General features: G+C 69.8%; 49 protein-coding genes (1 of these 49 running past the window's edge). 32 read left to right on the top strand and 17 right to left on the bottom strand.

The genetic code is table 11. From position 1 onward, the window contains the following. Positions 1-505, bottom strand: the 5' portion of a protein-coding gene (locus V2S05_RS10925) for a branched-chain amino acid ABC transporter permease (RefSeq protein WP_271638387.1). 473 nt of this gene lie to the left of the window's left edge; the window shows 505 of its 978 coding nt (coding positions 1-505); its start codon is at positions 503-505; its stop codon lies beyond the left edge, outside the window. Position 506: 1 nt separating this feature from the next. Continuing rightward, entirely contained in the window at positions 507-1,856 is a 1,350-nt protein-coding gene (locus tag V2S05_RS10920) for an ABC transporter permease subunit (protein WP_413635326.1), read from the bottom strand. Positions 1,857-2,128: 272 nt separating this feature from the next. Between V2S05_RS10920 and guaB the strand changes: the two genes are divergently transcribed. From guaB to V2S05_RS10905, 3 genes are all read left to right on the top strand, one after another. After that, positions 2,129-3,631 carry an IMP dehydrogenase gene (gene guaB / locus V2S05_RS10915; protein ID WP_413635325.1) on the top strand — a complete coding sequence of 501 codons (1,503 nt, stop codon included), beginning with the start codon at positions 2,129-2,131 and terminating at the stop codon, positions 3,629-3,631. 135 nt (positions 3,632-3,766) lie between these two features. After that, a complete protein-coding gene (locus V2S05_RS10910) occupies positions 3,767-5,119 on the top strand; it encodes an MFS transporter (RefSeq protein WP_413635323.1) in 1,353 nt (450 codons plus the stop codon). Beyond that, complete coding sequence (locus V2S05_RS10905) at positions 5,116-6,561, top strand: pyridoxal phosphate-dependent decarboxylase family protein (protein ID WP_413635321.1); 1,446 nt, start codon at positions 5,116-5,118, stop codon at positions 6,559-6,561. The genes V2S05_RS10910 and V2S05_RS10905 overlap by 4 nt, the downstream gene beginning before the upstream one ends. A 125-nt stretch (positions 6,562-6,686) precedes the next feature. On the opposite strand, the gene V2S05_RS10900 is transcribed toward V2S05_RS10905, so the two are convergent. Beyond that, positions 6,687-7,532 carry a DUF559 domain-containing protein gene (locus tag V2S05_RS10900; protein WP_413635320.1) on the bottom strand — a complete coding sequence of 282 codons (846 nt, stop codon included), beginning with the start codon at positions 7,530-7,532 and terminating at the stop codon, positions 6,687-6,689. Positions 7,533-7,829: 297 nt separating this feature from the next. Between V2S05_RS10900 and V2S05_RS10895 the strand changes: the two genes are divergently transcribed. The 5 genes from V2S05_RS10895 to guaA all read left to right on the top strand — a co-directional run bounded on the left by V2S05_RS10895 (position 7,830) and on the right by guaA (position 16,667). Further along, positions 7,830-8,948: a GuaB3 family IMP dehydrogenase-related protein gene (locus V2S05_RS10895; protein WP_413635922.1), complete on the top strand. Its 1,119-nt coding sequence runs from the start codon at positions 7,830-7,832 to the stop codon at positions 8,946-8,948. Continuing rightward, positions 8,945-9,748 (top strand): SURF1 family cytochrome oxidase biogenesis protein, encoded by an 804-nt coding sequence (locus V2S05_RS10890; protein WP_271638382.1) that lies wholly within the window; start codon positions 8,945-8,947, stop codon positions 9,746-9,748. The genes V2S05_RS10895 and V2S05_RS10890 overlap by 4 nt, the downstream gene beginning before the upstream one ends. A 159-nt stretch (positions 9,749-9,907) precedes the next feature. Further along, positions 9,908-14,521, top strand: a complete 4,614-nt coding sequence (locus V2S05_RS10885; protein ID WP_413635319.1) for an ExeM/NucH family extracellular endonuclease — start codon at positions 9,908-9,910, stop codon at positions 14,519-14,521. A gap of 80 nt (positions 14,522-14,601) precedes the next feature. Beyond that, complete coding sequence (locus tag V2S05_RS10880; RefSeq protein WP_271638380.1) at positions 14,602-15,084, top strand: DUF3817 domain-containing protein; 483 nt, start codon at positions 14,602-14,604, stop codon at positions 15,082-15,084. Then, positions 15,081-16,667 (top strand): glutamine-hydrolyzing GMP synthase, encoded by a 1,587-nt coding sequence (gene guaA, locus V2S05_RS10875; protein WP_413635317.1) that lies wholly within the window; start codon positions 15,081-15,083, stop codon positions 16,665-16,667. The genes V2S05_RS10880 and guaA overlap by 4 nt, the downstream gene beginning before the upstream one ends. A 140-nt stretch (positions 16,668-16,807) precedes the next feature. Here the strand turns inward: guaA and V2S05_RS10870 are convergent, their stop codons facing one another. After that, entirely contained in the window at positions 16,808-17,080 is a 273-nt protein-coding gene (locus tag V2S05_RS10870) for a GlsB/YeaQ/YmgE family stress response membrane protein (RefSeq protein ID WP_101187418.1), read from the bottom strand. 175 nt (positions 17,081-17,255) lie between these two features. Next, the gene (locus V2S05_RS10865) at positions 17,256-18,188 is read right to left on the bottom strand and encodes a Bax inhibitor-1/YccA family membrane protein (protein WP_413635316.1); all 933 of its coding nucleotides are present in this window, start codon (positions 18,186-18,188) and stop codon (positions 17,256-17,258) included. A gap of 87 nt (positions 18,189-18,275) precedes the next feature. On the opposite strand from V2S05_RS10865, the gene V2S05_RS10860 reads away from it, so the two are divergent. Beyond that, positions 18,276-19,277 carry a glycerophosphodiester phosphodiesterase family protein gene (locus V2S05_RS10860; protein ID WP_413635314.1) on the top strand — a complete coding sequence of 334 codons (1,002 nt, stop codon included), beginning with the start codon at positions 18,276-18,278 and terminating at the stop codon, positions 19,275-19,277. Here the strand turns inward: V2S05_RS10860 and V2S05_RS10855 are convergent. Beyond that, a complete protein-coding gene (locus V2S05_RS10855; RefSeq protein ID WP_271638375.1) occupies positions 19,267-19,659 on the bottom strand; it encodes a YccF domain-containing protein in 393 nt (130 codons plus the stop codon). The two genes, V2S05_RS10860 and V2S05_RS10855, sit on opposite strands and share 11 nt — an antisense overlap. A gap of 118 nt (positions 19,660-19,777) precedes the next feature. Here V2S05_RS10855 and V2S05_RS10850 point away from each other — a divergent pair, with 118 nt between their 5' ends. After that, the gene (locus tag V2S05_RS10850) at positions 19,778-20,836 is read left to right on the top strand and encodes an ABC transporter ATP-binding protein (protein WP_413635313.1); all 1,059 of its coding nucleotides are present in this window, start codon (positions 19,778-19,780) and stop codon (positions 20,834-20,836) included. Beyond that, on the top strand, positions 20,833-21,852 hold the full coding sequence (locus tag V2S05_RS10845; protein ID WP_413635312.1) for an ABC transporter permease: 1,020 nt from the start codon (positions 20,833-20,835) through the stop codon (positions 21,850-21,852). Before V2S05_RS10850 ends, V2S05_RS10845 begins: the two co-directional genes overlap by 4 nt. A 42-nt stretch (positions 21,853-21,894) precedes the next feature. On the opposite strand, the gene V2S05_RS10840 is transcribed toward V2S05_RS10845, so the two are convergent. Beyond that, positions 21,895-22,293, bottom strand: a complete 399-nt coding sequence (locus V2S05_RS10840) for a pyridoxamine 5'-phosphate oxidase family protein (RefSeq protein ID WP_271638372.1) — start codon at positions 22,291-22,293, stop codon at positions 21,895-21,897. 71 nt (positions 22,294-22,364) lie between these two features. On the opposite strand from V2S05_RS10840, the gene V2S05_RS10835 reads away from it, so the two are divergent. The 3 genes from V2S05_RS10835 (at position 22,365) to ligD (ending at position 27,280) form a co-directional block, all read left to right on the top strand. Continuing rightward, a complete protein-coding gene (locus tag V2S05_RS10835; RefSeq protein WP_413635310.1) occupies positions 22,365-24,851 on the top strand; it encodes an ATP-dependent helicase in 2,487 nt (828 codons plus the stop codon). A 63-nt stretch (positions 24,852-24,914) separates the two neighbouring features. Continuing rightward, positions 24,915-26,063: an SseB family protein gene (locus V2S05_RS10830; RefSeq protein WP_413635309.1), complete on the top strand. Its 1,149-nt coding sequence runs from the start codon at positions 24,915-24,917 to the stop codon at positions 26,061-26,063. 155 nt (positions 26,064-26,218) lie between these two features. After that, positions 26,219-27,280, top strand: a complete 1,062-nt coding sequence (gene ligD / locus V2S05_RS10825) for a non-homologous end-joining DNA ligase (RefSeq protein WP_413635308.1) — start codon at positions 26,219-26,221, stop codon at positions 27,278-27,280. Between the two features lie 37 nt (positions 27,281-27,317). Here ligD and V2S05_RS10820 read toward each other — a convergent pair whose 3' ends face one another. Continuing rightward, entirely contained in the window at positions 27,318-28,352 is a 1,035-nt protein-coding gene (locus V2S05_RS10820; protein ID WP_413635307.1) for an ATP-dependent DNA ligase, read from the bottom strand. 86 nt (positions 28,353-28,438) lie between these two features. Here V2S05_RS10820 and V2S05_RS10815 point away from each other — a divergent pair, with 86 nt between their 5' ends. Continuing rightward, positions 28,439-28,942 carry a hypothetical protein gene (locus V2S05_RS10815; protein ID WP_413635305.1) on the top strand — a complete coding sequence of 168 codons (504 nt, stop codon included), beginning with the start codon at positions 28,439-28,441 and terminating at the stop codon, positions 28,940-28,942. A 13-nt stretch (positions 28,943-28,955) separates the two neighbouring features. On the opposite strand, the gene V2S05_RS10810 is transcribed toward V2S05_RS10815, so the two are convergent. After that, positions 28,956-29,615 (bottom strand): TetR family transcriptional regulator, encoded by a 660-nt coding sequence (locus V2S05_RS10810; RefSeq protein ID WP_271638366.1) that lies wholly within the window; start codon positions 29,613-29,615, stop codon positions 28,956-28,958. A gap of 154 nt (positions 29,616-29,769) precedes the next feature. On the opposite strand from V2S05_RS10810, the gene sucC reads away from it, so the two are divergent. From sucC to V2S05_RS10785, 5 genes are all read left to right on the top strand, one after another. After that, entirely contained in the window at positions 29,770-30,936 is a 1,167-nt protein-coding gene (gene sucC / locus V2S05_RS10805) for an ADP-forming succinate--CoA ligase subunit beta (protein ID WP_413635303.1), read from the top strand. A gap of 32 nt (positions 30,937-30,968) precedes the next feature. Next, entirely contained in the window at positions 30,969-31,871 is a 903-nt protein-coding gene (sucD, locus tag V2S05_RS10800) for a succinate--CoA ligase subunit alpha (RefSeq protein ID WP_271638364.1), read from the top strand. Between the two features lie 136 nt (positions 31,872-32,007). Then, on the top strand, positions 32,008-32,613 hold the full coding sequence (locus V2S05_RS10795) for a hypothetical protein (RefSeq protein WP_413635302.1): 606 nt from the start codon (positions 32,008-32,010) through the stop codon (positions 32,611-32,613). Positions 32,614-32,733: 120 nt separating this feature from the next. Continuing rightward, the gene (locus tag V2S05_RS10790; protein WP_413635301.1) at positions 32,734-33,315 is read left to right on the top strand and encodes a copper chaperone PCu(A)C; all 582 of its coding nucleotides are present in this window, start codon (positions 32,734-32,736) and stop codon (positions 33,313-33,315) included. Next, entirely contained in the window at positions 33,315-34,553 is a 1,239-nt protein-coding gene (locus V2S05_RS10785) for a Dyp-type peroxidase (protein WP_413635300.1), read from the top strand. Before V2S05_RS10790 ends, V2S05_RS10785 begins: the two co-directional genes overlap by 1 nt. A 111-nt stretch (positions 34,554-34,664) precedes the next feature. Here the strand turns inward: V2S05_RS10785 and V2S05_RS10780 are convergent, their stop codons facing one another. Continuing rightward, entirely contained in the window at positions 34,665-34,802 is a 138-nt protein-coding gene (locus V2S05_RS10780) for a hypothetical protein (protein ID WP_413635299.1), read from the bottom strand. Between the two features lie 46 nt (positions 34,803-34,848). Further along, positions 34,849-36,288, bottom strand: a complete 1,440-nt coding sequence (locus tag V2S05_RS10775) for an NCS2 family permease (protein ID WP_413635298.1) — start codon at positions 36,286-36,288, stop codon at positions 34,849-34,851. Positions 36,289-36,380: 92 nt separating this feature from the next. Here V2S05_RS10775 and V2S05_RS10770 point away from each other — a divergent pair, with 92 nt between their 5' ends. The 8 genes from V2S05_RS10770 to V2S05_RS10735 all read left to right on the top strand — a co-directional run bounded on the left by V2S05_RS10770 (position 36,381) and on the right by V2S05_RS10735 (position 46,886). Continuing rightward, a complete protein-coding gene (locus tag V2S05_RS10770; RefSeq protein ID WP_413635297.1) occupies positions 36,381-37,652 on the top strand; it encodes a DUF6350 family protein in 1,272 nt (423 codons plus the stop codon). Positions 37,653-37,656: 4 nt separating this feature from the next. After that, the gene (gene purN / locus V2S05_RS10765) at positions 37,657-38,238 is read left to right on the top strand and encodes a phosphoribosylglycinamide formyltransferase (protein ID WP_413635296.1); all 582 of its coding nucleotides are present in this window, start codon (positions 37,657-37,659) and stop codon (positions 38,236-38,238) included. A 62-nt stretch (positions 38,239-38,300) separates the two neighbouring features. Beyond that, the gene (gene purH / locus V2S05_RS10760; RefSeq protein WP_413635294.1) at positions 38,301-39,908 is read left to right on the top strand and encodes a bifunctional phosphoribosylaminoimidazolecarboxamide formyltransferase/IMP cyclohydrolase; all 1,608 of its coding nucleotides are present in this window, start codon (positions 38,301-38,303) and stop codon (positions 39,906-39,908) included. A gap of 155 nt (positions 39,909-40,063) precedes the next feature. Next, positions 40,064-41,593: a DNA-3-methyladenine glycosylase 2 family protein gene (locus V2S05_RS10755; protein WP_413635292.1), complete on the top strand. Its 1,530-nt coding sequence runs from the start codon at positions 40,064-40,066 to the stop codon at positions 41,591-41,593. Then, entirely contained in the window at positions 41,590-42,087 is a 498-nt protein-coding gene (locus tag V2S05_RS10750; RefSeq protein WP_271638354.1) for a methylated-DNA--[protein]-cysteine S-methyltransferase, read from the top strand. Before V2S05_RS10755 ends, V2S05_RS10750 begins: the two co-directional genes overlap by 4 nt. A 268-nt stretch (positions 42,088-42,355) precedes the next feature. Further along, positions 42,356-44,263, top strand: a complete 1,908-nt coding sequence (locus tag V2S05_RS10745) for an ABC transporter ATP-binding protein (protein ID WP_413635290.1) — start codon at positions 42,356-42,358, stop codon at positions 44,261-44,263. Next, a complete protein-coding gene (locus V2S05_RS10740; protein ID WP_413635288.1) occupies positions 44,260-46,068 on the top strand; it encodes an ABC transporter ATP-binding protein in 1,809 nt (602 codons plus the stop codon). The genes V2S05_RS10745 and V2S05_RS10740 overlap by 4 nt, the downstream gene beginning before the upstream one ends. Positions 46,069-46,121: 53 nt before the next feature. Further along, on the top strand, positions 46,122-46,886 hold the full coding sequence (locus V2S05_RS10735) for a hypothetical protein (protein WP_413635286.1): 765 nt from the start codon (positions 46,122-46,124) through the stop codon (positions 46,884-46,886). 16 nt (positions 46,887-46,902) lie between these two features. Here the strand turns inward: V2S05_RS10735 and V2S05_RS10730 are convergent, their stop codons facing one another. Continuing rightward, positions 46,903-47,361 (bottom strand): GNAT family N-acetyltransferase, encoded by a 459-nt coding sequence (locus V2S05_RS10730; protein WP_271638349.1) that lies wholly within the window; start codon positions 47,359-47,361, stop codon positions 46,903-46,905. 127 nt (positions 47,362-47,488) lie between these two features. Here V2S05_RS10730 and V2S05_RS10725 point away from each other — a divergent pair, with 127 nt between their 5' ends. After that, positions 47,489-49,705: an NADP-dependent isocitrate dehydrogenase gene (locus V2S05_RS10725; protein WP_413635285.1), complete on the top strand. Its 2,217-nt coding sequence runs from the start codon at positions 47,489-47,491 to the stop codon at positions 49,703-49,705. 75 nt (positions 49,706-49,780) lie between these two features. On the opposite strand, the gene V2S05_RS10720 is transcribed toward V2S05_RS10725, so the two are convergent. After that, positions 49,781-51,277, bottom strand: coding sequence for a L,D-transpeptidase (locus V2S05_RS10720; protein WP_413635284.1), 1,497 nt, complete (start codon positions 51,275-51,277; stop codon positions 49,781-49,783). Positions 51,278-51,421: 144 nt separating this feature from the next. Between V2S05_RS10720 and V2S05_RS10715 the strand changes: the two genes are divergently transcribed. The 3 genes from V2S05_RS10715 (at position 51,422) to V2S05_RS10705 (ending at position 53,765) form a co-directional block, all read left to right on the top strand. Beyond that, on the top strand, positions 51,422-52,603 hold the full coding sequence (locus V2S05_RS10715; RefSeq protein ID WP_413635283.1) for an ROK family transcriptional regulator: 1,182 nt from the start codon (positions 51,422-51,424) through the stop codon (positions 52,601-52,603). A gap of 129 nt (positions 52,604-52,732) precedes the next feature. After that, on the top strand, positions 52,733-52,993 hold the full coding sequence (locus tag V2S05_RS10710; RefSeq protein ID WP_413635282.1) for a hypothetical protein: 261 nt from the start codon (positions 52,733-52,735) through the stop codon (positions 52,991-52,993). Then, the gene (locus tag V2S05_RS10705) at positions 52,986-53,765 is read left to right on the top strand and encodes a glucosamine-6-phosphate deaminase (RefSeq protein ID WP_413635280.1); all 780 of its coding nucleotides are present in this window, start codon (positions 52,986-52,988) and stop codon (positions 53,763-53,765) included. The genes V2S05_RS10710 and V2S05_RS10705 overlap by 8 nt, the downstream gene beginning before the upstream one ends. Positions 53,766-53,805: 40 nt before the next feature. Here V2S05_RS10705 and V2S05_RS10700 read toward each other — a convergent pair whose 3' ends face one another. Genes V2S05_RS10700 through V2S05_RS10685 form a run of 4 tightly spaced genes read right to left on the bottom strand, consistent with a single transcriptional unit; the run spans position 53,806 to position 57,475 of the window. Beyond that, complete coding sequence (locus V2S05_RS10700) at positions 53,806-54,201, bottom strand: NUDIX hydrolase (protein WP_271638343.1); 396 nt, start codon at positions 54,199-54,201, stop codon at positions 53,806-53,808. Next, on the bottom strand, positions 54,194-55,573 hold the full coding sequence (locus V2S05_RS10695; protein ID WP_413635279.1) for an FAD-binding oxidoreductase: 1,380 nt from the start codon (positions 55,571-55,573) through the stop codon (positions 54,194-54,196). Before V2S05_RS10695 ends, V2S05_RS10700 begins: the two co-directional genes overlap by 8 nt. 6 nt (positions 55,574-55,579) lie before the next feature. Then, complete coding sequence (locus V2S05_RS10690) at positions 55,580-55,951, bottom strand: YrdB family protein (protein WP_413635278.1); 372 nt, start codon at positions 55,949-55,951, stop codon at positions 55,580-55,582. Between the two features lie 9 nt (positions 55,952-55,960). Continuing rightward, positions 55,961-57,475 carry a sigma-70 family RNA polymerase sigma factor gene (locus V2S05_RS10685; protein WP_413635276.1) on the bottom strand — a complete coding sequence of 505 codons (1,515 nt, stop codon included), beginning with the start codon at positions 57,473-57,475 and terminating at the stop codon, positions 55,961-55,963. Positions 57,476-57,671 lie beyond the last annotated feature (196 nt).

The following is a 57,671-nucleotide window of genomic DNA, read 5'->3' as shown; positions in this document are numbered from 1 at the left end:
CGGCGACGCCCAGCAGCACCACGCCGAACACGCGGTTCCACAGGTCGTTCGCCGTGTACGTCCACGGGCCGAACCCATACGTGCCGTCGGGGAAGGGGTTCGCGTCGCGGAACCCGCCGTTGTACTGCGCGAGCCCGTCGGCGGAGTTCGTCCACTCGTCGAACAGCTGCGTGGTGAACAGCAGCCGCACGATCTCGCCGGCGGCGATGGTGGCGATGGCGAGGTAGTCGGCGCGCAGGCGCAGAGTCGGGATGCCGAGCAGCACGGCGAACAGTGCGCCGCCCAGCAGCCCGATCAGCATGCCCACCCACCAGGGCAGGCCGAAGCTGAGCACCGAGATCGCGTACCCGTAGCCGCCGACCGCCATGAACGCCGCCATGCCGAAGTTCAGCAGACCCGCGTAGCCGAAGTGCACGGCCAGTCCGGTCGCGGCCAGCGCGTACGCGATGGTGACGGGGCTGAACAGGTAGACGGCCGTGTTGGAGAAGATGCTTCCGAAGTCCATGTCAGCCCAGCCTTTCCTTGCGTCCGAGCAGACCCTGCGGCCTGACCAGCAGGATCACGATCAGCACGACGAGAGCGCTCGCGTACTTCAGGTCCGACGGGATCCACAGCGTCGAGACCTCGACCGCGATGCCGACGATGAGTGAGCCGACCAGCGCCCCGAACGCGGTGCCGAGACCTCCGAGGGTGATCGCGGCGAAGATGAGCAGCAGCATCTGCATGCCCATGTCCCACTTCACACCCGGGCGGAAGTACGCCCACAGGATGCCCGAGATGGCCGCCAGCAGACCGGACAGGATCCACACGTAGCGGATCACCCGGTCGACGTCGATGCCCGAGGCGGCCGCGAGCTGCGGATTGTCGGAGATGGCCCTGGTCGCCTTGCCGATGCGAGTGCGGGTGAGGAACCACGCCACAGCCAGGATCACGACGATGCTCACGCTCATGGCGATGATGTCGATGTACGACAGCGAGATCGGGCCGAACTGGATCGGCGCGGGGCTCGCGCCGGGCAGCTGACGGGTGCCGCCGCCGATGAAGTACTGGAAGAGGTAGCGCAGCGCGAGCGAGAGGCCGATGCTCACGATCATGAGCTGCACCACGCCGAGGCCCCGGCGGCGCAGGGGACGCCACAGCGCGGCATCCATGCCCCAGCCCAGCAGACCGCCGGCGATCACTGCGGCGATGATGCCGATCCAGAAGGGCAGCTGCCACACGGTCGTCGTGACCAGCGCGACCAGGCCGCCCCAGGTGACCATCTCGGCGTGCGCGAAGTTCGACAGCCGCGTCGTGCCGTAGATGAGCGCCGCGCCCATCGAGGCGAGCGCGAGCAGCAGCCCGAAGTTCAGGCCGCCGACCAGTCGCGAGAGCAGCTGATCGAGAAGCGAGATCGTGATGCGCTCGCCCTCGCCGAGGAAGAGGTTGACGATCTTCGTGCCGGTCAGGCCGAACTCCGCCTCGAACTCGCCGCTCGTCCCGGCGACGGGCTCCACGCCGTCGGGCAGGTTCTCCGCGTCGACGATCACGCCCTCGGGAAGGGTGTCCTCGTCGACTGCGATCGTGTACTTGTCCTTCTCGGGCACGTACAGGCGCCACTTGCCCTCGGCGTCGGTCTTGGTCTTGCCCTCGAAGCCGCCGCCCTTCACCGACAGACCGACGCCCTCGATCGGCTCGTCGTCGTAGGTGATGTTCCCGGCGAAGTAGAAGTCGGTGACCTCCTGGCCGTCAGGCGTCGTCTCGGCGTGCGCGGCACCGGCCGGCGATCCGAAGACGAGGAAGGCGGCGAGCAGCGTCGCGAGCAGCGCGAGCACACCGTTCCGGGGGCGCTGAAGCGCCACAGTTCTGAGTCCCACGCATCCTCCACATCGAGTGCATCGAGCGACTTCGGGTCGTCGCTCCGCTTGGACGTCGCACTGAGCGTATCCCGTCGTCGGCGCGTATCGCACCAACCGTGTCCTGATCGGAATGTCGGGAGTGTCCGACGCGGCGTTCTCGGCGTTCTCGGAATAACGCGGCCCCCGACGCGCTTAGAATCTATACACCGCGGGTCACGCCTCCTCCGGTCGCCGACGCCCCCGCGCATCCGCCATTCGATCGCGCCTCCGGCGCAGAGGAGCACGCTTCCATGCAGCAGCACGACCCGTTCGGTTTCGTCGGACTCACCTACGATGACGTGCTCCTGCTTCCCGGGCACACCGACGTCATCCCCAGTGAGGCCGACACCTCCTCGCGGATCACACGGCGCATCTCGGTGGCCACCCCGCTGCTCTCCAGCGCGATGGACACCGTCACCGAGGCCCGCATGGCGATCGCGATGGCCCGCGAGGGCGGCATCGGCATCCTGCACCGCAACCTCTCGATCGCCGACCAGGCATCGCAGGTCGACCGGGTCAAGCGCAGCGAGTCGGGCATGATCACCGACCCGATCACGACGACCGCCGATGCGACCGTCGAAGAGGTCGACAACCTGTGCGCCCGCTACCGCATCTCCGGCCTGCCCGTCGTCGACGACGAGGGCCATCTCGTGGGCATCGTCACCAACCGCGACATGCGGTTCGTGTCGGGCTTCGAGCGTCAGACCACTCTGGTCAAGGACGTCATGACGAGCGAGAACCTCGTCACCGCTCCGGTCGGCGTCGCCGCGGGCGAGGTCATCGCCCTGTTCGCGAAGCACCGCGTCGAGAAGCTGCCGCTCATCGACAGCGACGGCAAGCTCGCCGGGCTGATCACGATCAAGGACTTCGACAAGAGCGAGAAGTACCCGCTCGCCACCAAGGACGACCAGGGCCGGCTGCGTGTCGGCGCCGCCATCGGCTTCTTCGGCGACGCGTGGGAGCGTGCCGAGGCGCTGCGGGATGCCGGTGTCGACATCCTCGTCGTCGACACCGCGAACGGCCAGTCGCAGGGCGTCATCGAGCTCGTCAAGCGGCTCAAGGCCGACCCGACCTTCGAGCACATCGACATCGTCGGCGGCAACGTCGCGACCCGCGAGGGCGCTCAGGCTCTGGTGGATGCCGGCGTCGACGCCGTCAAGGTCGGCGTGGGCCCGGGCTCGATCTGCACCACGCGCGTGGTCGCCGGCGTGGGCGTGCCACAGGTGACGGCGGTCTACGAGGCATCCCTCGCCGCCGGCCCCGCCGGTGTGCCGGTGATCGCCGACGGCGGTCTGCAGTACTCCGGCGACATCGCCAAGGCGCTGGTCGCCGGCGCTGACGCCGTCATGCTGGGCTCGCTGCTGGCCGGCACCGACGAGTCGCCGGGAGAGATCGTCTTCCAGTCGGGCAAGCAGTTCAAGCAGTACCGGGGCATGGGCTCGCTGGGCGCGATGCAGACGCGCGGCAAGCAGACCTCGTACTCCAAGGACCGGTACTTCCAGGCCGACGTCCCCAGCGACGACAAGCTCATCCCCGAGGGCATCGAGGGCCAGGTGCCTTACCGCGGCCCGCTCTCGGCCGTGGCGTACCAGCTGATGGGCGGTCTGCGTCAGTCGATGTTCTACGTCGGCGCACGCACCATCGACGAGCTCAAGGCGCGCGGACGCTTCGTGCGCATCACGGCCGCGGGGCTCAAGGAGTCGCACCCGCACGACGTGCAGATCGTCGTCGAGGCGCCCAACTACAAGAAGTGAGCCGACCTCGGGTCGGCTCGGGTCGCGCGGACCGGCATCCGCTTTCCGGTCCTGCGCTCGCGTGTTCCCTGCACCGGATGACGGCGCTTCGGCGCCCGACGCGAGACGCGCAGCCCCGCCACTAGAGTGAGCCGCATGCGCTCAGCGTCGACAACGCTCACTCGCGGCCGGATCACCCGCTACGCCATCGGCTCGCTCGGCACCGGCGGCTTCGCCACGCTGCCCGGCCTGGTGCTCGTCTACTACCTGACCGACTCCCTGGGCGTGACGGCGCTCGCCGCCGGTGCGATCGTCACGGGAGCCAAGGTGTGGGACGTGCTGATCGACCCGGTGATCGGCGGGCTGAGCGACACCGCGCTCGCGCGATCGGGATCGCGGCGCGGGCTCATGCTGATCGGCTCGATCGGTCTGCCGATCGCGTTCGTGCTGACCTTCGCCGTTCCCGCGGGACTCGGACCGGTGGCATCCGGCTTCTGGGTGCTCATCGCGTTCATGCTCGCAGCGACATGCTTCAGCCTCTTCCAGGTGCCGTACATCGCGCTGCCCGCCGAGCTGACCGACGACTACCGTGAGCGCACTCGCCTGCTCACCTGGCGCGTGGTCATGCTGACCGTGGCGATCCTGCTCTTCGGCGCGGGCGGACCCGAGATCCGCGGGATGTTCGGCGACCCGCTCCTCGGCTACCTCGTGATGGCGGCCGTGGCAGCCGTGCTGCTCGGCGCCGGGCTGTTCGTCGCCTCGACCGTCGCGCCGACCCGCCCGATGCTGCCCGTGCGACCCGGTGCGTCGATCGCGACGCACTACCGTGACGGACTCGACGCGCTGCGCGAGAGCCAGCCGTTCCGTGTGCTGCTGGGCGCGTTCATGCTGCAGGGGCTGGCGACCGGGCTCATGCTCGCCGCCGCGCAGTTCGTGGCGCGCTGGGTGCTGGGCGACGAGGGTGCGGTGACGCCGCTGTTCGTCGCGCTGATTGCTCCCGCCCTGCTGATGGCCCCGGTGTGGAAGCTCGTCGCCGACCGCATCGGCAAAGAGCGCGGCTTCCGCATCGCCAGCACGGCGTTCCTCGCCGCGACGGTGGTGCTCGGCCTGATGGTGTGGATGCCTGGATGGTGGATCCTCGCACCGGTCGCCCTCGCCGGCGCGGCGTACGCCGGCATGCAGACCCTGCCGATGGCGATGCTGCCCGACGTCATCGCGCACGACCGCACGGTGGCCGGCCATGACAATCGCTCCGGTGTGTTCAGCGGCGTGTGGACGGCCGGTGAGACGACGGGCATGGCGCTGGGTGCGACCGTGCTCTCGATCGTGCTCGCGGTGACCGGCTACATCGAGACGACGGCTGCGGTCGAGGTCGCCCAGCCGGATGCCGCGGTAACGGGGATCGCGGTGGCGTTCAGCCTGCTGCCGGCGGCGCTCATGCTGCTGAGCCTCGTCGCGCTGGCTCGGTACCGGCTGCGCGAGCGCGACATCATCGGGACGTCGGCGTGAGCGACATCCTCGATCGCCTGCGTCGGATGCGCGCCGCCGACGCGCCGACGCACGGCGGACACGTGCTGTCATATGTCTACGACTCGGGCCTCGGCGAACTGGACGAGCTGGCTGACGCCGCCGCCCGTCTCGCGCGGCCGCTGAACGGACTCGACCCGACGGTGTTCCCGTCGATCGCGGCGATGGAGCGGGATGTGATCGGCTTCACCCGCCGGATGCTGCACGGCAGGCGCTCCGTCGTCGGCACCGTCACCAGCGGAGGAACCGAGAGCTGCCTGCTGGCCGTGAAGACGGCGCGCGATCTGTGGCGGCTGTCGCACGGCGGGTCGGCCGGGCGTCCCCGGCTGCTGGCCCCGGCCACCGCGCACGCGGCGTTCATCAAGGCCGCGCAGCTGTTCGACCTCGAGTTCGACGCGGTGCCGTGCTCGCCGGACGGTGTGCTCGCGGCGTCCGATCTGATCGACCGGCTCGACGACGACGTCGCCCTCGTCGTCGTGTCGGCGCCGTCGTACCCCACCGGCACGCTCGATCCGATCGCGGAGGTCGCGGCCGCGGCATCGGCTCGCGGGATCTCCTGCCATGTCGACTCCTGCTTCGGCGGGTTTGTGCTGCCGTGGTGGCCCGGCCTGCCGGCCTGGGACTTCCGCGTGCACGGGGTGACGAGCATCTCGGCCGACCTGCACAAGTACGGCTACGCGCCGAAGGGAGTGTCTGTGCTGCTGCAGCGCGGACGGCGTCGCCATCGCGCGCAGTTCTTCGCTACGACCGGGTGGGCGGGCTATCCCGTGGTGAACCCGACCCTGCTCGGCTCACGCTCGGCATCGCCGCTCGCCGCGGCGTGGGCGATCACCCAGCATCTCGGCGACGACGGGTATCGGCGGCTCACGGACTCGATCGGACGGGTAGCGCTGGCCGTCAGTGCGGCGGTCGACGGCATCCCGGGGCTGCGCGTGATCGGTGACCCGGTCGGGCCGGCGATCGCGCTCGGCTCGGACGACAGCGTGCCCGTGGCTGAGCGCGTCGACCCTCACCGCCTCGCCGATGCGCTGGTGTTGCACGGCTGGAAAATCCAGCCGCAGCCCGGGCTCGTGCAGCAGGACGGGGTGCGCATCGCGCACAGCGCGCACCTCACCCTGACCCCCGTGCTCGAATCGCAGGTCGAGGAGTTCGCGCGCGCGCTGGCGGAGGCGGCCGACGAGGTGCGCGGCCGGCCCGCCGCCGACCCGAAGATGATGCTGGCGGCGCTGCGAATGCTGGGTTACGGCGAGGGCGGGCGTGTTCCCGGTCCCGCCGCGGCGTGGCGGCTGCTGCGGCTCGCCGGCGCGGGATCGGTGTCGGCGGATCAGCCGATGGCCATGCTCATGGCGTTGATCGAGCGGGCTCCGCGGCCGGTGGCCGAGGCGCTGCTGACCGAGCTGCTCGCGCGCATGTCCGAGCCGTGACGCCCGCGCCCTCCTGGGCCTGGGTCGAGCACGCTGAGAACAGGCCCGTTGCCGAGAGCATCCCGTATGCCCGAGCATCCGTCCTGATCTGAAGAACCAGCCTGTTCTCGAACCGAGCGCTCTGATCACCGTCGCCGCGCGAGGTGCAGCCCCTGAGCCACGGCGTTGACGATGGTCTGCTGCACATAGCCGGGGTCGAACATGACCTGCTGGTAGTCGAAGCGGAGCACCGTGTAGCCCAGCAGGGTGAGACGGGCATCCTGGCGGAGATCTCGCCGCCGATCCTTCGCACTGCTGTGGAATTCGAAGCCGTCGAGCTGCACCACCAGCCGGTCGCCGATGAGCGCATCGACCCGATGCCCGTCGATGATCACCTGCTGACGCACCTCGAGGCCGCAGGAGCGGCAGATGCGGATGAAGGCCGTCTCGACCCCGGAATCCGACAGCGCTCCGACCATCTCGAGCACGATGTCCACAGCCGTGCTGTGCCATGCGGTGCGGCGCAATTGCGGGAGGGTCACGAGCGTCCTGCGCAGAGCCGACTCCCAGACCGCCGACGCGTCCGGCGGTTCCAAGCAGCGCCCGACGTGGTAGAGCACGTTCAGGATGGGGTCTTCGACGGCGAAACGTGCGACCGGCGCGGGGCCTGCGGACCAGTGCAGCACTCGGCCGGGCGCGCTGATGCGGGAGGAGGACGACGGTACGGCGACGTGCATCCTTTCGTCGGCCACCGACCACAGCCCCAGGTGCTTGGCGGCGGTCACGCATGTCACTCGCCCGCTCACCTCGGCGGCAGCCCTTCGTTCGGCCGAGCACTGCGCCGACACCAGCCACGAGCGTCTGACCCGCTCGAGCAGTCCTGCATCCACGGCCTGTCGCATCTCGTGATTCGTGTACCCCGCTGCGCGCAGCTCACTGGTGTGCGCGATGCCGGCGCGCTGTCGCATCCACGTCATGATCGGAGCCCTCATCCTTCGACGATGGCCGGGGCAGGTGAAGATCAGACTCTCGTTCCGCGCGAACCGTGGACAGGTAGCCCAGGAGCGAGGATGTGCAGGAGAACTGGCGGCAATCGAGTACAGGTTGGCTGCCGATGACAGGACAGATGGACGGAATTCGACCTGTTCTCGGTGTTGGGCCTGTTCTCGGTGTCTGAGCGGGTAGCGCTGGCGGGCAGCGGCGAGCGCGGCAGGCGGGTTCCGGCCCGGCGGCGACGCCGACGCCGAGCGGGGCCATCGGGCCACCACGGGTAGGCTGGAGGGGTGAGCATGGACATCGAGATCGGCCGAGGCAAGCGCGCGCGCCGCGCGTACACGTTCGACGACATCGCGGTGGTCCCATCGCGACGCACCCGCAACCCCGCCGACGTCTCGACCGCATGGACGATCGATGCGTTCTCGTTCGACATCCCCGTGCTCGGCGCCCCGATGGACTCCGTCGTCAGCCCCGCCACCGCCATCGCGCTCGGCAGGCTCGGCGGGCTGGGCGTGCTGGACCTCGAGGGCCTGTGGACGCGCTACGACGACCCGCAGCCTCTGCTCGACGAGATCGCCGCGCTGCCCGCCGAGAACGCGACCGTGCGGATGCAGCAGCTGTACTCCGAGCCGATCAAGCCAGAGCTCGTGAAGCAGCGCCTCGCCGAGATCCGCGAGGCGGGCGTCACGGTCGCCGGCTCGCTGACGCCCCAGCGCACCCAGGAGCTGTACGAGACCGTCGTCGCCGCCGGCGTCGACCTGTTCGTCATCCGCGGCACGACGGTGTCGGCCGAGCACGTCTCCAGCGCCCTCGAGCCGCTGAACCTGAAGAAGTTCATCTACGACCTCGACGTGCCCGTCATCGTCGGCGGCGCCTCCACCTACACCGCCGCCCTGCACCTCATGCGCACGGGAGCGGCGGGCGTGCTCGTCGGCTTCGGCGGGGGAGCGGCGTCGACCACGCGCGTGACCCTTGGCATCCACGCCCCGATGGCGACCGCCGTGTCGGATGTCGCCGCGGCCCGCCGCGACTACCTCGACGAGTCGGGCGGCCGCTACGTGCACGTCATCGCCGACGGCGGCGTAGGCACGTCCGGCGACATGGTGAAGGCCCTCGCGATGGGTGCGGATGCCGTGATGCTGGGTGTCGCGCTGTCGCGCGCGACGGATGCCCCCGGCCAGGGCTTCCACTGGGGCGCCGAGGCGCACCACCCCGAGCTTCCCCGCGGCCGCCGCGTCGAGGTCGACCGCGTCGCCGACCTGGAGCGGATCCTGTTCGGGCCCGCCCCCGTCGCCGACGGGACTGCCAACCTCATCGGCGCCCTGCGCAAGTCGATGGCGACCACGGGATACTCCGACCTGAAGGAGTTCCAGCGGGTCGAGGTCGTCCTCGCGCCATACGAGCTGGGATGACCGAGCAGCAGCCCGCCGCCGCGCAGGAGTTCCCGCCGACGCTGCGCGAGGTGATGCTGCGGGGGCGCTGGATCGGCGTGCTCCTGCTCTGCCTCGTGATCGCCGGCATCTTCGCGTGGCTCGGTCAGTGGCAGCTGGCACGCGCCATCGACACCGACCCGCCGCCGCCCGGCGCCACCGAGCAGGTGCGCCCGCTCACCGACGTGATCGAGCCGGGTCAGTACCTGCCTGAGCCGCTCGGCGGGCAGAAGGTCACGACGAGCGGCGAGTGGGTGGCCGAGGACTTCATCGTGATCTCGTCCCGGTTCAACGGCGGCGCCGACGAGGGGTACTGGGTCACCGGCCAGCTGCGAGTGGCCGATCGCACGTCGCTCGCCGTCGCGCTCGGCTGGGCGCCGACGCGCGAGCAGGCGGATGCCGCGGCCGCGGCCCTCGCCGAACAGGATGTATCCCGGGCCCAGCTCACCGGGCGGCTGATCGACGATGAAGGTGTCGAGCTGCCACCTGCCGACGACATCTACGCTCTGACGCGGATGTCGCCCGCGGCGCTCCTCGGCCAATGGCACGACGTCGATCAGCTCGACGTGTACCGCCCGTATCTGGCATCCCTCACCGCCCCGGCCGGACTCGTCGACATCGACTCCCCGGCGCCCGAGGAGAAATCGCCCGTCAATTGGCTGAACATCTTCTACGCGGCCGAGTGGGCGATCTTCGCCGGCTTCGCGTTCTACCTCTGGTACCGCCTGGCGAAGGATGCCTGGGAGCGCGAGGTCGAGGAGTTCGAGGACGCGCGCGGCTGAGACGACGTGCCGGTGACCATCCGGTGACCGGCGCGCGAATCCTCTTGCCCGATGTCGGACGTGCGGCCTATGGTCGCTTTCATGCGCGAGCGCGTGCTCGAGCGTCTGACGGTGGATCCACGAGATCCCCGGCCAACCCAGAATGAGGAGACGGCATTCATGATGCACACCCCTGCCGACCGGAACGCGCCTGTTCCGGTCGCCCATCAGAGGAGGCGGGGGCGCATCGCGACGCTCGCGCTGACCACGGCGTTCACGATGAGCATGGGTTCGCTCATCGCCGCGCCGGCCTTCGCGAACGTCGACGGCATCGGCGTCGTGATCAACGAGGCCTACCTGTCGGGCGGCAGCGCCGGCGCCGCGTTCAAGAACAAGTTCATCGAGCTGTACAACCCGACCGACAAGGACGTCGTGCTCGACGGGATGTCGCTGCAGTACCGCGCGGCGGGAAGCTCCGGTGCATCGCACGGGGTCGTCGCGCTCACCGGCACCATCAAGGCCGGCGGCTACTTCCTCGTTCAGGCGAGCAGCAACGGCGCGGCGGGTGCCGCCCTGCCCGCACCTGACCAGACCAGCACCCTCGCCCCCAGCGGCACCACCGGCACGATCGCCCTCGTGCAGGGCGCCAAGGCGGTCACCCTGCCGGTCGGCAACGCCGCCGGAGCGGACGGCATCGTCGATCTGCTCGGCTACGGCGGCTCCAACACGTTCGAGGGCACGGTCGCCTCCGCCCCGGCCGGCAACACCGACGTGAAGTCGCTGAACCGCGCAGACGGCAAGGACACCGACGACAACGGGGCCGACTTCGCGCTCTCCGCGACGATCACCCCCACCGCCTCCGGCAGCACGGAGCCCGAGCCCGACCCGGACCCCGAGCCGGAGCCTGGTGAGAAGGTCAGCATCGCCGACGTGCAGGGCACCGGCGACGTCTCGCCGTACAAGGGCAAGACCGTCACCGTCGAGGGCGTCATCACCGCCGACCATCGCACGGGCGGTTACAAGGGAATCGTCATCCAGACCGCCGGATCCGGCGGAGCCGACGACATGACGCCGAACGCGTCCGACGGCATCTTCGTCTTCGTCGACGGGAAGACCGTTCCCGGCGCGATCGGAGACCTCGTCTCGGTCACGGGCGTCGTCGACGAGTACTTCGGCCAGACGCAGATCGCTCCGTCAGCGACATCCGGCGTCTCGGTCGTCACCGCGGGAGTCGGCGTGCCCGCCCTCACCCCGCTGCCGACGAGCGTCGTCGGCACGGCGCGCGAGGCGTACGAGAACATGCTCGTGCTGCCCACCGGCGACTACCTCGTCGCCTCCAGCCACCAGCTGTTCAACTACGGCACGCTGTGGCTGAACCCCGGCGAGCTCAACGTCAAGGGCACCGAGCTGAAGCGGCCCGGCGCCGAGGCGGATGCCATCGCCGCGGCGAACCGCGCAGACCGCATCCTGCTCGACGACGGCTACAACATCCAGGTGAGCAACAAGGACCACCTGAACGACCAGCCCTACTTCACCAAGGACGCGGTCGTGCGAAACGGCGACGCAGTCGACTTCGGCGGAAAGGGACTCGTGCTGCAGTACGGCTTCGACGACTGGCGCCTGCAGCCGGTGAAGCCGCTCGACAGCGCGTCGCCGGATGCCGAGAAGTTCGGCTTCACGTCGAAGAATCCGCGCCCCGAGGTGCCCTCGGTGGGCGGCGATGTGAAGATCGCCTCGTTCAACGTCTACAACTACTTCACGACGCTGACCAGCCAGAACCCCGATGCCCGCGGGGCGAAGACCGCGGCGGAGTTCGCCATCCAGAAGTCGAAGATCGTCTCGGCGATCAACACACTGGATGCCGACGTCGTCTCGCTCATGGAGATCGAGAACTCGGTGAAGCTGGGCGAGCCCGCCGACACCGCGCTCGCCGACCTCGTCGACGGGCTGAACGCCGAAGCCGGCAACGACGTGTGGGCGTACGTGCCCACGCCGAAGTCGCTGCAGAATGCGGCGACCACCGACTTCATCACGAACGCGATCATCTACAAGGCCAAGGAGGTGAAGCCCGTCGGCGACGCGCAGACCATCGACGACGAGACGGTGTGGGGCAACGCCCGCGAGCCGATCGCCCAGGCCTTCGACGCCGACGGCCGCACGGTCACGGTGATCGCCAACCACTTCAAGTCGAAGTCGGGCAGCGGCACGCAGCCGGCCGACGGGCAGGGCTTCTTCAACGCCGACCGGGTGAAGCAGGCGCAGTCGCTGCTGTCGTTCACCGACCGGCTGAAGAAGACCAACGGCGACGACATGCTGCTGATCGGCGACTTCAACGCCTACGGCCATGAGGACCCGATCGACGTGTTCACGTCGAAGGGCTGGGTCGACACGGTGCCCGCGCACTCGCCGGGCAGCTACACCTACACGTTCGACGGCGAGCTGGGCTCGCTCGACCACGTGATCGCCTCGCCGTCACTGGCCAGGTCGATCACCGGGGCCGACGCGTGGACCATCAACTCGCCCGAGTGGAGCGACCGCGGCTACGCCTACGGCGCCACCGAGACGGGCACCCCCTACCGCTCGAGCGACCACGACCCGATCCTCGTCGGCGTCTCGGCGACCGAGCCGCCGGTGAGCATCGACATCGCCACGATCAACGACTTCCACGGTCGCATCGAGGCCGATGGCAAGGCAGCCGGTGCAGCAGTGCTGGCCGGTGCGGTGAAGTCGGTGCGCGAAGCCAACCCGAACACGATCTTCGCCGCGGCCGGCGACCTGATCGGCGCGTCGACGTTCACCTCGTTCATCCAGGACGACAACCCGGCGATCGACGCCCTCAACGCCGCCGGCCTCGAGGTCAGCGCCGCCGGCAACCACGAGTTCGACCAGGGCTGGGCCGACCTGCGCGACCGCGTGCAGGAGCGGGCCGACTGGGAGTACATCTCGTCGAACGTGTTCCTCAAGGGCGCCGACCAGACCGCCCTCGCCCCGTCGTGGGTGAAGGAGGTCGACGGGGTGCGCGTCGGCTTCGTCGGCGCGGTGACCGAAGAGCTCGACTCGCTCGTGTCTCCGGCCGGCATCGCCGATCTCGAGGTGCGCGACATCGTCGACTCGGTGAACGAGGCGGCGGCGAACCTCCGCGACGGCGACGACGCCAACGGCGAAGCCGACGTGATCATCCTGCTGGTGCACGAGGGAGCGACCACGGTCTCGGTCGACAGCATCACCCCCGAGTCGGCGCTGGGTCAGATCGTCTACGGCGTCGACGACGACGTGAACGCGATCGTCTCGGCCCACACCCACCTCGCCTACAACCACGTCATCGACGGCCGCCCGGTCGTGTCGGCGGGTCAGTACGGCGAGAACATGGGCGTGATGAACCTGCAGGTCGACCCGAAGAAGAACGAGCTGATCTCGATCACCAACCAGATCCGTCCGCTGGCTGGCAACTACCAGCCGGTCGCCGAGGTGCAGGCCATCGTCGACGCCGCCAAGAAGGAGGCCGACGTGCTCGGCGCCGTCAAGGTCGGCGACATCACGGCCGACTTCAACCGCGCTCGACAGGCCGACGGCACCGAGAACCGCGGAGGCGAGTCGACCATCGGCAACTTCGTCGCCGACGTGCAGAAGTGGGCCACCGGCGCCGACGTGGCGCTGATGAACCCGGGCGGCATCCGCGCCAACCTCACCTACGCCTCGTCGAACGCGAACGATCCCGACGGCAACGTGACGTACCGCGAGGCGGCGACGGTGCAGCCGTTCGCCAACACGCTGGTCACCACGCAGCTCACCGGCGCGCAGCTGAAGGCAGTGCTTGAAGAGCAATGGCAGCCGGCGGGCGCGAGTCGTCCGTTCCTCAAGCTCGGGGTGTCGGAGGGGCTGTCGTACACCTACGATCCCACCGCAGCCCAGGGCGAGCGCATCACGTCCATCACGCTGAACGGAGCGGCGCTCGACCCGGCCGCCTCGTACACGATCGCCGCGAACTCGTTCCTGGCGGCGGGTGGAGACAACTTCTTCACCCTGGCGAAGGGCACGAGCGCGAAGGACACCGGCAAGATCGACCTGCAGTCGATGGTCGACTGGTTCGACGCCAACAAGACGGCGAGCCCCGACCTCGACCAGCGTGCCGTGGGCGCCTCGATCACGCCGGCGCCCGGCGCTGACGGCTACCAGGCGGGCGACGTGGTGACCGTGTCGCTGTCGTCTCTCGCGTTCAGCGCGGGCGAGCAGGTGCCGACCACGGTCGATCTGTCGCTCGGCGGCGTCTCGGTGGGCTCGGCCGCGGTCGATGCGTCCATCGTCAGCACCACCGACGAGATCGGTCGGGCGAGAATCCAGTTCACCGTGCCGGCCGGATCGGCAGGTGCCCCGCTCGTCGCGACGCCGAACGTGGGCGCCCCGGTGACGCTGCCGTTCACGGTGGCCGCCGACGAGCCAGAACCCGGACCGTTCGAGGGCACCATCCAGACGGGTTCGTCGAAGGTCAGCGCCGGCGGCACCCTCGCGGTGACGGGCGAGCGCTTCACCCCTGGTGAGACCGTGACCGTCGAGCTGCGACCCAAGAAGGGGCAGGCCGTGCAGGTCGGCACCGTGCAGGTCGCAGACGACGGGACGTTCTCGACGACCGTGCGGGTGCCGAAGAGCACCCAGCCGGGCAAGTACACGCTGGCCGTGATGCAGGCAGACGGCGACGCGGCCACCGCCACGGTGCACGTCAACCGCGCCGGCGGTCTGGGCGGCATCATCCAGCAGATCTTCGACTGGATCTGGGACCTGCTCACCCGCTGGTGATCACGACCCTGTCAGCGAGGGCCGCCGGGCATGCGTCCGGCGGCCTTCGCCGTATCACCGCGGCGGCTAGAATGGAGGGCATGCCCGAGCCCAGAGTCGCCAGCTTCCCGGCGATCCGCGGAGCGCTGAAGTTCTACCAGATCGCCTCGATCATCACCGGCGTCATGCTGCTGCTGCTCGTGACCGAGATGGTGCTGAAGTACACGCCGATCCACCTCGAACTCTTCCTCGGCGGCTCCGGCGGTCCGCTCTGGTTCGCCGAGGTCGTCGAGACCGCCGACGGCCTCGAATCGACCGGCGACGGATTCAACGTGTCGCAGGGCATCCTGGTCGCACACGGCTGGTTCTACGTCGTCTACCTCTTCGCCTGCTTCCGGATGTGGAGCATGATGCGCTGGCCGTTCGTCCGCTTCATCCTGCTCGCCCTCGGCGGCGTCGTCCCGCTGCTGTCCTTCTTCATGGAGACGCGCGTCGCGCGGGACGTGAAGGCCTATCTCGCCCAGCGCGAGGCCGCGGCGTCAGCCGCGTCGCCTGCGCCCACCACCACGGAAGGTGCCCGTTGACCGAGCAGACCGAGACCCAGCAGCGCCCCGCGCTGGTCGTCGACTTCGGAGCGCAGTACGCGCAGCTGATCGCCCGTCGCGTCCGCGAAGCCGGCGTGTACAGCGAGATCGTGCCGCACACGGCCACCGCCGAGGAGATCGCGGCGAAGAACCCCGTCGCCCTGATCCTGTCGGGCGGGCCGTCCTCGGTGTACGAAGACGGCGCTCCGCAGCTCGACCCGGCCGTGTTCGACCTCGGCGTGCCGACGCTGGGCATCTGCTACGGGTTCCAGTACATGGCGCAGACCCTCGGCGGTGAGGTCGCGCACACCGGTCTGCGTGAGTACGGCGCGACCGACGCGCACATCCCCGCCACCGAGAGCACCCTGCTCGCCGGTCAGCCGGCCGAGCAGAACGTGTGGATGAGCCACGGCGACCAGGTGTCGCGCGCGCCCGAGGGCTTCGACGTGCTCGCCACCACCGAGGCGACGAAGGTCGCCGCCTTCGCCAACGAAGAGCGCAAGCTCTACGGCGTGCAGTGGCACCCCGAGGTCAAGCACTCCGACCACGGCCAGGCGATCATCGAGAACTTCCTGCACCGCGGTGCCGGTCTTCCCGCCGAATGGAACAGCGACAACGTGATCGCCGAGCAGATCGAGCGCATCCGCGAGCAGGTCGGTGACGCGCGCGTCATCTCGGCTCTCTCCGGCGGCGTCGACTCCGCCGTGTCGACGGCTCTCGTGCACAAGGCCATCGGCGACCAGCTGACCGCCGTCTTCGTCGACCACGGACTGCTGCGCAAGGGTGAGCGCGAGCAGGTCGAGAAGGATTACGTCGAGTCGACGGGCGTGCGCCTGATCACCGTCGACGCCGTCGACACGTTCCTCGGTCACCTCGAGGGCGTCACCGACCCCGAGACCAAGCGCAAGATCATCGGCCGCGAGTTCATCCGGGCGTTCGAGCAGGTGCAGCGCGACCTCGTCGAAGAGGCCAAGGCGACCGGTGGCGCGCCCGTGAAGTTCCTCGTGCAGGGCACCCTGTACCCCGACGTCGTCGAGTCGGGTGGGGGAGCGGGCACCGCGAACATCAAGTCGCACCACAACGTCGGCGGCCTGCCCGAAGACCTCGATTTCGAGCTCGTCGAACCGCTGCGCGCACTGTTCAAGGACGAGGTCCGCGCAATCGGACGCGAACTCGGCATCCCCGAGGCCATCGTCGGCCGCCAGCCGTTCCCCGGCCCCGGTCTGGGCATCCGGATCATCGGCGAGGTGACCCGCGAGCGTCTCGAGATCCTGCGCGACGCCGACGCCATCGCCCGCGAGGAGCTCAGCAGGGCGGGTCTCGACCAGACGATCTGGCAGTGCCCCGTCGTGCTGCTCGCCGACGTGCGCTCGGTGGGCGTGCAGGGCGACGGCCGCACCTACGGACACCCCATCGTGCTGCGCCCGGTCTCCAGTGAAGACGCCATGACCGCCGACTGGACGCGCCTGCCCTACGACGTGCTCGCCAAGATCTCGAACCGCATCACCAACGAGGTGCGTGAGGTCAATCGGGTCGTGCTCGACGTCACCTCGAAGCCACCGGCGACGATCGAGTGGGAGTGAGAGAAGGGGCCGCGAGAGCGGCCCCTTCTTCGTTTCGCCTTCGGCAGGATCCGGTGTCCTCTCTGCGAGGCCGGCTCGCACCCGTACGCACGAATACGGCCACTGCCCGAGGGCAGCGGCCGTATTCGCTGATACCGGCGTCAGGCGCGGCGACGGTCGCCGCGGCCGACGATGAGGCCGTAGATCAGCAGCACGATGATCGAGCCGCCGATCGCCAGCAGCCAGGTCTGCAGGCTCCAGAACTCCTCGAGGGGAGCATTGAACAGGACGCTGCCGAGCCAGCCGCCGAGCAGTGCGCCGACGACACCGAGCAGAAGGGTGACGATCCAGCCGCCGCCCTGCTTGCCAGGGAGGATCAGCTTCGCGATCGCACCGGCGATGAGTCCGAGGAGGAGAAAGGCGAGGAAGCCCATGATTGTCTCCGATCTGTGAGTGATACCGGGGGTTTCCGGATGCATCAACCCTGCCCGATCGCTACGAATGTATGGCATACCCTTGTGCACGTCCCTCAGATGCGGTAACAGCGGTCGGACATGCGGAACGGGCCGCCCTCCGAAGAGGGCGGCCCGTTCGCGAAACAGCGGCTGATCAGTCGTTGCCGCGCAGGATGGCGAGGATGCGCAGGATCTCGACGTACAGCCAGACGACGGTCACCATGATGCCGAAGGCACCGAGCCAGCCGTACTTGCGGGGAGCGCCGTTGCGCACGCCCTGCTGGATCTGGTCGAAATCCATCACCAGCGAGTAGGCGGCCATGAACACGACGAGGACGCCGATGATGAGGCCGAGCGGGATGCCGAAGACCTCGGCGCTGTAGAGGCCGAAAGCCTGGCCTGCGGGCAGGACGCCCGTCCACATCAGGACGAGGTTGAGCACCGAGAACACCAGATAACCCAGCATCGCGATCATGACGATCTTGGTCATCTTCGCGCTGGCGCGCACCTTGCCGCTGGCGAAGAGCGCGAGAGTGACGCCGACGACGGCGATGGTCGCGAGGGTCGCCTGCATCACGACGCCCGGCCAGATGATCTCGAAGTAGGCCGAGATGGCGCCGACGAACAGACCCTCGAACGCCGCGTACGCCCAGATGAGCGCGGGGCGCACCTTCTTGCGCGAGGTGAACGTGACGACCATGGCGAGCACGAAGCCGCCCAGGGCGCCGACGAGCCACGGGGTCATGTCGGCGTTGCCGCCGGAGTTGACGAAGCTCGTCGCGGTCCACACCCAGCCGACGACGGCGGTGACGAGCAGGATGGCGAAGAGACCGGCGGTCTTCCAGACCGTGTCCTCGACCGTCATCCGGTCGGTCTCGAGTGCGCCTGCGGACGGCGAGGTGTACATGCCCTCCAGCTGCGCGTTGGCGGCGGCATCCATTCCCGCGTGCTGGAACGACGCGGTGCCGGCGGCTGCGCCCGGCGCGGGCGGCGGCGCGTAGGTGCCCTGAGACGAACCGGGATAGGACGCGACATTTCGCGGATCCTGCTGCTGGAACGCCGGGTTGTTGAATGCGAAATTGCTCATGGTGGCCTCTGCTCCCGAGGGATCGGTCATCTCTTTCCTCAAAGATACTCGCGGCAACCTATGGAATGGGTGCTTTACGCTGTGAGCGTGCCCAGGAGAAGACCGCTGATCATCGGGCATCGGGGTGCCCCCGGCTACCGCCCCGAGCACAGCCGATCATCGTACGAACTCGCTCTGGCGATGGGGGTGGATGCCGTCGAACCCGACGTCGTCGCGACCAAGGACGGCGTTCTCGTGCTGCGGCACGAGAACGAGATCTCCGGAACCACCGACGTGGCGGATCATCCGGAGTTCGCCGGGCGCCGCACGACCAAGCGCATCGACGGAGTCTCGCTCACCGGCTGGTTCACCGAGGACTTCACCTGGGCCGAGCTGTCGACCCTGCGCACCCGCGAGCGGCTGCCGAAGATCCGACGCTCCAGCGCCACATTCGATGACGGGCAGCCCATCCTGCGCCTCCCCGACCTGCTCGACCTCGTGCGCGCCGGGTCGGAGGAGCACGGACGTGAGATCGGCATCGTGCTCGAGATCAAGCACGCGACCTACTTCGACAGCATCGGACTCGACCTCGCGCCCCTCATCGAGCGCGACCTGCGTGCCGGTGGCTGGGCCGACGGCGATCTTCCGCTGATCGTCGAGTCGTTCGAGTCGACGATCCTGCACCGGCTTCAGAAGACCGGCATCGCGGCATCCTTCATCTATCTCATCGAATCGGCCGGCAGACCGTTCGACCTCGTCAGCTCCCAGGGCCGGAATGCGCCTGACTACGCTTCCGCGGTCACGCCCGCGGGGCTCGACGAGCTCGCCGGCACGGTCGACGGCATCAGCGTCAGCAAGAAGATGCTGCTGACGCCGGAGAACACGATCGTCGCCGACGCGCACGCGCGCGGTCTGCGGGTGTTCACCTGGACGTGCCGCCCCGAGAACATCTTCCTCGACCCGCGGTTCCGCGCCCAGGGCGGCAAGGCGGCGTTCGGCGACTACGAGGCGGAGTGGCGCGAGATCGCCGACACGGGTGTCGACGGCGTGTTCGTCGACCACCCCGATCTGGGAGTTGCGTTCTTCGCCGAATCCGCGCTCAGCTCCTGAACGCCCCGCCCCGGCTGGGCACGATCTCCTTGCCGAGCGGCATGAGCGAGACGGGCACGAGCTTGAAGTCGGCGATCCCCATCGGGATGCCGATGATCGTGATGCACAGCGCGATACCGGAGAGGATGTGGCCGAGGGCGAGCCACCAGCCCGCCAGGATCACCCACACGATGTTGCCGAGGATCGATCCGAGCCCCGCCTTGGAGTGATCGACCACCTGACGTCCGAACGGCCACAGCGAGTATCCGGCGATGCGGAACGACGCGATCGCCCACGGAATGGTGATGATCGGAATGCACAGCACGATGCCGGCCAGGATGTACCCCAGCCACAGCCAGAAACCGGCGAAGATGACCCAGATGATGTTGAGGATCGTGCGCATGGCCTGATTCTGTCACCTCTGCCCAAGGTGCGGGCGATGGCGGGCAGATCCTGCCGGCTCTGCCCTAGGCTCGGGGCATGGTGGCCTGATGCTGCCGGCTCTGCCCTAGGCTCGGGGCATGGACGGAGTGGTCGCGCAGGGGGTCAAGCGGTCGTTCGGGGCGGTGGATGCTGTGGTCGATGCCACCTTCCGCGCTCTGCCCGGCCGCGTCACGGGGCTGGTCGGTCCGAACGGAGCGGGCAAGACGACGCTGCTGCTCATGCTCGCGTCGCTGCTGGCGCCGGATGCCGGTCGCATCACCATCGACGGCGTCGACCCGGTCGACGACCCGGCCGCGGTGCGGCGAATGCTGGGTTGGATGCCCGACACGCTCGGCGCGTGGCCGTCGCTGACGGCACGGGAGAGCATCGTGACGACAGCGCGGCTGCACGACATGCCGGCGGCGGACGCCCGATCGCGCGCCGACGAGCTGCTCTCCCTCGTGGGTCTCGCCGAACACGCCGCCTCGCCCGCGCGGGTGCTGTCGCGCGGGCAGAAGCAGAAGCTCGGGCTCGCACGCGCTCTCGTGCATCGCCCGCGCGTGCTGCTGCTCGACGAGCCGGCATCCGGCCTCGACCCCGAGGCGCGGGTGCAGCTGCGCGTGCTGCTGCGCGACCTCGCGGCACAGGGGACGACAATCCTCATCTCCAGCCACGTGCTCTCAGAGCTCGAAGAGGTCGTGGACGACACGGTGTTCCTCGTCGCGGGGTCGGTGGTGGCCGCCGCTCCCGCACCCGCCGCGCGCACCTATCGGGTGCGGCTCGCCGTCGGCGACGCACCGACTGCTGTGGCGCACGCGCTCGGCGTGCGTCGCGATCAGGTGGGCGCCGACCGAGGTGACGCCCTGCTCCTCGTCTCCGATGACACCGCTGCGGTCGAGGCGCTGCGCACCCTCGTCTCTGCCGGTGTGCCGGTTCTGGAGTACGGTCCGGCGCAGAGTGCGCTGGAGGCGTCTTTCCTCGCCCTGCGGCATCCGGGATCGGCTGCACCGGCCCCGCCGACTGCACCGGCGCCGCAGGCTGCACCGCCACCGCCGGCTGCACCGGCGTCGCCGGATGCACCACCACCGCCGGCTGCACCGCGGTCGACGGCTGCACCGCAGCCGCCGGCCAGCCCGCAGGAAGGAGCCGCGTCGTGAGCGGATCCCGCATCCTCACCATCGCCCGGCTCGAGCTGACGCAGCGGCTGCGCAGCGTGGGCTGGTACGTGCTGCTGGGCATCTTCGTCGTGCTGCTGCTGGGCATCACGGCGCTGTCGTTCCTGATCTTCTCGAACAACGAGCTGCCGGGCGCCGGCGTCTTCTCGATCATCGTCAACTTCGTGCTGCTGCTCGTGGTGCTCGTGTCGCCGACGCTCAGCGGCAACGCGATCAACGGCGACCGAGACGCGGCGACGCTCGCCCCGATCCAGGTGACCGCCGCGACGACCGGCGACATCATGCTGGGCAAGCTGCTGGCCGCGGTCGCGACCGGGTGCGCATTCCTGCTCATCGCCGTGCCCTTCCTCGCGGCGGGCATGCTCGGCGGCGGCGTCACACCGGGAATGTTCTTCGTCTCGCTGCTCGTGCTGCTGGCCGAGACCATCGTGGTGGCCGCGATGGGCGTGGGACTGAGCGGGCTCATCGCGCGCCCCCTGTTCTCGATCGCCGCCACCTACCTCGTGGTCGCGGCACTGGTCATCGGCACGCTCATCGCCTTCGGTCTCGGGGGAGCGGCGCTGCGCACCGAGTTCACGCAGCAGGAGCGCATGTGGGACGAATCGGGCGAGCCGATCTGCGACGAGTGGCAGGAGTACACCTACGAGCAGCCGCGATTCGATCTGGTCTGGGGCTTCCTCGCGGCGAACCCGTTCGTCGTGCTGGCCGACGCCACGCCCACCCCGTTCGTCGACGGCTACCCGCAGGACCTGTTCGGGCAGGTGAAGTACGGCGTTCGCATGACGCAGGTGCGGCCCGATCCGCAGCGCTGGGATCCGTGCGAGGACGGCGGCCCTCAGACATCGCCCACGCCCGAAGAGCAGATGCGCGGCACCGCACCGAGCTGGTTCGTCGGGCTCGGCATCCAGCTGGTGATCGCGGGCGGTCTCTTCGCCGGCGCCTGGTCGCGCACGCGCACGCCCGCGCGGCGACTTCCTCCCGGCACGCGCATCGCGTGAGGGTCATCGCGCCGCCCCGATCAGAGGAGCCGAGCGACCGGCTCAGCGGGCGCGACGCACCCGTCGGCCGGAGATCGAGCTCGGCGTGAACCGCAGCGGCAGCGACCTGTCGCCCTCTGCCCAGGGGCTGCGCCGCGAGGCGCCCGGCACGGCCGCCAGCTCTTCGTCGGTCATCTCCGAGATCGCGCCGCCGAGCAGAACGCTCCAGCCGGAGCCTGCGAGGTCATCATGATGATCCACCTCGAAGGCCACCTGGAGGGTACTCTGCGTCAACGCGCTGAGCAGGCCGGACGGCGCGGTTCGGATGACCACGTCATCGCCGTCGACGAGATAGTTCACCGGAATGATCTGCACCCGGGCATCCGCCACGAATCCGACCCTCCCCACGGTCGTCGCCCTGAGCAGCTCCCGGCACTCCTGCTCGCTCAACTCGGTCATCATCTCGGCACCGTCCTCTCCGCTCGCTCCGAGCGTACCCCGGTGTCGGACGCCCCGAATAGACTCAAAGTGCCATGACCGACGCCCCTCTCATCGTCCCCGCATCCTCCGGCCCCCACCCCTCCGACGGCCGCGACGAGCTGCTCGCCGGGCTCAATCCGCAGCAGCTCGAGGCGGTGACCCACCGCGGCAGCGCGCTGCTGATCGTCGCCGGTGCCGGATCGGGGAAGACGAGCGTGCTCACCCGCCGGATCGCCCTGCTGCTGCGCCAGCGTGAGGCGTGGCCGAGCCAGATCCTGGCGATCACGTTCACCAACAAGGCGGCGGCCGAGATGCGCGAGCGCGTCTCGGGTCTCGTGGGCGACGTGGCTCGCGGCATGTGGATCTCGACGTTCCACTCCGCCTGCGTGCGGATCCTGAGGCGTGAGGCCGAGCAGTTCGGCTTCACCAAGTCGTTCACGATCTACGACTCGGGCGACTCGCGTGCGCTGCTGAAGAGGCTCGTCAAAGAACACGATGCCGATGCGTTCGGCCTCACGCCCGGCGCGGTGCAGTCGCGCATCTCGAAGCTGAAGAACGAGCTGACGGATGCTGAGGGCTTCGCCCGCCAGGCGAACCTGAGCGACCCGGCCGAGCGCAAGTTCGCCGACATCTTCGCCGACTACCAGCGCGCGCTGCAGAAGGCCAACGCATTCGACTTCGACGACCTCATCGGCCAGACCGTCTATCTGTTCCGCGCCTTCCCCCACGTCGCCGACGTGTACCGCCGTCGTTTCCGGCACATCCTCGTCGACGAGTACCAGGACACGAACCACGCGCAGTACGCGCTGATCCACGAGCTGACCCGCCCGGTCTCCGGAGCGAGCGCCGAGGCGGATGCCTTCGAGATGAACGGCATGATGATTTTCGAGCCGGACCCTTCGACACGCTCAGGGGCCCAGAGTGCCGCTGATGCCGAGGGGGCGTCGCTCACGGTGGTCGGCGATTCCGATCAGTCCATCTACGCCTTCCGCGGCGCCGACATCCGCAACATCAGCGAATTCGAGCGCGACTTCCCCGGCGCCAAGGTCGTGCTGCTCGAGCAGAACTACCGGTCGACGCAGAACATCCTGTCGGCGGCGAACGCCGTGATCGGCAACAACTTCGATCGCAAGGCGAAGAACCTGTGGAGCGATCGCGGCCCCGGCGAGAAGATCGTGGGCTTCACCGGTTACTCGCAGCACGATGAGGCCCAGTTCGTCGCCGACGAGGTCGAGGCGCTGCGCCGCGAGGGCATCCCGTACTCCGAGATGGCCGTCTTCTACCGGACCAACTCGCAGTCGCGCGCGCTGGAGGAGATCTTCATCCGCTCGGCCGTGCCCTACAAGATCATGGGCGGCACCAAGTTCTACGAGCGCGCCGAGATCAAAGACGCCCTCGCGTACCTCGTCGCCGTGGCGAACCCGGCCGACGAGATGGCGGTGCGCCGCATCCTGAACAAACCACGGCGTGGCATCGGCGACGTCACCGAGACCGCGATCGCGCGCTTCGCTGACGAGAACGGGCTCAGCTTCCGCGATGCGCTGCGCAACGCCCCGCTGCTGGGCGTGGGACCGAACATCCAGGCGGCGATCACGCAGCTCGACGCGGTGCTGAACGAGGCAGCCGAGATCCTCACCCCGTCGTCCGGCGAGGTGCCGCCCGCGACCTCGGTCGCCGAGGGGCTCACGGTGCTGCTCAACGGCAGCGGCTACTTCGAGATGCTGCGCGTCAGCCGCGACCCGCAAGACGAGGCGCGGCTCGAGAACCTCGACGAGTTCGTGGCCGTCGCGCGCGACTTCGCCCGCAACAACCCCGACGGCGCGATCGCCGACTTCCTCACCGAGGTGGCTCTCGTATCCGACGCCGACGATCTCGACGACGAGTCCGGCTCGGTGTCGATGATGACGATGCACACCGCCAAGGGGCTGGAGTATGACGCGGTCTTCGTGACCGGTGTCGAGGAGGACCTCATCCCGCATCGCATCTCTGCGGGTGAGCCCGGCGGGCCGCAGGAGGAGCGCCGCCTGTTCTACGTCGGCATCACCCGAGCCCGCAAGCGCCTGCACCTGTCTCTGGCGATGACGCGCGCGCAGTTCGGCGAGGTCTCGGTGGCGATGCCCAGCAGGTTCCTGCAGGAGATCCCGGGCGATCTCATCGACTGGCGCCAGTCGCCCGGAGACGTGAACTCCCGCGGCGGGATGCAGTCTCGTGCGTTGAACGCGCGGCGCCCAGGTGGCTTCGGCGGCGGAAGCGGGTTCTCGAGGCTGTCCGACGGCGGGCCGAAGCCGCTGCCCAAGGGCGGCGGTCTGAAGCCGCTGTCGACGGCGATGGACCGCTTCCCGAACAAGGTCACCGGCAAGGTGCGCGACAACGGCGATCTCGAGCTGGCGGCGGGCGACCGGATCCGCCACGACGACTTCGGCGAGGGGCGCATCGAGGCCGTGACCGGCGAGGGCGCCAAGCGCATCGCGCACGTGCGCTTCGACTCGGCGGGACAGAAGAAGCTGCTCATCAAGATCGCTCCCATCAGCAAGCTCTGACGCCCGCGATGCGGCGCGACGCCCGTCGACTCCCGCGGACGCCGTGCGGTTAGGCTGACTGATATGGCCCTCTTCTCCCGCCGCAAGAAGTCCGACGACCAGCCGACCGCCCCGGCTGCCCCCGCCGCCGAGGCCGAAAGCGTCGAAGAACCCGCGACCGACGTGCCCGCGGAGCCGGTGCCGGATGTCAGCATCTCGGTGCAGGCGTTCCGCGGTGTCGGCGCCGACGCCGGTCCCGAGGTGAGCCTGCCCACGGAAGACGCGTCGCAGAGCGCACCGCCGCGCACCGCACCCGCGCGGTCCTCATCGCCGTCGGCGCAGGGTCTGCCCGGCGAGCAGCAGCCCGCTTCACCCGCCGAGCAGACGGTGCCGCGGCTTCCGCTCGCGCCTGCCCTGCCCCCCGAGCAGACCAATACGGTCGACGGGCTCAACGACAACGTCCTGCTGCGCGAGGCCCTCGCCGAGCTGCAGGAGGGTGCCACCAACGAGCAGCTGATCGGTGTGATGCGCCAGTCGCTGCAGGGGCACCTCTACCTGCGGGTGAACGGCGACGCCCGCGAGCAGATCAGCTCTGGCAAGCCCCTCTCGGTGGGTGTGATCCGCGACGGCGACCGATCGTTCATGCTCGCCTACAGCTCTGGCCGCGCCCTGCAGCAGTCGATCGAGGGAGCTGAAGACGCGGCGGCGACCTCAGCCATCGCCCAGCCGACGACAGCGGTCTACCAGCAGGTGATCGCAGGCGGCTTCACCGGCATCATCATCGACAACTCCTCGGCACCGCATCGGGCGGTGTTCCCCACCGAGCTGCTGCAGAAGGCGCTCGAGCAGGGTGATGAGAACATGGCGATCAAGACCGCGCTGGCCGCTCCGCGCGACGAGCAGAGCGCCGTTCGCGTGGCTGAGGCGCTGGCCGGCACCCGCTGCTGGGTGGCCGTGAATGACGGCTCGAACGGGCAGCCCGTCGGCATCGCCGAAGCGCACGCCACTGACGGACGCCGGTTCCTGCAGGTGTTCTCGCACCCTCTCGAGGTCGTGGCGCTGGGCCGGAAGGACCGGCCCCTGCCGTTCCAGCCCGAGCAGCTGGCGAAGATCCTCAGCGAGCACTCCGGCATCGCCGGCGTGCTCGTCGACATCGCCGGGCCGTCGATCGCCGTCGAGCGCGACGCGCTCAGCGCCGTTCTCGTGCTCGGGATCGACATCGACGACGAGTGACCGACCCGGGGCCGGCCGGTCGCGGTTCTCGGACAGAGTGTGGAACGGGCGTGTGCTCCGGCGACGCGCCGTCGGAGCACGTCGGGTCCGAGGGCACTGGCCGCGGCGGCCGCAAGCCCCTGTGACCGGCGCGCTGAGCGCCCTAGTCTCGGGGCATGGCCTCTGAACGAGTGAAGCTGACCGTGCAGGACCCCGACGGCGAGCGTGTGGTCGATCTGTCGAGTCCGAACAAGGTGGTCTGGCCGACAGACGACGGCGGCGGCATCACCAAGGCCGAGTACGCCGACTACGTGCAGCAGGTGGCGGATGCTTTCCTGACCTCGACCGGCCACCGGCCGGTGTCGCTCGAACGGTTCCGTGACGGCATCCGCGGCGAGCAGTTCTTCTCCAAGAATCCACCCAAGGGCACGCCCGACTACGTCGAGTCGGTGGTGTGCACCTACAACAGCGGACGCCGGCATCCGCAGCTCGTGCTCACCAGACCGAGCGCGATCGTGTGGGCGGTGCAGATGAACACGGTCGTCTTCCACCCGTGGGCATCTCTGGCGTCGAACACCGACAACCCGGTCGAGCTGCGCATCGACCTCGACCCGCAGCCGGGCACCGGCATCGAGCAGGCGATCCCGGCCGCGATCGAACTGCGCGAGGTGCTGCGCGAAGCCGGGCTCGATCCGTTCATCAAGACCAGCGGCAACCGCGGACTGCACGTGTTCAGCCCGATCGTGCCCGAGTGGGAGTTCCTCACCGTGCGCCACGCGGTGATCGCCGCAGGGCGCGAGCTCGAACGCCGGATGCCCGATCGGGTCACGACGAACTGGTGGAAGGAGGAACGCGGAGAGCGGATCTTCGTCGACTTCAACCAGGCCAACCGCGACCGCACCATCGCCGGTGCCTACAGCCCGCGGGCCAGGCCCAACGCACCCGTGTCGACCCCGATCCACTGGGAGGAGCTCGACGACCTCGACCCCGCGCGGTTCACGGTGCGCACGGTGCCCGCCCGGCTCGCCGAGGTCGGAGACCCGTGGTCCGGCATGCAGGATTCGCCCGGCCGGATCGACACGCTGCTCGCCTGGTGGGAGCGCGACGTCGAGAACGGGCTCGGCGAGCTGCCGTTCCCACCGGAGTTCCCCAAGATGCCCGGTGAGCCGCCGCGCGTGCAGCCCAGCAAGAAGGTCGCCGAGAACTGGGACGAGAACGGCGAGCGGGTCGACGACTGAGGGCGGTCGCCGCCGCCGCGCAGAGCCGTCGTCCGGGCTACTCGAGCACGTCGGCCAGGTCGTATCCGGCGACCGTCTCGAGCTGGTCGTACGTGCACGAACGGGCGTCGCGGTCGGGACGCCAGCGGTCGAACTGTACGGTGTGCCGGAAACGGTCGCCCTCGAGCTGGTCGTAGCGCACCTCGAGCACGAGCTCCGGGCGCAAGCGCACGAACGTCATGTCCTTCGCGCCGGTGAACCGCGACCTCTCGCTCTCGCCCGTCACCGCGTCGCCCGCCTCGTCACGGACGACCAGCGGCGCGAGCTCATCGACGAGCGCCCGGCGCATGGCATCCGTCCAGGCGGCGACGCCCCCGACCTGCCGCAGCGCACCCGCATCGTCGTACAGTCCGACGAGCAGCGACCCGACCCCCGTCCCGCTCTTGTGCACGCGATAGCCGAGCGCGACGACATCGGCGCTGCGAGCGTGCTTGATCTTGATCAGCGCGCGCTTGCCTGGCGCGTACGGGTCGTCGAGCGGCTTCGCGACGACGCCGTCCAACCCCGCGCCCTCGAACTCCGCCAGCCAGCGGCGGGCGAGCTCCGGGTCTTCCGTCGCACGGGTCAGGTGCAGCGGATGCGGGGCATCCGCCAGCATCCGCTCGAGTCGCGTCCGTCGCTCTCGGAACGGATGCTGCTGCAGATCCTCCTCGCCCTCGGCGAGCAGGTCGAAGGCGATGAACATCGCCGGGGTCTCGGCGGCCAGCTTCGCGACGCGCGACGCGGCCGGGTGGATGCGCTGGCTGAGCGCCTCCCAGTCGAGACGCTGCGCACCGGCGGGCCCGGTCGCGACCACGATCTCGCCGTCGAGCAGGCATGGACCGGGCAGGATGCCGGCGAGCTGCTCGACCAGCTCGGGGAAGTAGCGCGTCAGCGGCTTGGCCCCGCGCGAGCCGATCTCGAGCGTCTCGCCGTCCCACGCGACGAGCCCGCGGAAGCCGTCCCACTTCGGTTCGTACAGCATCGGCCTCTTCACCGGGTCGGGGACGGATGCCGCGGCCTTGGCCAGCATCGGGGCGGGAATGTCGTACATGCGCCGGTCCTTCCGGGTCGGATCAGAAGAGTCTGGCACGGACGCTCGACGCCACAGGGGGCCTTGCGGGTGAGAGAATGAGTGTGATGAACGAAGTACAGGGCCCGACCCCCGCAGGAACCTCTCGTCCGTACCGATCTCTCGCGGAGGCGCTGCGCGCGCACCGGATCCCCATCGAGAATCACGAGTTCATCGCCGCGGTGACGGACACCGTCGGCATCAGCAGCTACATCGACCGCGGCAGGTACATCGAGGCGATCCGCCGCACCCCGCAGGCGCCCCTGCACATCGGCCGCACCTACATCAACGGCTTCTCCGAAGACGAGCAGGTGAGCGTCGGCGGCCGGGTGCTGCCGCTGCTTCCCAGCGAGGGACGCGCACCGTACTTCTACGTGCACCAGCCCAGTGGGCTGCCGACCGTGTCGGCGTCGAAGCGCTCGGCGTCCGCCGGACGCGCCCCCGCCGCGACACGCCCCGCCCCTCAGCCGCGTGCCCCGAAGGCCACGAACCTCGCGGAGCGCGATTACGGCGTGTGCGACGTGTGCTTCATGGTGAAGAACGCCTCGGGCAAGTGCGGCTGCGACGAGTGACGTCGGCGTGGGGTCAGGACAGCTGAGCCTGCACTCGACGTGAGATCTCGGCCACCGGCATCGACCGGGGGAACACGGCGACCACGACATCGTCGTCTGCCGGGGTGACCGCCTCGGGCAGCACCCCGTAGCGTCGGCGGACGTCGTCGAGCGCGTCGCGCAGCACGCTCAGCGGCACGCGGCTGCCGCGCAGCAGCTGGCGCAGCACATGGTTGTGCACGGCGGTGATCAGTGCCGAGAACCCGACCGCGTCGATGGGCGCGATCCCGGGCAGGGAGTCGCGCAGGTGCTCGTCGAACAGCCGCTCGTACCGGAACACCGTGACGATCTCGCGATCACGCAGCACCGGCACCTCGCGGACGATCTCGTACCGCCGCCTGGCGAGTTCGGGGTCGCGGGCGAAGTGCGTGAACACGCGCTCCGATGCCTCGCAGACCGCCGCCCACGGGTCGTCGTGCGGCTCGGCCAGGAAGTGCCGCAGCTCATCGAGCAGGGCCTCGTGATCGATGAACACGACGTCCTCCTTGCCGCCGAACTGGCGGAAGAAGGTCGATCGCGAGACACCCGCGGCCTTCGCGATCTGCTCGACGGACGTCTGATCGAAGCCCTGAGCGCTGAAGAGTTCGAGGGCCGCGGCGACGACGCCGGTGCTCAGATCTGCGGATTCGTGCATGGCGAAAGCCTAGACCGCGGTGGGCCGGCTCGCCGGTCGGTGTCCGCGGGCGGCGGCGGACCGCCCAGATCGCGGTAGTAGGCTGGGGGATTGGTCGATGTCTCGACATCGAGAGCATCACCAGACCAGACAGCAGCCCAGTGAAGGAACCACAGTGGATCTGTACGAGTACCAGGCACGAGACGTTTTCGAGAAGTACGGAGTGCCGGTCCTCGCCGGCATCGTCGCCGACACCCCCGAGGAGGTGAGGGCGGCCGCCGAGAAGATCGGCGGTGTCGTGGTCGTCAAGGCGCAGGTCAAGACCGGTGGCCGCGGCAAGGCCGGCGGTGTCAAGGTCGCCAAGACCCCCGACGAGGCGTACGAGGCCGCGAAGAGCATCCTCGGTCTCGACATCAAGGGCCACGTCGTCAAGCGAGTGATGGTGGCGCAGGGCGCGCGCATCGCGGAGGAGTTCTACTTCTCGGTGCTGCTCGACCGCGCGAACCGCTCGTACCTGTCGCTGTGCAGCGTCGAGGGCGGCATGGAGATCGAGCAGCTCGCCGTCGAGAAGCCCGAGGCCCTCGCTCGCGTCGAGGTCAACCCGCTGACGGGCATCGATAAGGCGAAGGCCGTCGAGATCGCGCAGGCGGCGAACTTCCCCGAAGACCTGGTCGAGAAGGTCGCCGACGTGTTCGTCAAGCTCTACGACGTTTACAAGGGCGAGGACGCCACGCTCGTCGAGGTCAACCCGCTGGTGCGCACCGAAGACGGCGACATCATCGCCCTCGACGGCAAGGTGACCCTCGACGACAACGCGTCCGAGATCCGTCACCCCGAGCACGAGGCCCTCGCCGACAAGGACTCCGAGAACCCCCTCGAGGCGAAGGCGAAGGCATCCGGTCTGAACTACGTCAAGCTCGACGGACAGGTCGGCATCATCGGCAACGGCGCCGGTCTGGTCATGTCGACCCTCGACGTCGTCGCCTACGCCGGCGAGAAGCACGGCGGCGTCAAGCCGGCGAACTTCCTCGACATCGGTGGCGGCGCATCCGCCACGGTCATGGCCGCAGGCCTCGACGTCATCCTCGGCGACGAGCAGGTCAAGAGCGTGTTCGTGAACGTCTTCGGCGGCATCACCTCGTGCGTGGCGGTCGCGGAGGGCATCGTGAAGGCCCTCGAGATCCTCGGTGACGCGGCCACCAAGCCGCTCGTCGTGCGCCTCGACGGCAACCAGGTCGAAGAGGGTCGCGAGATCCTCGCCGCCGCCAACCACCCGCTGGTCACCCTCGCCGCCACCATGGACGAGGGCGCCGACAAGGCCGCCGAGCTGGCGAACGCCTGACCCTTCGACGGGCTCGGATTTAAGGAACAGACATGTCGATCTTCATCAACAAGGACTCCAAGGTCATCGTCCAGGGCATCACCGGCGGCGAGGGCACCAAGCACACCGCACTGATGCTCAAGGCGGGCACGAACATCGTGGGCGGCGTGAACGCCCGCAAGGCCGGCACCACCGTCGCGCACACCGATAAGGACGGCAACGCCGTCGAGCTCCCCGTCTTCGGCTCTGTCGCCGAGGCGATGGAGAAGACCGGCGCCGACGTCTCGATCGCCTTCGTGCCAGGCGCCTTCACCAAGGACGCCATGGTCGAGGCCATCGACGCCGAGATCCCGCTGCTCGTCGTCATCACCGAGGGCGTGCCCGTCGGCGACAGCGCAGAGGCCTGGGCGTACGCGACCGAGAAGGGCAACAAGACCCGCATCATCGGCCCGAACTGCCCCGGTATCATCACTCCCGACGAGGCGCTGGTCGGCATCACCCCGGCGAACATCACCGGCAAGGGCCCGATCGGCCTGGTGTCGAAGTCGGGCACGCTGACGTACCAGATGATGTTCGAGCTGCGCGACCTGGGCTTCTCGACCGCGATCGGCATCGGCGGCGACCCGGTCATCGGCACCACGCACATCGACGCGCTCGCCGCGTTCGAGGCCGACCCCGAGACCAAGGCCATCGTCATGATCGGCGAGATCGGCGGCGACGCCGAGGAGCGCGCGGCCGACTACATCAAGGCCAACGTCACCAAGCCCGTCGTGGGCTACGTCGCCGGCTTCACCGCTCCCGAGGGCAAGACCATGGGCCACGCCGGCGCCATCGTCTCGGGCTCGGCCGGAACCGCGCAGGCCAAGAAGGAGGCCCTCGAGGCTGCCGGCGTCAAGGTGGGCAAGACGCCCTCCGAGACCGCCGATCTGATGCGCGCCATCGTCGAGGCGCTCTAGTCGCGAAGCGACGCCGACCGGTTGCTGAGCGAGGAGCGCAGCGACCAGTCGACGCACGATGGCCCCGGGATCCATTCCCGGGGCCATCCGCGTCTCCGGGTGGGGAAGCCACGCCACGGCATGGCAGGATTGAGACATGCGCTCCTCGAGGCTCCCGCAGCTGCTGCGCGGGACGTCGTCGGCGCTGGTGGCCACCTTCGTCGCGCTGCTCGCGCACGTCTCCGCCGGGGGAGCGCTGCCCGGCCTCATCGGACTCGTCGTGCCGCTGGTGCTGTCGAGCATGATCAGCGTGCTCCTCGCAGGCCGGCGGCTCTCACCGGCACGGCTGCTCCTCGCCGTCTCGGCCAGCCAGTTCCTCTTCCACGAGCTGTTCATCCTGGGTGCGTTCACGCCGGCCGGCGGGCTGAGCGTGCATCAGCACGGTGCGCCGCCGGTGCTGTCGGGCGCTGAGACCGTCATCGCAGACCCGACCGCGGGGATGTGGCTCGGTCACGCCCTCGCGGTGCTCATCACCACCGCTGCACTGCACCGCGGCGAGATGCTGCTGGTCGGCCTCGTCCGTCTCGCCGGCCGGCTGACGACATGGCTCGTCGCCCTGCTCTGCGATCGCCTGCCCGCCGCGCCGCCCCGCCCCGGGCTGCGCGCCCCGTCGCGCCCCGCGCACACCGACGCCGTCGACACCGGCATCCGCGTCGTCCGGCGGCAGCCGCACCGGGGCCCGCCGCTGGTCTTCAGCATCTGAGAGGCGCCGTCCATCCGGATGGCGCCGTCCGCGCCTGCGCGGACCGCGCACCCGCCACGAGGCGGGCGTGCTTCGTCGTGCATGCGCACGGCGAGAGAACAGATCCTGAAAGGCACAACCATGCACACCGACGCTCGCCGTCTCACCCGACCCGCCCTCGCTCTCGCAGCCGCGCTGCTGCTTCTCACCGGCTGCGCTCCCACCACAGCTCAGCCCGACCCGCACGGCTCCGCCTCGCACGCCCCGTCGCCCGCCGGTGAGGCGGTGACCATCGACGACGCGTGGGTCAAGTCGGCCGCTGAGGGCATGACAGCCGGCTTCGGCATCCTGTCGAACCCGACCGACGACGAGATCACCATCGTCTCCGCGCGCACTGAAGCCGCCGCACGCGTCGAACTGCACGAGACCGTCTCCGACTCCGCCAGCGGCGGAACCACCATGCGCGAGGTGCGGGGCGGATTGGTCATCCCCGCCGGGGGCACGCTCGAACTCGCGCCGGGAGGGGAGCACCTCATGCTCATGGGGCTGACCGCACCCGTCGAGGCAGGCCAGGAGGTGCAGTTCACGCTGACGTTCTCGGACGAGTCGACGATGTCGTTCACCGCGGCGGTGAAGGACTTCACCGGCGCTCAGGAGCACTACGAGTCCGAACACGACGAGCACTCCGGCCACTCCGAGCACGATTCCGACCAGGGGCACTGATGAACGCGCGCAGCGATCACGCCGCGCGCGGAACCGAGTCGATGTCCCGCCCCACCCGGCGGCAGCTCCTCTTCGGAGGGGCTGCCGCCGGTGCCGGGGCGCTCGTCGCGCTCGGCGCAGAGCGGCTCTCCACCCCGGCACCTGCACCAGCGGCCGGGCCCGTGCTGCACGGTCGCGCCGTCGTGCCCTTCCACGGCCCGCATCAGGCGGGTATCGCCACCGACGCGACCGCCCACGTCACGCTCGTCGCGCTCAGCCTGCACCCGCAGACCGACCGTGAGCGGATGCGGCGCATGATGCGCCTGCTCAGCGACGACGCCGCTCGCCTCACCGCGGGCGAGCCTGCTCTCGCCGACACCGAACCCGAGCTCGCTCGCGACCCGGCGCGGCTGACGGTCACCTTCGGATTCGGGCCGGAGTTCGTCTCCCGGGCCGGCGGTGACTCGCCGCCGTGGCTCGCTCCGCTGCCGGAGTTCGCGATCGATCGGCTGCAGCCGGAGTTCACCGGCGGTGATCTGATCATCCAGGTCGCCGCCGACGACCCGATGACGGTCGCGCACACGACCCGCATGCTGCTGAAGGACGCCCGCAGCTTCATGCGCGTGCACTGGGTGCAGCACGGGTTCCGGCAGGCGCACGGCACCGTGGCTCCCGGCACGACCATGCGCAACCTGTTCGGTCAGGTCGACGGCACCGCCAACCCCCGCCCCGGCGACGACGACTTCGACGACGTGGTGTGGAGCGTCGGCGGATGGCTGTCCGGCGGAACCGGAATGGTGGTGCGGCGCATCCGGATGAATCTCGACACCTGGGACGAAGTCGATCGCGGGGCACGGGAGTTCGCCGTCGGGCGCAGGCTCGACACCGGCGCGCCGCTGACCGGAGAGCGCGAGCACGACGAGCCCGACTTCGCGGCGAAGGACAGGCTGGGCTTTCCGGTGATCCACGATCTCGCGCACATCCGGCGTGCGCGCTCAGCCGATCCGGGGGAGCGGATCTTCCGCCGCGGGTACAACTACGACGTCCCCTCCTCCGACCCCGGATCGGTGTCGGAGTCGGGTCTGGTGTTCATCTCGTTCCAGGCCGACGTGTCCCGCCAGTTCACGCCGATGCAGGAGCGGCTCGCGAAGGCGGATCTGCTGAACATCTGGACCACGCCCGTCGGCAGCGCCGTCTTCGCCGTGCCTCCCGGCTGCGCGCCGGACGGGTACATCGGCGAGACCCTGCTCGAGGCATGAGCGCGGCCGCACGATTCCCGCGCTAGACTGATGCATGAAGGCCCCGGGCTCCACCCCGGGGCCTTCGTCATGCGCGGCGCGGTGCCGCGACCAGGCGGTGTCGCGCTCGGTTCAGCGCGCCAGCGAGCCGCCGCCGACGGGCAGCGTGACGCCGTGCTTGCTCGCACCGCACGGCGACAGCTGGGAGGTGGACTGCAGCCCGGCGATCGAGGCGATGCTCGCGATCGCTGCGTGGCCCCGGGCGGTCATCTGCGAGAGCTCCGCCGCCTCGCCCAGGGAGCACGAGGACCGACGCTCAGCTGAGCAGCATCTCCACCGGACCGCGGGCGAAGTAGATCACGAAGCCGGCAGCCACGACCCACAGCAGCGGGCTGATCTCCTTCGCCTTGCCCGAGAACGCCCGCGCCGCGACCCAGCCGATGAAGCCCGCGCCGATTCCGTTCGCGATCGAGTAGGTCATCGGCATCACCGACACGGTGAGGAAGACACCGAACAGGGCCGAGAAGTCGGTCAGGTCGATGAAGCGGATCTGGCTCATCATGAGCGCGCCGACGATCACCAGCGCCGCGGCCGCGACCTCGGTGGGCACGATCGACACCAGCGGCGTGAAGAACATCGCGATCAGGAAGAGCCCGCCGGTGACGAGGTTCGCGAAGCCGGTGCGCGCGCCCTCGCTGATGCCCGCGCCCGACTCGACGAACACCGTGTTCGACGACGAGGAGGTCGCGCCACCGACCACGGCGCCGACACCCTCGACGATCAGCGCAGACTTCAGGCGCGGGAAGTTACCGCGCTGATCGGCGATCTCAGCCTCCTTCGCGAGACCCGTCATGGTGCCCATCGCATCGAAGAAGTTCGTGAAGACGAGGGTGAAGACGAGCATGAGAGCGGCCAGAGCGCCGATGCGGCCGAATCCGCCGAACAGGTCGAACTGGCCGACGAGCGACAGGTCGGGAAGGCTGACCAGCTGCGCGGGCAGGGCCGGCACCGACAGGCCCCAGCCGCCGGGGTTGTCGTCGCCCTTGGCGCCGATGTGCCAGATCGCCTCGACGATCACTGCCAGCACGGTGCCCGAGACGAGTCCGATGAGGATGCCGCCCTTCACCCGGCGGGCCACGAGCACGCCGGTGAGCAGCAGGGTCAGCACGAACAGCAGCGTGGGCACGGTGGCGACCGAGCCGCCGACGCCGAGCGCGACTGGCGGCGACGCGGCTGCGGTGACGAAACCGGCGTTGACGAAGCCGATGAACGCGATGAACAGGCCGATGCCCACGGTGATGGCGATCTTCAGCTGCATGGGGACGGCGTCGAAGATCATGCGGCGCAGGCCCGTGGCGCTGAGCAGAACGATGATCAGGCCGTTGATCACCACCAGGCCCATCGCCTCGGGCCAGGTCACCTCGCCCACGACCGAGAACGCGAGGAACGCGTTGATGCCGAGTCCGGCGGCGAATCCGAAGGGCAGGCGCGCGACGAGACCGAACAGGATCGTCATGACCGCGGCGGTCAGGCCGGTCACCGCGCTCAGCTGAACGAAGTCGAGCTGGGAGCCGTCGATGTCGGTTCCGCTGGAGAGGATGATCGGGTTCAGGATGACGATGTACGCCATCGTCACGAAGGTGACCACACCTCCGCGGATCTCGGCGGCGAAGGTCGATCCTCGCCGGGTGATCTCGAAGAATCGGTCGATAGCGTTGCGCGGTTCGGTGTCAGGGCGCACAGGGGCATCAGTCATCGGGTGGACCTCCGAAGAGAATCTACCGGGTTCGGCGCACCGCGCGTGGCCGAGGCATACCGGGCGGATGCACGACGTAGGCTCGATCCGTCATGCAACAACGCCTCATCGTCGCGCTGCTCGCCGCCCTCGACGCCGCCATCGCGGCCGCGGTCGGGCTGGCCGTCGTGCTCGCGCCGTTCACCCTGCTCTGGGTTCTGGCGTTCGGGCTCGATGCCGACTGGGGTGCGCTATGGCCGGTGAGCGGCACGCTCTGGCAGTTCGGCCACGGGGTGCCCCTCGAGGTGGTGCTTCCGGATGCCGTGCTCTCGAGCCTCGCCATCCCGAAGGATGCCGCCCGGTTCGCGCTGTCGGTGCCGCCGCTGGCGCTGCTGCTGTTCACCGGGCTGCTCGCCGCGCGCTCGGGCCGTCGCGCCGCAGTGGCCGGCCGGTGGATCTCGGGTGTCTGCGGGGGAGTGCTGGCCTTCACCGCGATCTGCACCGCAGTCGCGCTGACCGGCCGCTCTGATGTGCTGCGCGCCCCGCTGTGGGCGGCGATAGTGATCCCCGCCGCGGTCTACGCCGTCGGTGCGCTCGCCGGTGGGCTGCGTCATGCGTGGGCCGAGGGCGACGACGGTCCGATCGACCGGCTCCGTGATGTCGTCGACTCGTGGGGCGACTGGGCGGCTGTGCCAGGCGAGGCGGTCAGGGGCGCCGCGATCGCGGGCGTCGCGCTGACCGGCGCCTCCGCCGTGGGCTTCGCCGTGATGACTCTGCTGCGCGGGGGCGAGGTCGTCGCCCTGTTCGAGGCGGCGCACGTCGACGCGCTCGGCGCCGCCATGCTCACCATCGGTCACCTGGCCTACCTGCCCACCCTGCTCGTGTGGTCTGCGAGCTGGCTCGCCGGCCCCGGCTTCGCCCTCGGCGCGGGCACCGCGGTCTCGCCCGCCGGCACCGAGCTGGGCGTCGTCCCCGGCATCCCCGTGCTCGGCCTCGTGCCCGAGAATTCGTCGATCTGGATGCTGGTGAGCGTGCTCGTTCCGATCGCCTGCGGCGCCGTGGCCGGCTGGATGGTGCGCTCGCGCCTGGTCTGGGAGCACACAGCAGGCGGGTATGGCCCCAGGGCCGCCATCGCCGGCGGCATCACGATCCTGACCGCGGGAACCGCCGCGCTCGCCGCGGCGCTGGCGTCCGGGTCGATCGGCCCCGGCCGACTCGCCCAAGCAGGCCCTGCGCCGGGGCCGTTCGCGCTGGCGATCGGCATCGAAGTGCTCATCGGCGCCGGCATCCTGCTGCTCGCACCGCGGCACCGCGACGAGCTCGCCGAAGAGCGCATCGACCGCTGGCATGAAGAGATGGCCGGGCTCAGCGCCCCGGTAGACTGACCGGGTGCTGACGCTCGCCGTACTCATCTCCGGTACCGGCTCGAACCTTCGAGCCCTGCTCGAGGCGGCGAGTCACCCCGATTTCCCGGCCAGGGTCATCGCCGTCGGCGCCGACCGCGACGCCGCAGGTCTCGCGCACGCCGAGGAGTTCGGCATCCCGACCTTCACCGTGCCCTACACCGCATACGACAGTCGCGAGGAATGGGGGCAAGAGCTGGCCGCGCAGCTGGATGCCTGGCAGCCCGACCTCATCGTGCTCAGCGGACTGATGCGCCTGCTGCCTCACGCTGTCGTCGAGCGCTACGCGCCGAACATCATCAACACGCATCCCGCATACCTGCCCGAGTTCCCGGGCGCGCACGGTGTACGCGACGCGCTCGCCGCCGGCGTCAGTGAGACCGGGGCGAGCATCATCGTCATCGACGACGGCATCGACAGCGGGCCGATCCTGGCTCAAGAGCGCGTTTCGGTGCTGCCCGGCGACGACGAAGCCACCCTGCACGACCGCATCAAGCCCGTCGAGCGACGCCTGCTGATCGATGCGGTGCAGCGCATCGCCACGGGCGAGCTGACGCTCTCCCGCTGACATCTCGCCGCTACCCACCCGCCGACACGCAAACGATCTCGCCCGAACGAAGGAGCACCCTCATGGCCGGCCCCAGCCTCGACCCCTCGCTGTACCGTGATCGCGACCTCGTGCGGGTCAAGCGCGCCCTGGTCTCGGTGAGCGACAAGTCCGGCCTGGTCGAGCTCGCCGAGGCTCTGACCGAGGCGGGCATCGAGATCGTCTCGACGGGGTCGACCGCGCAGACCATCCGCGACGCCGGCCATGAGGTCACCGACGTGGCATCCGTGACCGGCGTCGCCGAGATGCTCGACGGGCGCGTCAAGACGCTGCACCCGAAGGTGCACGGCGGTCTGCTGGCCGACCTTCGCCTGGAAGACCACGAGCGGCAGCTGGCCGACCTCGGCATCGAGCCGTTCGAGCTCGTCGTGGTCAACCTCTACCCGTTCGTCGAGACCGTGGCATCCGGCGCCGACCCCGACGCCATCGTCGAGCAGATCGACATCGGCGGGCCGGCCATGGTGCGCGCCGCCGCGAAGAACCACGCGAACGTCGCGATCGTCGTATCGCCCGAGTCGTACCCCGCCATCATCGAGGCGATCGCCGAAGGCGGCACCACGCTCGTGCACCGTCGGGAGCTCGCCGCGCGCGCTTTCGCGCACACGGCCAGCTACGACTCGGCCGTCGCACAGTGGTTCTCGGAGGGCACCCTCGCCGAGGGCGGAGACCTGCCGGCGCACCTCACGGTGAAGGCCGAGCGCCTGGCCACCCTGCGCTACGGCGAGAACTCGCACCAGCGCGGCGCGATCTACACCCGTGCCGGCGGGCACGGCATCGCCCAGGCGACCCAGCTGCAGGGCAAGGAGATGTCGTACAACAACTACGTCGACGCCGACGCCGCGCTGCGCGCCGCCTACGACATGGTGCAGCCGGCCGTGGCGATCATCAAGCACGCGAACCCGTGCGGCATCGCGACGACTGCCCGCAACGCCCTCGACCCGATCGCCAGCGCCCATCTGCGCGCTCACGAGTGCGACCCGGTGTCGGCGTACGGGGGAGTGATCGCCGCCAACGGCACCGTGACGCTGAAGATGGCCGAGAACCTGAAGGACATCTTCACCGAGGTCATCGTGGCGCCGGACTTCGAGCCGGCCGCCCTCGAGGTGTTTAAGGCGAAGAAGAACCTGCGTCTGCTGCAGCTGCCCGCCGACTGGCGACAGGAGCGGATGGATGTGCGGCTCGTCTCGGGCGGACTGCTGCTGCAGGATGCCGACCGCTTCCCCGACGACATCGTCTCGGTCGCGACGAACTGGGAGCTCGTCTCGGGCGAGCGTCCCGATGACGTCGAGATGGAGAACCTCATCTTCGCGTGGAAGGCCTGCCGCGCGGTGAAGTCGAACGCGATCGTGCTCGCGAAGGACAACGCGACGGTGGGCGTCGGCATGGGGCAGGTCAACCGGGTCGACTCGTGCCGCCTCGCCGTCGAGCGGGCGGGAGGACGAGCCGCAGGGTCGGCCGCGGCATCCGATGCGTTCTTCCCCTTCGCCGACGGGGCGCAGGTGCTCATCGACGCGGGGGTCACCGCGATCGTGCAGCCCGGCGGCTCGGTGCGCGATGAAGAGGTCGTCGACGCCGCCCGCAAGGCCGGCGTGACGATGTTCTTCACCGGGGAGCGCCACTTCTTCCACTGACGCGGAGCGTTCCGGGCGGGAGCCACATGTCCTTTCTCCCGCGCTTATGACCGACACGTGGCTCCCGGCACGCGTGCGCCGCGGTGGGCTCGCGTGCGGACTGCCGTGTCCGATTTCCGCCAGCCCAGTACGCGTGAGCGTGACAGCATGAAGACATGGAAGGCGTCGGCAGCACTGCAGAGCACGACGAGCGCTACCGTGCGATCACCGCGAAGGACACGCGCTTCGACGGGCAGTTCGTCACGGCCGTGCGCTCAACCCGCATCTACTGCCGCCCGAGCTGCCCCGCCCGCACACCGAAGCCCGAGAACGTCACCTTCTACGCCACGAGCGCAGCGGCGCACGAGGCCGGATACCGCGCCTGCAAGCGCTGCCTGCCGGAGGCTGCGCCGGGCTCGCCCGCGTGGAACCTCCGCGGCGACGCCGCCGCCCGCGCGATGCGCCTGATCGCCGCCGGCGTCGTCGAGCAGGAGGGCGTGCCGGGACTCGCCCGCCGTCTGGGCTACTCGCCCCGGCACCTCACGCGCATGCTGACCACCGAGCTGGGCGCCGGCCCGCTGGCGCTGGCCAGGGCGCACCGCGCGCATACCGCGCGCATGCTGCTCGTTGGCACCGACATGCCGATCTCGGAGGTCGCGTTCTCGGCCGGATTCTCGAGCATCCGGCAGTGCAACGAGACTATCCGGGAGGTCTTCGAGATGACCCCGGGGGAGCTCCGCGCGAAGCGGCCCGCGCTCGCCCGGGGGACGCACGTGACGACCGACGACGGCGACACTCTCACCCAGGGCGCCATAGACCTGCTGCTGCCGCACCGCGACCCGATCGACACGGCGGGCCTGTTCGCCTGGATGGCCGCACGCGCCTTGCCCGGAGTCGAATCGGCGACGGCCACCTCGTTCTCTCGTCACCTGCGGATGTCGGGTGGCCCCGCGCACGTCGAGATCCGGCAGACCCCGTCGGGGCAGCTGCGGCTGCGCGCGAAGGTCACCCGCCTCGCCGATCTGACGCCCCTCGTCGCCACCGCTCGACGGCTGTTCGATCTCGATGCCGATCCGCGGGCGGTCGACGACGCGCTCTCGGCGCATCCGGAACTCGCTCCGTTCGTGGCCGCCGTCCCCGGCATCCGGGTGCCGGGTACGGCGGATCCGCACGAGATGCTCATCCGCGCCATGGTGGGGCAGCAGATTACCGTCGCCGCGGCGCGCACCGCCCTCACCGCACTCGCCGAGCAGTTGGGCGAGCGCACCGCGGACGGCGGGCTGCTGTTCCCGACGATGACCGCGATCGCCGAGCACGGCGCCGAGGTGCTGCGCGGGCCCGCGGCGCGCACCCGGGCCATCACCGGCGCGGCCGCCGCACTCGCCGACGGGTCGCTCACCCTGACCGTCGGCGATGACGCCGCGGCGCAGCGCGCGGCTCTGCTCGCGATGCCGGGCATCGGCCCGTGGACCGCCGACTACGTGCGCATGCGCGTGATCGGCGACCCCGATGTCTTCCTGCCCGGTGACGTCGCCGTGCGCGCAGGGGCCGCGGCGTCGGGGCTTCCCGCCGACCCGGCATCCCTCACGGCCTGGGCGGCCCGCACGGCGCCCTGGCGCAGCTACCTCACCGCGCATCTGTGGCGAGCGGTGCCTGCCCGGCCGCCGCGCCGCTCTGCGCGCCCAGCCCCCAAGGAGAAGCCATGACCGCGCTCGTCCAGACGATTCAGACGCCAGACGGCCCCCTCACGATCCTCGTCGACGACGCGCAGCGCGTGCTCGCGTCGGGCTGGACCGACGATCAGGCGGCGATCATCGAGCGCGTGCACCCCGCTCTGCGGCCCGCCGCCGTCGCGGAGGGCGAGACGGATGCCGCGCACGCGGCCGGCGCGTACTACGCCGGCGACCTGCACGCCATCGACGCGGTGAGCGTGCGCCAGCGCGGCACTGCCCTGCAGGCGGCCGGATGGGAGGCGCTGCGGCGCATCGAACCGGGTCGTCCGCTCAGCTACAGCGAGTTCGCCGCCGAGCTCGGCAGCCCGCAGGCCGTGCGCGCCGCCGCGTCGATCTGCGCGCGCAACGCGCCGGCGCTGTTCGTGCCGTGCCACCGCGTGCTGCGCGCGGACGGATCCCTCGGCGGCTTCGCATGGGGACTGCCGGTCAAGCAGAGTCTGCTCGCCCGCGAGCGCGGCGAGATCTGATCCGCGGCGCCTAGCGCGCAACTCGCTCTTGCGCGCTGCGCGCCCGCGGCCATAGGCTCGAAGGCTGTCGCGCCGACCCGGGCGACGAAGCCGAGCCAGGAGGACACCATGATCACGACGACTGTCACGCCCCTCCTCGCCTCGCGCGCACTCCGCCTGCGCGACTGAGCTCGCCACGCGCGACGCCCGCGTCGCCCGCGTCGCCCTCGCACCGGATGCCCTGCATTCGCACCTTCTTCGTCACCCACACGTCACGCAACCGAGAGTCATGTCTGCCAGCTCGTCCTCGTCGTCCCTGTCCACATTCGCCGCGCTCTGGCGGCTGAAGCCCTTCGTGCAGCCGATCCTCGGCCGCCTCATCGGCGGTGCGCTCAGCGCGCTCGCCGCCGCCGTGATCGCGCTGATGATCCCGATCGTGCTCGAGCAGGTCGTGAAGAACTTCGATCAGGGGGCAGGCGTCGACGGATCCATCGGGTTCGTCCTCGTCGGAGCGTTCGGCGTGCTGGCGCTCTCGCTCGGTGAAGCGATCATGGTGTGGCTGCGGCGCTGGTTCGTGCTGACCCCGGCCACCGAGGTCGAGTACCAGATGCGCTCCCAGCTGTACTCGCGGCTGCAGGGCCTTCCCGTCGCCTTCCACGACCGCTGGCAGTCGGGACAGCTGCTCAGCCGCATGATGCAGGACATCAACATCATCCGCCGCTGGCTCGCGTTCGGGCTGATCCTGCTCGTGGTCAACATCCTCACCATCGCGATCGGCGCCGCGCTGCTGTTCCGCTGGCACTGGCTGCTCGGCGCGATCTTCCTCATCACCGGCATCCCGATGTGGATCCAGGGGTACCTCTTCGAGAAGCGCTACGGCGCGCTCGCCCGGCGCAGCCAGGACCAGGCGGGCGATCTGGCCACCAGCGTCGAGGAGAGCGTGCACGGCATCCGTGTGCTGAAGGCGTTCGGCCGCGGCAAGCACGCGCTGGTGCGGTTCAGCCGCCAGGCCGAGACGCTGCGCGAGACCGAGCTGCGCAAGGGGCGCGCGGTCGCCGAGATCTGGTTCTGGCTCGACCTCATGCCGCAGATCGCCTTCGGGCTCAGCCTCATCGCGGGAATCTGGCTGATCGTTCAGGGACAGATCGACGTGCCGCAGCTGTTCGCCTTCTTCGCGATGGCCGCGGTGCTGCGCTGGCCCATCGAGTCGATCGGTTTCCTGTTCTCGTTCATGCTCGACGCGCGCACCGCGACCGATCGCGTGTTCGAGATCTATGAGGAGACGAACACCATCACCGACCCCGCGCAGCCGGTGCGGCTGGCCGAGGCCCGAGGTGAGCTGGCGTTCGAGGGCGCGCACTTCCGCTACCAGGACGCCGGCGCGCACGAACGCGACCTGCTCGACGGGATCGACCTCGTGCTGCGCCCGGGCGAGACCATGGCGCTGGTCGGGCTCACCGGCTCCGGCAAGACCACCCTCACCACCCTGCCCGCTCGTCTGTACGACGTGACGGCCGGCCGGGTCACGCTCGACGGCGTCGACGTGCGCGACCTCGGGCTGTCGGAGCTGCGTCGGCACGTGGCGATGGCGTTCGAGGACGCGACGCTGTTCTCGGCATCCGTGCGAGAGAACGTGCTGCTGGGCCGGGCCGACCTCGACATCCACGGCGACGAGGCGGAGCGCGTGCTGCGTGGGGCACTCGACGTCGCCCAGGCCGGGTTCGTCGACACCCTGCCCGAGGGGGTCGAGACGGTCATCGGCGAGGAGGGGCTGAGCCTGTCGGGCGGGCAGCGTCAGCGACTCGCGCTCGCCAGGGCCGTAGCCGCTGACCCGAAGGTGCTCGTGCTCGACGACCCGCTCTCGGCTCTCGACGTCGACACCGAGGCGCTGGTCGAGGAGGCGCTGCGGCACGTGCTCGCCGAGACGACCGCGCTGATCGTCGCGCACCGTCCGTCGACCGTCGCCCTCGCCGACCGGGTCGCGCTGCTCGAGCGGGGGCGCATCACTGCGGTGGGCACCCACTCCGAGCTGCTGCGCACCAGCTCGCACTACCGGCATGTCATCTCGAGCCTCGAGGCGGAGGAGGCGGCGCGCACGGGCGCGATCGACATCATCACCGACGCTTCGGCAGGCTCAGCGACCCGCGTGGACGACGGCTCAGCGACCCACATGGACGACGAGGAGGTGCAGGCGTGAGCATCGCAGGCACGCAGGGCGAAGACCGCTCCGACTACACCAGGGCCGAGAGCCGCGAGATCCGGCAGCGCTCGCTGCGCCTGCTCGGCTCGCTCATCGCGCCGCTGCGGCTGCGCATCGTCATCGCCGCGCTCGTCCTCGTCGTCTCGACGGCGCTGCAGGTCGCCGGCCCCATCCTCATCGGCATCGCGCTCGACCGCGCGCTGCCGCAGCTGCTGCAGACGGCCGACTGGATGCCCGCGATCACCGTCACCGTCGTCTACCTCGTCGCCGGCATCCTGGGCTCGGCGCTGATCGGGCTGTACGTCGTGCTCGCGGCCCGCATCACACAGGCGGTGCTGCTCGATCTGCGCAAGCGGATCTTCCTGCACACCCAGCGCCTCAGCCTGGAGTTCCACGAGTCGTACACCTCGGGCCGGATCATCTCGCGTCAGACGAGCGATCTCGACTCCATCCGCGAGCTGCTCGACGGCGGCTTGAACAACCTCGTCTCCGGCATGCTGTTCGGGCTGTTCACCTTCATCGCTCTGGCGATCGCGGACTGGCAGTCCGGCGTGATCCTGCTGCTCGCCGGGGTCCCGCTGGTCGCGCTGATGCGCTGGTTCTACAGCCGCTCCCAGGTGGTCTATCGCGAGTCGCGGGTGATCAGCGCCAAGGTGATCGTGCAGTTCGTCGAGACGATGACAGGCATCCGCGCCGTCAAGTCGTTCCGCAAGGAGCCGCGCAACGACGCCTCCTTCCGCGAAGTGGCGGGCGACTACCGCGACGTCAACCGGCGCTCGATGGTGCTGTTCGGCACGTTCGAGCCCGGGCTGATGGGCATCGCGGCGCTCACCCTCGCCGCCGTCGTGCTGTGGGGCGGCCTGCGCGTCGCCGACGGAGCACTGGGTGTCGGGGTTCTGCTCGCGACTGTGCTGTACGTGCGCAACTTCTTCGCGCCGATGCAGGAGATCGCGATGTTCCTGAACTCGTACCAGTCCGCCACCGCGGCGCTCGAGAAGGTGTCCGGTGTGCTCGAGGAGCAGCCGACCGTGCCCGACCCGGAGAAGCCGGTGGACCTGTGGGAGTCGCGCGGCGCGATCCGCTTCGACGACGTCACCTTCGCGTACAACGCCGACAAGACGATCCTGCCCGACTTCTCGCTCGACATCCCGGCGGGCCAGACGATCGCCCTCGTCGGCACCACGGGCGCGGGCAAGTCGACCCTCGCCAAGCTGGTCTCGCGCTTCTACGACCCGACCGAGGGGCGCGTGACCCTCGACGGCGTCGATCTGAGGATGCTGCACCCGAAGGACCTCCGTCGCGCGATCGTGATGGTGACCCAGGAGGCGTACCTGTTCAGCGGTACCGTCGCCGACAACATCGCACTCGGCCGCCCCGACGCGACGCTCGAGGAGATCCGCGCCGCCGCGCGTGCGGTCGGTGCCGACGAGTTCATCTCGTCTCTGCCGGACGGATACAGCACCGATGTCAACAAACGCGGCGGCCGCGTATCCGCCGGGCAGCGGCAGCTGATCTCCTTCGCGCGCGCGTTCCTCGCCGACCCGGCGGTGCTGATCCTCGACGAGGCGACGGCGTCGCTCGACATCCCGTCCGAGAGGCTGATCCAGGAGGCACTGCAGACGCTGCTCGCCGACCGCACGGCCATCATCATCGCCCACCGCCTGTCGACCGTCGCGATCGCCGATCGCGTGCTGGTGATGGAGCACGGCCGGATCATCGAGGACGACACCCCCGCCACCCTGATAGGCGGCGCCGGGAAGTTCGCGCAGCTGCACGCGGCCTGGCAGGAGACGCTGGTCTGACGCCGTGTCACAGTCTGTGCCCACAGACGCCGGTCTGAGATTAGGTTAGGGGAGTGGACCCGATCCTGCTCCTGACCGCCGAGTTGTGGTGGGTCGCTCCGGCCGCCGCCGGAGCGGGAGCGACCGGGTACGCGATCGTGCGAAGGCGGGGGACGGTGAACGGCAGACGACTCGGGTACGACGCAGCACGGCTCGAGCTTCGGCGCGCGCAGCTCGACGCACGGGCTGCGGCTGACGCCGCGCGCATCGCCAGGGCTGACCTCGCGAGGGTCGCCGCCGACAAGGCCGCGGCCCGGGCGGATGCCCCGGCTGTGGCATCCGCCCGCCGTGCGCTGCGCGACGCGCAGCTGGCCGCACGCGCCGCCGCAGCCAGGGTCAAGGCGAGCCGGGTGCGCGTCTCGACTGAACGCTCGTCGATGTCGGCCGGCGGTCTGCTGCCGCTGGAGCGGCTGCGCGGGCGCCACGACGCGCTGCTCGCGCGCTGGATGGAATACGAGACCGATCCGGCTCGCGCGATCGCGTTCCCCCAGATGAGCGACGGACGCCATCCGGCCACGGCGGCTTTCCTCGTCGCGCTGCAGCGCGCGCGCGACGCGCGACCGAGTCCCGAATCGCGCACGAGTGCTGAGGAGTTCGCTGCGTACCGCTCAGCCGTCGAGGACCTCGAGCGCGCTTTCGACATCGCCGAGCGCGCGGCCCGCGGTGAGCGGGTGGAGGCGGAGCTGCCGGATGCCCTGTGGGACGCCGCCCGCACCCTGGCGATCCGGACATCCGACTCGGTGATCGCGTGGACGACGAAGAGGCGCCGTCAGCCCTGAGCGGTGCCGAGAGGCGTCAGCCGTCGACGCGGATCTGCGCGATGACCTCGGAGAACTCGGTCTCGCCGACGGGTTCGAAGCCCACGCGGCGGAAGAACGCCTCCGGGCCCTCTTCACCGGCTTCGTAGATGACGTTCACGTGGTCGACACCGCGGGCGCGGGCCTCGTCGATCAGCGCCTGCACGGCGAAGCTTCCCACGCCGCGGCGCTGTTCGTCGGCGTCGACGTTGATCCGCCAGAGCACGCTGCGGAAGTGCTCATCGGGGGTGTCCGCATCGAAGCTGGCGCTCACGAACCCGACGACCTCGTCGCCGTCCAGCACCACGCGCTGCCATGACGTCTGCGGGTTCACGACCGTCGCGGCGATGCCGTACGACACCGGAGCGAGGAACTGCTCCTGCCCCGGACGCAACGACAGATTGTTCACGGCGACGATCGTCGCAGCGGAGAGTTCTTCTACGCGCAGTTCCGACATGACCCCAGGCTAGCGCGTCACTCGGGATCGGTGGGAGAGCGCGGCCTCCGAGCGTAACCGGGGACCGCGCGGGAGACTCGGGTATCTTGGTATCGAGATAAATCTGCCACGCGAACGGAGATCCCCGGTGACCGACGACGCCATCATCTACACCTACACAGACGAGGCGCCGGCTCTTGCCACCGCGTCGTTCCTGCCCATCATCAAGGCCTTCACCGGTCAGGCGGGCATCGAGGTGGAGACCCGTGACATCTCCCTGGCGGGTCGCATCCTCGCCGCCTTCCCCCAGAAGCTCACCCCCGAGCAGCAGGTCGGCGACGCGCTGGCCGAGCTCGGCGGGCTCGCCACGCTGCCCGAGGCGAACATCATCAAGCTGCCGAACATCTCGGCATCCATCCCTCAGCTCAAGGCCGCCATCGCCGAGCTGCAGGAGAAGGGCTTCGAGGTCCCGGACTACCCCGACGAGCCGCAGTCGCTCGAGGAGAAGGACGTCCGCGCCCGCTACGACAAGATCAAGGGCTCGGCCGTGAACCCGGTGCTGCGCGAGGGCAACAGCGACCGTCGTGCGCCGCTCGCGGTGAAGAACTACGCCAAGAAGCACCCGCACCGCAACAAGCCCTTCGCCGAGGGCTCGAAGACCCGGGTCGCCACGATGGGACACGACGACTTCAAGAGCAACGAGCGGTCGTGGGTCGCAGCCCACGACGACGTGCTGAGCTTCCAGCATGTCGCCGCCGACGGCACGATCACCGTGCTGAAGGAGGGCCTCAAAGTGCTGCCGCGCGAGATCATCGACGCGACGTTCCTGTCAGCCGCCGAGCTCGACGCCTTCCTGGCCGAGACCCTCGAGCAGGCGAAGGCCGACGACGTGCTCTACTCGGTGCACCTCAAGGCGACCATGATGAAGGTCAGCGACCCGATCATCTTCGGCCACGTCGTGAAGGCCTTCTTCCGAGACGTCTTCGCGCAGTACGGCGACCAGCTCGCCGCCGCCGGCCTCAGCGCCAACGACGGCCTTGGCTCGATCCTCGCGGGTCTGTCGACCGTGGCCGGCGGCGAGGAGATCGCCGCGGCGTTCGAGCGGGCGATCGAGAGCGGACCGCGCCTGTCGTACGTCAACTCCGACAAGGGCATCACCAACCTGCACGTGCCCAGCGACGTGATCGTCGACGCCTCGATGCCCGCACTGGTGCGCAACGGCGGAAAGCTGTGGGGCAAGGACGGCGGCGAGGCCGACACCATCGCGGTCATCCCCGACTCGTCGTACGCCGGGGTCTACCAGGCCGTGATCGACGACGTCATCGCGAACGGTCCGCTCGACCCGGCGACGATCGGCACCGTGCCGAACGTCGGCCTCATGGCTCAGGCCGCCGAGGAATACGGCAGCCACGACAAGACGTTCGAGATCGCATCCGACGGCATCGTGCAGGTGCTCGACAGCGAGGGAACCGTGCTCATCGAGCACACCGTCAGCACGGGCGACATCTGGCGTGCGACGCAGACCAAGCACATCCCGGTCATGGACTGGGTCAAGCTGGCCGTGACCCGCGCCCGCGCGACCGGCGCTCCGGCCGTGTTCTGGCTCGACGCGAACCGCTCGCACGACGCGCAGATCATCGCCAAGGTGCACCAGGGGCTCGCGACGCTCGACACCACGGGCTTGACGATCACGATCCTCGCTCCCGAGGAGGCGACCCGCTACACGCTGGCCCGCATGCGTCACGGCCTCGACACCATCTCCGTGACGGGCAACGTGCTGCGCGACTACCTGACCGACCTGTTCCCGATCCTCGAGGTCGGCACCAGCGCCAAGATGCTCAGCATCGTGCCGCTGCTGGCCGGCGGCGGTCTGTTCGAGACCGGCGCGGGCGGCTCGGCGCCCAAGCACGTGCAGCAGCTGGTCGGTGAGAACTACCTGCGCTGGGACTCGCTGGGCGAGTTCTTCGCGCTGGCGGCATCGCTCGAGCACTTCGCCGACCGCACCGGCAACGAGAAGGCGCGCATCCTCGCCGAGACGCTGGATGCCGCGACCGGCACCTTCCTCGAGGAGGACCGGTCACCCGGGCGTGCGCTGGGCACCATCGACAACCGCGGCAGCCACTTCTACCTCGGCCTGTACTGGGCGCAGGAGCTGGCGAAGCAGACGAAGGACGCCGAGCTGGCGGCCGCGTTCGCGCCGATCGCCGAGACGCTGGCCGCGAACGAGCAGACGATCGTCGACGAGCTGAACGCCGTGCAGGGTCAGCCGGTCGACATCGGCGGCTACTACCGCCCTGACGCTCAGAAGGTGGAGGCCGCGATGCGTCCGTCCGCTACGCTGAACGGCGTGATCGACGCGCTCTGACGCGGAACGCAGAAGAGGCCGGATGCTGAGCATCCGGCCTCTTCTGCATTCGCGCGCCCGACGGGCGCCGGCGGGTCAGTCGTGCACCCAGACTTCGGTGCCCTTGGTGGCGAACTCCCACACGTAGCGCGCCGCGTCGATGCTCATGTTCACGCAGCCGTGACTCATCGGCGTGCCGAAGTTGGAGTGCCAGTAGGTGCCGTGCAGCGCCTCATCACCGTTGTAGTAGGTGATGTACGGCACGCCCTTGGTGACGTACTTGCTGCCGTCTGCGTTGCTGCCGCGCATGTCCTGCGTGCGCAGCTGAGCGTACACGCGGAAGCGGCCCTTGTCGGTGGGCGTGCCGTTCGTGCCGGTGGAGACCGCCCACGACTTCACGAGTTTCTCGTTCTCGTACAGGTAGGTGCGCTGTTCGCTGAGGTCGACCTCGACGCGGCGGAACAGGCTGGTCGATTCGAACGGGGTCGCCGTGACGGGGAGGGCAAAGGTCGCGTCGCCGCCTCCCAGCTCCTTGGCGAAGTCGGCCGCGGTCGTCGAGGTGTCGCCGAGCACGCGTCCTTCCAGGCCCTCGGTGAGCGCCTTGAGGACCTTGCCGTCGGAGTCGACGATGTTGGTGGCGTTCACGGTGTCGCGGTTCACCTGTGCGGGCAGGGCATCCACGGCAGGTTGGATCTTTGCGGCATCCGCCGAGATCTGCAGCTCGCCGTCGACGGGTTCGACGGTGAGCCACGACGCGACGACGTCGGGCGCCACCGGCACCGTGCGCTCCTCGCCCACGTAGAAGCCGGCCGCGGCCAGCATCGCGTTCAGCTGCTCGACCGTCTCGGCGGCCTTGGCGTCGGTGATCAGCGGCGGCACGGCGGCGGGGTCGGCGGTGTAGTCGAACGAGGTCCTGCCCGCGGTGACGGCGTCGGTGAACGCCGTGGTCAGATCGTCGACCGACACGCCCGTGCCCGGTTCGGCTGCAGTCGCGGTGTACGCCTGGGCCGCCGGATCGAAGACGACCGTCGCGTCGGTGGCGGGGGTGTAGCTGGACGGCACCGCGGCGCGCAGAGCACTGTCGGCCGTCTCGGCGTCGAGGGTCACGTCGGCAGTGATCGGCTCACCCATCCACGCGCCGAGGTTCCACATCGGGCGCTCGGCGAAGGCCTGATCGGTCAGCCCGGCCGCATCGATGCTGGCGCCCAGGTCGGCGCCGGCGAGGCGCTCTCCGGCTCCGGCCCCGGTCAGCTGCACCTCGGTCGACGCCAGGCGCGTGCTGACCGCCTCCGCAGCCATCCCCGGGGTCATGAAGCCGACCGACACGCCCGCCACTGTGGTGCCGGGCGCGATCAGCATCAGCGATGCGGCGCCCGCTGCCAGGGCGAGCACACCGGCGCCGAGACCGATCCAGAGACCGATCCGGCGCTTCTTCGGAGCCGGCTCCATGGGCGCCCATTCCATGGCGGGGGTGCCGGCCGACGGCGGCTGAGCCATCATCTCGGCGTCCGATGAGACGGCGTTCGACTGGCCTGTGCCGGGGCCGGAGATCAGGTCGGTCACGGACTCACCCCCCAAGATGCTGCGTGACATGTCTTTTCATGGTACGGGACGGGTGGTAACGGGGAGGCAACGTCCGCGGGGGAGTGCGCGGCCGACGGTAACGTTTCGGTAAAGCGATGGCGCGATGACGCGTCGCTCTTGCGCAGGGCTGGTTCGGAAGTTGTACTAACAAATGTGAACTCCTCCATTGATCGCCGATCGGCGGCGACGGCGCCTGCCATCGTCAGCGGTTCGTTCGGCGGTGCTCGCGGACTGCGGGCGACAGGCAAGGTGCTGCCCGAGCAGGCGAGGTCGCACAACCGCTCGCTCGTGCTGCAGACGCTCTACCACCGCGGCGAGATGAGCCGCGCCGATCTCTCCCGCGAGACGGGTCTGACGCGCGTCACCATCTCCGACCTGGTGGGGGAGTGCATCGCCGACGGCATCGTCCGCGAGATCGGCGTGCGCGAGGCGGCGGGCCCCGGCAAGCCGCCGATCGTCATCGACATCGATCGCGACGGTCATCAGATCATCGGCGTCGACCTCTCGGGGACCGATTCGTTCCAGGGCGCCGTGCTGAACCTCGACGGCGAGATGCTGCACCGTCGCACCGTATCGCTTCCGGTCGACGTCGGCGCCGAGCAGGCGTACGCGGGAGTGGTGCGGCTCGTGCGTGAGCTCATCGCGGACGCGGATCGACCGGTGCTCGGCATAGGCGTGGGCAGCCCCGGCATCGTGCGCACGGACGGCACGGTGCTCAGCGCGCCGAACCTCAGCTGGAGCGATCTCCCGCTCGAGCAGCGCATGCACGAGGAGTTCGCGCTGCCGGTGCTGGTGCGCAACGACGCGAATGCGGCCGTGCTCGCCGAGTACACCTTCGGCGCCGCTCGATCCGACCTGATGCTCATCAGGATCGGGCGAGGCGTCGGCGCGGGACTCATCGCCGGAGGCCAGGCCATCATCGGCGGCCGCTTCGCCGCCGGTGAGATCGGCCACGTCGTCACCGGCACCGACGAGGGCCCGCTGTGCGCCTGCGGCAACCGCGGATGCCTCGAAGCCTGGGTCAGCATCCCGCACCTGCAGGGCATGATCGACGCCGAGCCCGCGCGTCGCGCGGAGATCCTCGCGCAGGCCGGCGCACGGCTGGGCATCGCACTGGCGCCGATCGTCGCAGCGCTCGACCTGTCGCAGGTGGTGCTCGCCGGACCTCGCGACCTGCTCGCTGGCGACTTCGTCGAGGCCGCGACGCGCATGCTGCACGCGCGCACGCTCGACGGCGTCTTCGCCGACGTCGACATCCGGCTCACCGAGCAGGCGGACATCGTGCTCAGGGGGGCTGCGGTGATGGTCCTCTCGGCGCAGCTGGGCGTCTCGTGATCGGCGTGGCTCAGAGCGGCGTGCGCATCGGCCTCGACGTGGGCGGCACGAAGATCGCGGGGTCGCGCCAGCGATGACGGCACGCGGCTCAGCGGCATCCGCCGGCGGACGGGCTGGGGCGACGCGGCCGTGCTGGACGGCGCGGTGGCGGCGGCGACCGAGCTGATCGACCAGCTCGGAGCGCCCCTGCAGAGCATCCGCTCGATCGGCATCCGCGCGTGGCTGCGGCGTGACGCCGCCGAGTCACCGTTTCTGCAGACGCTGCGCCTCGATGAGAGAATCGAGCTGCTGCCCGCCGATTCCCCGGTCGCGGCGATCGGCGCCGCGCTGCTGAGCTCTGCGCTCGCCGAGATCGACCCCTTCGAGAAGGAGATGCCCGTTCATGGCTGAAGTCGTGATCCTCGAGAGCAAGGCCGCCGCCGGCGCCCTCGTCGCGGACGAGATCGTCCGGCTCATCGACGAGGTGAAGAGCCCCGTGCTCGGCCTCGCGACGGGATCGACGCCGCTGCCGGTCTACGAGGCGCTGCGCGATCGCCTGGCAGGTCACGACGTGTCGCACGTGCGCGGCTTCGCCCTCGACGAGTACGTCGGGCTCGACGTCGCGCATCCCGAGAGCTACCGCTCGGTCATCACCCGCGAGGTCATCGAGCCGCTCGGGCTCGACCCCGAGCTGATCCGCGTGCCGAACGGAGATCTCGAGACCATCCGGCATGCGGGTGACGACTACGAGCGCGACATCATCGAGGCCGGCGGCGTCGATCTGCAGCTGCTCGGGATCGGCACCGACGGGCACATCGGCTTCAACGAGCCCGGCTCGTCGTTCGCCTCGACCACGCGCCTGAAGACGCTCACCGAGCAGACCCGGGAGGACAACGCGCGCTTCTTCGACTCGATCGACGAGGTTCCGCGCCACTGCATCACCCAGGGGCTCGGCACGATCCTGCGCGCGCGCCACCTGGTGCTGCTCGCCTTCGGCGAGGCGAAGGCCGACGCCGTCGCGGCCGCACTCGAGGGCCCGGTCAGCGCGATGATGCCCGCGTCGGCCGTGCAGCTGCACGCGCACGTCACGGTCGTGCTCGACGAAGCCGCCGCCTCGAAGCTCGCGCTGGCCGATTACTACCGCTACAGCTACGACAACAAGCCGGCCTGGCAGGGCATCTGACGTACTCCGCCGCCGGTCGCCCGGATCAGGACCGCCGTGATCAGGACCAGGCGATCGGCAGCAGGTGCTCGGTGCTCAGCGGCGCGAGCGGAACGCTCGTCCAGTCGCCCGGCTCGAGCCAGCGCAGCTCTGCGAGCTCGGCCTGCACGATCACATCGTCCGCCCGCGCGCGCAGCGCGAATGCATCCGCGATCACCCGGTGATCGGGCTCGTTAGCCGCCGCCGACACGAAGGTCCCCAGCGGGGTGAGGTCGGCCTCGCTGACGCGCAGCGACAGCTCCTCCTCCAGCTCGCGGATGAGAGTGCCGGCGGGGCTCTCGCCGGCCTCGGGTTTGCCGCCTGGCTGCATGAACCTCGTGGTGCCCTGCTTGCGCACCACGAGTGCACGGCCTCGATCGTCGACGATCACCGCGGCGCTGACGCGGATGTCAGGCATCGGCGTACACCTTGCCGGGGTTCAGGATCCCCTGCGGGTCGAACACGGCGAGTATCTGCCGCTGGATCTCCCACTGGTCTTCGCCGAGCTCGTCAGCCAGCCATCGGCTCTTGAGCACACCGACCCCGTGCTCACCGGTGAGCGTGCCGCCGAGACGGATCGCCGCGCGGAACAGCTCGTCGGCCGCCGCCCAGATGCGCTGCGGGACGATCTCTCCCTCGAAGATGAAATTCGGATGCAGGTTGCCGTCGCCGGCATGCGCGACGGTCGGGATGCTGACGTCGAACTCGCGCTCGATGCGGGTGATCTCGTCGAACATCGCGGCCATCGCGCTGCGGGGCACCGCGACGTCCTCGATCAGGGTCGTGCCGAGCGCAGCCATCGCCGGATGCATCGAGCGGCGCACCGCGAGGAGCCGTTCACCCTCGAGCGGGTCGTCGGAGAGCACGACCGTGCCGCCTGCCTCACGCAGCACGGTCGCGATGCGCTCCGCCTCGGCCCTGGCGGCAGGACCGTCGGTCTGGATGGTCAGCTGTGCGGCGCCGGACGCGGGTGCGGGCAGCCGCAGCAGCGCGTGCACGGCGGCGAGGGATGCGGCATCCATCAGCTCCATGATCGCGGGCTGCACGCCTGCGGCGGTGACGGCAGCCGAGCCCGCGGCCCCGTCGCGCACGGTGGGGAACGATGCGGCGATCGTGCAGGTCGTGCCCTGCACGATCCGGCGCAGCTTGAGCGTGGCGCCGACGATGACGCCGAGGCGGCCCTCCGAGCCGATCACGAGCGAGGTCAGATCCAGGCCGGTGACGCCCTTCACGGTGCGATGGCCCAGCCGCAGCAGCCGACCGTCGGCGAGGACGATGTCGACGCCAAGTACCGCATCGCGGACGACGCCGTACTTCGCGCAGAGCAGTCCCCCCGCGCCGGTCGCGATGTTGCCGCCGACCGTCGATATCTCACGGCTGGCCGGGTCCGGTGGCCACCACAGGTCGTGGGCGGCCAGTTGGGCGTTCAGCTCGGCGTTCAGGATGCCCGGCTCGACGACGGCGAGCAGATCATCCGGCCGCACCTCGAGGATGCGGTCCATCCGCACGGTCGAGAGCACGATCTCGCCCGGGCCGGCATTCGCGGCACCGGCCAGTCCCGTGCCGGCGCCGCGCACCACCACGGGAGTGGCCGTGGCGGAGGCGATGCGCATCACGCGCTGCACGTCGTCGACCGATCTGGCGTGCACGACGGCGATCGGCGCACCGGCGGAGCGGTGTCCGCTGCGGTCTGCACGGGCGTCGTCGAGGGCGGACGCGGAGGTGTCGACGATGTCACCGAGTTCGCGGGTGAGGCGTTCGAGGACGGTCGTGCTCGTGCTCGGCTGCACGACGGATCAGCCCAGCGCTCGTCGTCCGGCGATGACTCCGGACGTGACGGCGACCACGGCGAACGCGATCCCGGCCCAGGCCTGCCCCATCGACCACCAGGCCAGGGTGACTCCGACGTAGATGAGCACCTCGACCAGTGCGCGCAGGTAGGGGTGCAGGCGCAGCACGGGGCGGGGGGAGAGGAACAGCGCCCAGATGAGCAGCGTGGCGACAGGTGCTCCGATGCCGACGACGATGTTCCAGGGCATGGGCCACTCGCCGAAGCCCCATAGGGCGAGCGAGGCGAGAGCGGCGATCAGCACCAGAACGCGGACGATGTCGAGGGGGGTGATCGCCGGACGCTGGACGCCAGGTTCGGCGGCGGTGTTCTGGGACATGATCCCAGTCTATTCGGCGGTCTTCTGCGGCGGATTCCCGTCGGCGGGCGCTCCCTCATCACGGGGGATGATCGGGTCACCCTCGTGGACGGTCCCGTCATCGGGCGCCGTCCCGCCACCCGGTTTCGTCTCATCGCCCGTCATCGAGCCGTCACCCGTCGCAGAGCCGTCACCGGGTGTTGGCGTCGGGTCCGGAGACGGAGTCGGATCCGGCGTGGGGGTGGGCTCGGGCGAAGGGGGTGGCGCGGCGCCGGGATCGGGCTGGGGCGACGGCGATGCAGACGGCGCCGGCGCGATCGGCTCGGTCGCCGGGACCGGCGCCGGGATGACGGGGCGGGGCGCCTTCGGAGCGTGGGGGACCGGAGCCGGCGGGATGCGCGGCGCAGGTCGGGTCCGGCCGTCTTCGACGCGGATCACCATCGGCCGATCGGTGTTCATCGATTCGTCGGGCTCGACCTCGGACGCGATCGGTGACGAGCCCGGATCCGCCGCGTTCGGGCGCGATGTCGACGGGGCCCCTGAGATCAGAGTCGGCACCACCGCTGCGGCCGCGACGACTCCCGCGACCAGGAGGGCGACCGATCCCGCTCCGACGACCGCCCCGATGCCGAGGATCGATCCGGTTCTTCCATCGGGCGCCGCGGCTGACGCCGCGCTGCCGCCGGACGCCGTCTCGGCGGTGGTGCCGATGACGCCGCTCACGACGCTGCTCGGCATCGCGGTCGGCTGCGATGCCGCCGCGCCCGCGGGGTCGGAACCGGCGTCGATGGAGGAGAGGTACGCTCCGCCGGCGCTCGCGCCGAGCACGAGCGGCAGCAGCACGACGGGCAGATGCTCGACCACGTCGTCGGCCTCGGTCGCCACGATCGTGCACCGTGGGCACGTCTCGAGGTGGTCGTCGACGCGTCGCTGGGCACGGGCGCTGAGGTTGCCGCGCCCATGCGCGCCGAGATTCTCGATCGTCCAGTGGCAGTCGGAGCCTCGTCCTACGCTGCGCAGATGTGCCTGGAACCAGGCCTCGCGCAGGCCGTCGCGGGCGCGGAAGCTCAGCTGCGAAAGGGCGCCGGCGCTCATCCCGAGCAGCGGTGCGATCTCGGACGGCTTCATCCGCTCGATCTCGGTGTACCAGAGCACCTCCTGCCAGCGCGATGGCAGCGAGCGGAACGCCTGTGCGATCAGTCCGCGGTCGAGCGCCTCGTCGGCTGATCCGGTTTCGATCTCGTCCGCAGCCGAGCCGTCGGCTCCGCGCCCCGAGGCTGCAGCGTTGCGGATGCTCGCGAACAGATAGGCGCGGAATGAGCCGTTGGGCCCGCCGCCCTTGAGGATCGCCTGATGGATGCGGGTGTACGCCTCCCGCACGAGGTCGTCGGGGGCGGTCGAAGAGGTCAGCGCCCTGGCCACAGCCATGCCGGAGGCGTGATGGCGACCCCACAGCTCGCCGAAGGCCTCGGCATCCCCCGATCTGGTGCGCAGCACGAGCTCGACATCGGCCACCGCCGGACTGCTCGCGTCGCGCAATGCCATGGCCTGTCCTCCCCCCACCCCGGGAACGCTCTCATGAGAAGAGACGCGTGAGCGATCACACGTCCTCGTTCATTCTCACCCGAAACGCGTCTGCGGGCCACACCCTGTGGAGAACGTGCAAGAGCGCTCCCACGATTTCGCGGAGACGATTGTCGGGACCGCGCAACGGTCAGAGCCCGGCGCGCGGCCGCGGGAT

The sequence above is a fragment of the Microbacterium sp. OR16 genome (genome assembly GCF_047306725.1).
Lineage (GTDB): Bacteria > Actinomycetota > Actinomycetes > Actinomycetales > Microbacteriaceae > Microbacterium.
The sequence above is the reverse complement of the archived record's forward strand: the minus strand, read 5'-3'. Positions and strand labels throughout refer to the sequence as shown.

Excerpts from the sequence above, each read along its gene's own strand:
- guaB (WP_413635325.1), top strand. The coding sequence starts at position 2,129 with ATGCAGCAGCACGACCCGTTCGGTTTCGTCGGACTCACCTACGATGAC.
- V2S05_RS10910 (WP_413635323.1), top strand. The coding sequence starts at position 3,767 with ATGCGCTCAGCGTCGACAACGCTCACTCGCGGCCGGATCACCCGCTAC.
- V2S05_RS10900 (WP_413635320.1), bottom strand. The coding sequence starts at position 7,532 with ATGAGGGCTCCGATCATGACGTGGATGCGACAGCGCGCCGGCATCGCG.
- V2S05_RS10895 (WP_413635922.1), top strand. The coding sequence starts at position 7,830 with ATGGACATCGAGATCGGCCGAGGCAAGCGCGCGCGCCGCGCGTACACG.
- V2S05_RS10890 (WP_271638382.1), top strand. The coding sequence starts at position 8,945 with ATGACCGAGCAGCAGCCCGCCGCCGCGCAGGAGTTCCCGCCGACGCTG.
- V2S05_RS10885 (WP_413635319.1), top strand. The coding sequence starts at position 9,908 with ATGATGCACACCCCTGCCGACCGGAACGCGCCTGTTCCGGTCGCCCAT.
- V2S05_RS10880 (WP_271638380.1), top strand. The coding sequence starts at position 14,602 with ATGCCCGAGCCCAGAGTCGCCAGCTTCCCGGCGATCCGCGGAGCGCTG.
- V2S05_RS10870 (WP_101187418.1), bottom strand. The coding sequence starts at position 17,080 with ATGGGCTTCCTCGCCTTTCTCCTCCTCGGACTCATCGCCGGTGCGATC.
- V2S05_RS10865 (WP_413635316.1), bottom strand. The coding sequence starts at position 18,188 with ATGAGCAATTTCGCATTCAACAACCCGGCGTTCCAGCAGCAGGATCCG.
- V2S05_RS10855 (WP_271638375.1), bottom strand. The coding sequence starts at position 19,659 with ATGCGCACGATCCTCAACATCATCTGGGTCATCTTCGCCGGTTTCTGG.
- V2S05_RS10850 (WP_413635313.1), top strand. The coding sequence starts at position 19,778 with ATGGACGGAGTGGTCGCGCAGGGGGTCAAGCGGTCGTTCGGGGCGGTG.
- V2S05_RS10840 (WP_271638372.1), bottom strand. The coding sequence starts at position 22,293 with ATGATGACCGAGTTGAGCGAGCAGGAGTGCCGGGAGCTGCTCAGGGCG.
- V2S05_RS10835 (WP_413635310.1), top strand. The coding sequence starts at position 22,365 with ATGACCGACGCCCCTCTCATCGTCCCCGCATCCTCCGGCCCCCACCCC.
- V2S05_RS10830 (WP_413635309.1), top strand. The coding sequence starts at position 24,915 with ATGGCCCTCTTCTCCCGCCGCAAGAAGTCCGACGACCAGCCGACCGCC.
- ligD (WP_413635308.1), top strand. The coding sequence starts at position 26,219 with ATGGCCTCTGAACGAGTGAAGCTGACCGTGCAGGACCCCGACGGCGAG.
- V2S05_RS10820 (WP_413635307.1), bottom strand. The coding sequence starts at position 28,352 with ATGTACGACATTCCCGCCCCGATGCTGGCCAAGGCCGCGGCATCCGTC.
- V2S05_RS10815 (WP_413635305.1), top strand. The coding sequence starts at position 28,439 with ATGAACGAAGTACAGGGCCCGACCCCCGCAGGAACCTCTCGTCCGTAC.
- V2S05_RS10810 (WP_271638366.1), bottom strand. The coding sequence starts at position 29,615 with ATGCACGAATCCGCAGATCTGAGCACCGGCGTCGTCGCCGCGGCCCTC.
- sucD (WP_271638364.1), top strand. The coding sequence starts at position 30,969 with ATGTCGATCTTCATCAACAAGGACTCCAAGGTCATCGTCCAGGGCATC.
- V2S05_RS10795 (WP_413635302.1), top strand. The coding sequence starts at position 32,008 with ATGCGCTCCTCGAGGCTCCCGCAGCTGCTGCGCGGGACGTCGTCGGCG.
- V2S05_RS10790 (WP_413635301.1), top strand. The coding sequence starts at position 32,734 with ATGCACACCGACGCTCGCCGTCTCACCCGACCCGCCCTCGCTCTCGCA.
- V2S05_RS10785 (WP_413635300.1), top strand. The coding sequence starts at position 33,315 with ATGAACGCGCGCAGCGATCACGCCGCGCGCGGAACCGAGTCGATGTCC.
- V2S05_RS10780 (WP_413635299.1), bottom strand. The coding sequence starts at position 34,802 with ATGACCGCCCGGGGCCACGCAGCGATCGCGAGCATCGCCTCGATCGCC.
- V2S05_RS10775 (WP_413635298.1), bottom strand. The coding sequence starts at position 36,288 with ATGACTGATGCCCCTGTGCGCCCTGACACCGAACCGCGCAACGCTATC.
- V2S05_RS10770 (WP_413635297.1), top strand. The coding sequence starts at position 36,381 with ATGCAACAACGCCTCATCGTCGCGCTGCTCGCCGCCCTCGACGCCGCC.
- purH (WP_413635294.1), top strand. The coding sequence starts at position 38,301 with ATGGCCGGCCCCAGCCTCGACCCCTCGCTGTACCGTGATCGCGACCTC.
- V2S05_RS10755 (WP_413635292.1), top strand. The coding sequence starts at position 40,064 with ATGGAAGGCGTCGGCAGCACTGCAGAGCACGACGAGCGCTACCGTGCG.
- V2S05_RS10750 (WP_271638354.1), top strand. The coding sequence starts at position 41,590 with ATGACCGCGCTCGTCCAGACGATTCAGACGCCAGACGGCCCCCTCACG.
- V2S05_RS10745 (WP_413635290.1), top strand. The coding sequence starts at position 42,356 with ATGTCTGCCAGCTCGTCCTCGTCGTCCCTGTCCACATTCGCCGCGCTC.
- V2S05_RS10730 (WP_271638349.1), bottom strand. The coding sequence starts at position 47,361 with ATGTCGGAACTGCGCGTAGAAGAACTCTCCGCTGCGACGATCGTCGCC.
- V2S05_RS10720 (WP_413635284.1), bottom strand. The coding sequence starts at position 51,277 with ATGTCACGCAGCATCTTGGGGGGTGAGTCCGTGACCGACCTGATCTCC.
- V2S05_RS10705 (WP_413635280.1), top strand. The coding sequence starts at position 52,986 with ATGGCTGAAGTCGTGATCCTCGAGAGCAAGGCCGCCGCCGGCGCCCTC.
- V2S05_RS10700 (WP_271638343.1), bottom strand. The coding sequence starts at position 54,201 with ATGCCTGACATCCGCGTCAGCGCCGCGGTGATCGTCGACGATCGAGGC.
- V2S05_RS10690 (WP_413635278.1), bottom strand. The coding sequence starts at position 55,951 with ATGTCCCAGAACACCGCCGCCGAACCTGGCGTCCAGCGTCCGGCGATC.
- V2S05_RS10685 (WP_413635276.1), bottom strand. The coding sequence starts at position 57,475 with ATGGCATTGCGCGACGCGAGCAGTCCGGCGGTGGCCGATGTCGAGCTC.